A 45,181-nucleotide genomic window follows, 5' to 3' on the forward strand; every position below is an offset into this window, starting at 1 on the left:
ATTGTCATCTTTATGACTAAACACACTCCAAGCCCCGATAGCTCCAAGCCCTAAGCTCCAATTATTATCCAGCATAAAGTTTGCCCCTGCCCTTGCATTGAGCCCGATATAACTATGTGGCAATGATTCAATGCCTTGATTATAAAGCACACCCAAATAACCAAAAGGATCCACGGTGACATCAAGGGCTTGTGCAGGATTAGCCCCCCATAGACCAAAAGAAAGAATAGAACCCAAAAATATTTTTTTCATAATACCCCTTTAGAAGTTGTGAGATTTGTAAATCGTATTATAACCTAAATGCACTCAAAAGCTATACTGGACAAAGCCTCGCCCCATCAAATATTGGCTTGTCCCGCTAAAATACCCCCTTGCAGTCGTTGGATTTGACATACCCAAAAGACCAAAGCCGATTTCAACGCCTTTTTGAGGACTGAAATTAATCCTTGCTTCCCAGTTTAAGATGTTTTGATTGTTGATAAAAGTCCCTCGAAACGCCCCATACATAGAAAAATATTGACTCAACTCCAAAGAAGCAAAGCCATAAGCAGTCACAGCATCGCCATAAAACATACCCACGGTGCGCTCAAATCTCGTATGCTGCCCAAACGCATCAATCCGATTGGCCCCCTCGCCTCCCCCGACTGAAACAATCCCAAGCCCACCTTCTATCCCCTCCCACCCTAGCAAGCCCTCAGCCCATACCACTCCACTGCTGCTTGAGTTACCATAATATTTGCTATCAGCCACATAAGAGAGCAAGTGGATATGGCTATCAAAATATAGCCCTGATTTTAAGGGCAAATGCAGCTCGACTTTAATACCGGGCGAAACAAAAACACCAGGGGCAAGATAAAGATAAGGTTTGATTTTCACAGGAGCATTGGGGATTTGGATATCAGCCCTAAAGAGCAAAGCCCCTGCTCCATAAAACATTTTCCTAAAATCGCTCAAATAATAATTAGTCACCCAAGCATTCCGCAGAGCCCACACAAAAGACAAAGAAATATTATCTAGCTTGTTATAAGACACGCTAAGCCCCTCGCTATCGTGTGTTATCCACTCTTCATCGATACGATAACGTCCCAAGGTCATCTGGAATTTTTCATATTCATTATAAAAATCTGCATACAAATGAGAAAAGACAAACAGCTCTTGTGCGCGCTTGAAATCCCCTTGAGTGCCCTCATAAATCTTAGGCACAAGCCAAGCTTTTGCACCGATTTTATAGCCCATAAAACGTGCACTCCCATAAGAGAGGGCCATATTCAAATCACCATATGTGGGGTCTTGTTTGGTTGCTTGCTGGAAAAATGCACCGATATGCCCATTGATGACGCCTTTCATCAATGCTTCCTCAGGAGTCCTAGCACCAGCAGCAAAAACAATGCCCCCCAACAAACAACACACAATGAACTTCCTGAGCATCCATGTCCTTTCAATGCATTATGGTAATGGTCTATCCACTTCTAAAATCTATGCTAGCAAAAAAAATTCCAAAATCAAACCCACCCCCACACATCAAATATTTTATAAATAAAGTTGATTGACTTATACTAAACTTTTATGATATAATAAAACTAAAAATTAAGCCATTTTGGGAGTGTTTTATGAGCAAAAGTTTATACAAAACTCTTGATGTCAGTGAAAATGCCACAGCTGAAGAAATCAAAAAATCTTACAGAAAATTAGCAAGAAAATACCACCCTGATATCAACAAAGACAAAGAAGCTGAAGAAAAATTCAAAGAAATCAATGCTGCTTATGAGATTTTGAGCGATGAGAAAAAACGGGCGCAATACGATCAGTTTGGCGATAATATGTTCGGAGGGCAGAATTTTAGCGACTTTGCCCGCTCTCAAGGGGGAGCAGGTATCAATCTTGATGATATACTCTCTCAGATCTTTGGTAATGCAGGGGGTTTTGGAGCAGGGGCGAATCATTTTAGCTTTGGCGGGGGGTTTGGCTTTGAGCCAGATTTGGATATCCGCGCAAATCTCACAATCCCCTTTGTGAGTGCTGTGCTAGGGGATAAACACCATATCAATATCCAAAACAACAGCTTTGATATCAAAATCCCTGCGGGAATCTGTGAGGGAGAAACGATTCGTGTGCGCGGAAAAGGCAAGGCCGGCAGAAATGGCAATGGGGATTTGCTACTCAAAATCTCTATCGCACCTGATGATACATACACAAGAGAAAATGATGACTTGATTAAAACCTTTGACTTGCCACTCAAAACTGCGCTTTTTGGAGGCAAAATCACCATACCCACGCTCTATAAAGAAGTGCAGCTCAAAATCCCTGCTAATACAAAAAACAACCAAAAATTTCGTATCAAAGAACTTGGGGTCAAAAACAGAAAAACAGGGCATATGGGGGATTTGTATCTGCGAGCAAATATCATCTTGCCCCATACAGACACCCTGCCTGAAGAGCTGAAAAAAGCCCTAGAAGACCAACTGCCATAACTCCAACACCAAAAGGACAAAACAATGTATAGCTATGATGAACCTGTATATCTCATCAGTGTAGTCGCAAAGATACTTGAAATCCACCCCCAAACACTCAGACAATATGAAAAGGAGGGCTTGATTGAGCCCGGTAGGACAGATGGCAAAATGCGGCTATATTCCCAAAGGGATATTGACAAAATCAAAACAATCCTTCGCCTCACACGCGATATGGGAGTCAATCTCGCTGGGGTCGATATTATCTTGCGTCTAAAAGAAAAGCTTGATGAATTAGACACGCTCAATGAAGAACTGCGCTCCAATCTACAAAAAAAGTCCCACACTTCTAGCACAGGAGTGAGTGTCAAAAAGAGCTCTTATGAACTGATTGTGTTCAAAAAATTCAAATAATCTTGCTTGTTTGATGCATTTTGATAAAAATTGATGAAAAATAATGAAAAATCTTGCCAATCTTTTGCGCCCTAAGACCTTAGAAGACTTCATCGGGCAAAAGCATATCATAGGCCCTGATTCTCCTTTGATACAAGTCATAGCACAAGGGAGTTTCCCGCACGCATTTTTCTATGGCCCTGCTGGGAGTGGGAAAACGACCTTAGCTAGGCTCATCGCCCAGCAGCTCCAAAACCCCTTTTTAGCCTTCAATGCCACGCATTTCAAGCTCGAAGATCTCCGATTAGCCCTCAAGCCATACCAAAACACGCTCATCAAGCCGATTGTATTCATCGATGAAATCCATCGTTTGAGTAAAACCCAGCAAGAGTTTTTACTCCCCATTATGGAAGACCAAACAGCCATTATTTTAGGGGCTAGCACCCAAAATCCCTTTTATACCCTCACAGGTGCGATCCGATCACGGGCTTTGCTCTTTGAATTTTTGCCCTTGAGTTTTCAAGAGCTTGAAACTATCTTGCAAAAAGCCCTTAAACTCTATCCTTGCGAGCTTTGTGATGACGCAAGAAAATATCTGATCACCTCAAGTGGTGGTGATGGGCGTGCTATGCTTAATCTCTTAGATATCGCCTCACACAGCCAAGACACTCCCATAGAACTCCGCACACTCCAAGCCCTACGCCCTGTAAGCCTTAATGATGGGAGTAGCGATGATGACACACATTACAATCTCATCAGCGCTATGATCAAATCAATCCGCGGGAGCGATGAAAATGCTGCTGTGTATTATCTGGCTCGTTTGATTTGTGCGGGCGAAAACCCAGAATTTATCGCTAGGCGCCTTGTGATTTTAGCGAGTGAAGACATTGGCAATGCCAACCCCAATGCACTCAATCTCGCCACTTCTACAATGCTCTCTGTTGCTAAAATCGGCTACCCTGAAGCTAGGATTATCCTCTCTCAATGCGTGATTTATCTGGCTTGCTCGCCCAAGTCAAACACTGCTTATCAAGCCATCAATGCTGCTATAGACTCTATCCATCAAGGCGAAATCTTAAATATCCCACCCCATCTCCTCCCCCACTCCAAAGACTATCTCTATCCGCACGATTTTGGAGGGTGGGTGCGACAAAAATACCTCCAAAAACCCCTTACCTTCATCACGCACTCACACAAAGCATTTGAAAAGACCTTGTATGAATGGCTCCAAAAAATCAAAGGAGGCAAAGGGGGCAAATGAGATTTTGCAGATATTTGCCCTTGCTTTTGTGTGTATGGGGTCTTTGGGGGCAAAACCTAGACATCGATACAACAAAAGATGGCTGGCAGCTAGAACTCAAACGGATTTCGCTCAATTTTTCTTCGACTTCACTCAAAAACCAAAACCTCTATAGTAGTTTCTCCAACAGCCGTATCCGAGGCACTTCTCAGATTGTTACACAAACCTTTGGGGAGTTTGATGCTAACTTTTATGCTAAAAATTTTGTCATATTCAACTCCTTGCTTGCAGAATACGGCAGAAATATCATCAGCCCTCAAAAAGGGGGCAAAATCGACAACAAAACCTTAGACAGAATCCTTTTATCCACAGATTACACACAAAGGATTTGGAAGTTTGAAAGTTTAGGGGGCTTTGAGCTAGGGCCTTATGCCCAATTGAGCTATCGCACAGAATTTACCCCACAACCAGGGCTCAATCGGATAAAAATCTTGCGCTTTAGCTCGGGGTTTAAAATCTTTGAGGGCAAATATGTCAAAAATCTCTATGCCAATCTTTTTGGCGAAGAAGACTTCACCTATGCCAAATTCGCAGAGAGCCTTGGTGTGCAGATGGGCTTTGATATCGAGCAAAAAGTCCGCGAGGGGGTGGATTTCACTTATCATATGGATTTCAAAAACTACCTCCTCAACAACTACCCTCCCTCCCATAACCCACAATATGAGCTAGAATTTGAAGCGCGCATGAATACGAATTTATATAAAAATTTCTCCATCTCACCTTTTGTGAGTTTTTATATGCTCAAAGGTCGGTATTTCAAGGAAATCGGAACAAATATCTTTATTGGCGTTTCGATCTCTTATAATCAGATTTTTGTCAATGCTTCGCAAAAATAAAGGGATTTTTAAACCAAACTTGCTAAAATCAATGCCAACTAAATAACAAAACGGGAGTGGTTATGCAGACTCAAATGGGGCAGACTCAAACAGGGCAGATACAAACAGGCAGGGTTTGGAAATTTGGTAAAAATATCGACACAGATATTATCATCGCAGCAAGATACCTCAACACTAGCGATGGCAAAGAACTTGCAAAGCACATTATGGAAGATTTTAGAAGTGGCTTTGCTGGGTTGGTGGCTGCGGGAGATTTTATCGTTGCTGGGGAAAACTTTGGCTGTGGGAGTAGCAGAGAACACGCACCTTTAGCGCTCAAAGAAGCAGGGATTGGGGCTGTGCTAGCTCCCTCTTTTGCTCGGATCTTTTATCGCAATGCCTTCAACACAGGTCTGCTAATCTTAGAGGTCGCTCAAAGCGATATTGACGCTATTGCTGAGGGCGATACACTCACGATTGATTTGCTTGAGGGCAAGATCTATAACCGCACGCAAAATACCACCTATGCCTATGCTAAAATCCCACCTTTTATGCTTGAACTCCTCCATTGCGGGGGATTGATGCCCTATGCGCAAAAGCAAATCAAAGAGCAAAAAGGACAGAAATGAAAACCTATCACATAGCCCTTATCAAAGGAGATGGTATCGGCCCTGAAGTGATCACACAAGCCCAAAAAGTATTAGACAAAGCAGGGCAAATCTATGGTTTTGAGGTCGTTTATGATGAATTCTTGATGGGAGGGTGCGCATATGATACACACAAAACTCCCTTGCCTGAAGCAACGATTCGCGGGTGTCTGCAAGCTGATGCGACGCTTTTTGGGGCGATTGGAGGAGCAAAATGGGACCATTTACCCAGAGAATTGCGTCCTGAAAGCGGGCTTTTAGCCTTGAGAAAAGCGCTAGAGGTCTTTGCTAATATCCGTCCAGCCATCGTATTTGACGCACTCAAACTTGCAAGCACACTCAAACCAGAGGTGGTCTGTGGTGTGGATTTGGTCGTAATCAGAGAGCTTGTCGGGGGGATTTATTTTGGAGAGCCTCGGGGCAAAGAAGCTGATTGTGCCTACAATACCATGCGCTACACCCCTAAAGAAATTGAGAGGATTGCTAAAGTGGGCTTTGAATTTGCCACAAAACGGAGAAAAAAACTCTGCTCGATTGACAAGGCAAATGTTTTAGAGGTCAGTGAGCTTTGGCGTGAAGTTGTCACTCAAATCTCAAAGCAATACCCTGATGTCGAGCTTTCCCACCAATATGTCGATAATGCGAGTATGCAGCTCATCAAAGACCCCAAGCAATTTGATGTGATTTTGACAAGCAATCTTTTTGGAGATATTTTGAGCGATGAAGCCAGTATGCTGACAGGCTCTATCGGTCTTTTGCCCTCTGGAAGTATCGGCGAGAGGGCTGCACTCTATGAGCCCATACACGGATCAGCCCCTGATATCGCAGGGCAAGGGATCGCTAACCCAATAGCAGCCATCTTGAGCGCTGCGATGATGCTCCAGCACACACTCCATAATACCCAAGCTGCGCAAGCGATTTGGCAGGCTGTGAGCCGCACCCTCCAAAAGGGCTATCGCACCAAAGATATCAGTGCCTTTGATGCCAAAGAAATTTGCAACACCCATCAAATGGGAGATTTGATAGCAAAACATTTGGAGCAAGTCTAAAATGAGCTTTAAAACCATCACACTCGCAAGTATCTATGAATTACAAGGCTTCAAAGAAGAAGCCCTAGAAATCTATAAAAATATCTTAAAAACCAACCCCGAGCACCCAGAAGCCCAAAGCGGATACCAACGCTTGAGTCAAAAAAACAAAGACTCACAATGCACCAACACAGCAATGCGGGATCTCTTTATCTCTGCGAGCACTCCAGAAGAATTCCAAACAATCGAAAGGTATTTGATGCGATGGAACTAAAAGATATGATCCTCCAAACTCTCACAGAAATCCAAGAATCCCCCTACCCCCAAAGCCCAAAAGAGCACGCAAGAGAAGCACACAATACGCACATACACAATCAACAAGATACAAGAGAAAATCAAGCAAAAGGACAAAATCAAGAGAGAGGGCAAAATCAAAAAATAGAGCAAGATGTATGCAAACAAACAAGCCCCACACCCCCCAAAACGCATAGCACAAAAGCCGAGCTTGACTTCCTCTATGCCCTCAAAGAAAAGACTCTTGTCCTCTTTGAAGGTCTGCAATCCCCGCAAGCCAAAGACTTGAGTGCAAAACTTGATTTAGTCATCAACTATCTGCAATACCAACTCTCCATCATCGACCAAAAGCTAGAAGAATAGCCCAAGACCCCCTCCAAGACCCCATAAAGAGGGACTTAGAATTTATTCTGCCTGATTTGGTCTAAAATATACATTGAATTTATAATTTTTATAGTATCATTATCCGACAGATATTTCCTAAGACTAAGGTAAAAAATGCTAGAAGTATTGATGATAGAAGATGATATAGAGCTCGCAGAGATTTTGAGCGAATACCTCAGAGGGCACGATATTAATGTCACTAACTACGATGAACCCTACACAGGTATGAGTGCTGTAGCCACGCAATATTATGATCTTTTGCTACTAGATCTAACGCTCCCTAATCTCGATGGTCTTGAAGTCTGCAAGCGAGTGGCCAAGCAAAAAAATATCCCTATCATCATCTCTTCAGCTAGAAGCGACCTTGATGACAAAGTCAGAGCGCTTGAATATGGCGCTGATGATTATATCCCCAAGCCCTATGACCCTAAAGAACTCCTAGCAAGGATCCAATCTCTCCTCAGGCGATACAACAAAAAAGGCGGCAAAAATGAAGAAAAAGACAAAAGCTCTATTTTCAAAATAGACAAAGACAGCCGTGAAGTTTATTTCAAAGATAAAAAGCTCGAACTCACACGTGCTGAATATGAGATCCTCACACTCCTCATCAGCAAAAAGGGTCATGTATTTTCACGAGAAGCTATCGCCATTGAATCTGAATCCATCAATCCTGAAAGCTCCAATAAAAGCATTGATGTTATCATCGGGCGATTGCGCGCTAAAATCGAAGAAGATCCCAAAAAACCAAAATATATCATTTCTGTTCGAGGTGTAGGCTATAAACTAGAATCCTAAAGCCCGCACAATGAGAACTTCTATATTTTTTAAGATCACAATCTTATTTTTATTTGCTCTCTTTAGCTTTTTTGCCTTTTCTTTTTATTTCATCAAAACCCAGATTGAATACGAAGCCAACCAATCTGAAATCAAATACAAGCAATTCACCACCACAATCAACCAAATCATAGCCCACAATGGCAACATCGAAATCATAGAAAAATACCTCAAAGAACTAGGCTTTGAAATCGCCCCAGAAGCTGACATCAAAGAAGCCTTGCTGAATTACAACAAACTCCCCATCGGTTTCAATGGTCTTTTAGCCAAGACCGTTAAAATCAATAATGAAATCTTTATCCTCCTAGAAACGCGCAATAAAGCCACCTTGTATAAAGACACCTTCAAAACCTCTTACCAAAACTACTATCTCATCACATTTGCGGGGATTTTGCTACTCATATTTTTATTTACCCTAGTGATCAAAAGCCTCCTCCCGCTCAAAAGACTCCGCCAGCAAATCCGATATTTCTCCAATGGCAAGCTCAATATCAATTGCAAAATCGATCAACAAGATGAAATCGGTGAGCTCGCTAATGAATTCAACAACGCCATCAAAAAAATTGCTGCGCTCAATGAATCTAGAAGCCTATTCCTCAGGTCTATCATGCATGAGCTCAAAACCCCTATCACCAAGGGCAGAATCACAGCTGAAATGATCGAAAATCCCCTGCAAAAAGAGCGTCTGACCTCAGCTTTTGAAAGACTCAACACCCTTATCAATGAATTTGCCAAAATCGAGCAGCTCACTTCACAAAGCTACAAAATCAACAAAAGGGAATTTTTGGTTGATGAACTCATCGAACAAACAAAAAAAATGCTCCTTATCGATAAAATGAGTGTGGATCCTATCGTGCTTTTATCGCCCAATGACCTCATCAAAGCTGATTTTGACCTCTTTGCAATGGCTGTCAAAAACCTCTTAGACAATGCGATCAAATATGGTCTTGATGGCAAAGTCCTCATCAATACAGACAAATACAGCCTCATCATTGCCAACAAAGGCAACCCCTTGAAAATGCAATTCAAAGAATATTTCAAGCCTTATTTCAAAGACTCTACAAAAGCCAATTCTCAAGGCTTTGGGCTTGGAATGTATATCATCAAAAATACCCTAGACGCCCAAGGCTTCAATATCACCTATGAACACAAAGATGGCACCAACTATTTCATTATCCACGGCTGCATTGTCGAGAACTTCTGTATCGTCCCCAAAAAGGACAAAAAACTATGAGAACTCTTGTGGTATTATGGCTTTATTGTTTCCCTTATGGGATAATATCCAAGCACAAAAGGGGTCAGGTATGAAAGATATGGAAGATTGGAACGAGAAATGTGCCATCGTGGGTGTCTATAATGTCCCTAATGCCTCTATACTGAGTTATTATGCACTCTTTGCAATGCAGCACAGAGGGCAAGAAGCTAGCGGTATCAGTGCCTCTAATGGCAAAAAGATTGCCACACACAAACAGATGGGTTTGGTGACAAAAGTCTTTGATGCCCCCACACTCAAAAAACTCCAAGGGAATTCAAGTATCGGACACAATCGCTATTCTACTGCAGGCGAAGACTCTATAGATGAGTGCCAGCCTATCTTTGCGAGGTATAGTCTAGGCGAGATGGCGCTAGCCCATAATGGCAATCTCACCAACGCCAAAGAAGTCCGCACAAGGCTGATTGAAGATGGTGCGATTTTCCAAAGCCACCTAGACACTGAAAACATTATCCACCTCATCGCCAAAAGCCCTAAAAAAAGCCTTACAAATCGCATTGTTGATGCGCTAGAACAAATACAAGGGGCTTATGCGTTGGTATTTTTATCTCGGACAAAAATGTTTGCTGTGCGGGATCGGTATGGTCTGCGGCCTTTGAGCTTGGGGCAAATCACAAACCCCGATGGGAGTATGGGCTATATTGTAGCGAGTGAAACCTGTGCTTTTGACTTGATTGGAGCTACATATATCCGCGATTTAGCCCCTGGTGAAATGCTAGTCTTTGAGGGGGCTTATTCCCAGCATAACACCACGCCAAAATCTCTGCAAATATTCACTCCACAGCCTAAATTCTGTATCTTTGAGTATGTCTATTTTGCTCGCCCTGATAGCAAAGTATTTGGAAAAAATGTCTATGAAATTCGCAAGCAAATGGGTATAGAACTTGCCAAAGAGCATAAAATCCAAGCTGATATGGTGATCCCTGTCCCTGATAGTGGCGTAGCTGCTGCGATTGGGTATTCTAGAGAGAGTGGGATACCTTTTGAGCTAGGTATTATCCGCAACCACTATGTCGGCAGGACTTTTATCGAGCCCACCCAGAGTGCGCGCGAGCTAAAAGTCAAGCTCAAGCTCAACCCCATAGCAGCAATCATTGCAGGCAAAGAAATCATTATCATCGATGATTCCATTGTCCGCGGCACTACAAGCAAGCAAATCATCAAAATCTTAAGGCAAGCAGGGGCTAAAAAAATCCATCTTTTCATCAGCTCCCCCCCTACCATATCCCCTTGTTATTATGGCGTTGATACGCCCGATGTTTCAGAACTCATTTGTGCTAATCACTCTTTAGAAGAAGTTAGAGATTTTATCGGGGCTGATTCGCTCGCATTTCTCTCCCTCTCAGGACTCCAAAAGAGTATCCATCACGATGATGACAACCATCAGGGCTTTTGTCAAGCTTGCTTTGATGGCAACTACATCATAACATAGGAATCAATTTTGAAAAAAATACTTACGATTGGAAGATATTTTAAATCGCGTTTTGGTCAAAGGGTGCGAAAAATCCCTATTTCATTACAAGGCTTCACCTGCCCCAATATCGATGGCACCGTAGCAAAAGGGGGCTGTATCTACTGCAGAAATGAAAGCTTCTCTCCGAGTATTGTCAAAATCTCAGATCTCAAAACCCCCGTAGAGATGAATTTTAAAATCAAAGAAAACCCTATCTTAGAAAATCAAGTCGCCCAACTCAAAGCACAATTCAAATGGCACGCACAATTCCATAAAGACAAATTTGCTATCCATAAATATATGGTCTATTTCCAGTCTTATACCAACACATATGCCCCCTTTGACACGCTCAAGCGACTCTATCAAGAAGCCCTAGCCCTCCCAAATGTCATCGGACTGAGTATCGGGACGCGCGTAGATTGCGTGAGCGAGGAGGTGCTTGATTTGCTAGCAAGCTATGTGCAAAAGGGCAAGGAAATATGGCTAGAATATGGTATCCAATCTGTATATGATGAAACTCTCAAAATCACCAACCGAGGACATACCACTGAGGGCATACCTGAACTTTTTGCCAAAAGCCGCCAAAGAGGTATCAAAGTCTGCGCACATCTCATCTATGGACTACCCAAAGAAACCCCTGAAATGATGCTCCACTCTCTAAAAACTACGCTTGATTGGGGGATTGATGGACTCAAAATCCACCCTCTTTATGTTGTGGAGGGCACATACCTAGAAAAGCTCTATCTATCGGGCAACTACACGCCCATTGAATTGGCTGATTATGCCCAACTCATTGTCAAATCCCTCCAGATAATTCCCTCAAATGTCGTTGTCCAAAGAGTGAGCGCAGGGGCACATGATACAACCTTGCTCGCTCCTAAATGGTGCTTTGACAAAAATATCCAAATGCGTTATTTGCGCGATCAGCTCAAAAGTGCTGGGATTGAATATTAATTTTAAGGAGTGAAAATGTTTAGAAGACTGCGTCGTTTGCGCCTCAAACCCAACTTAAGAGAGCTTGTCAGAGAAACCCGACTGGATATAAATGATTTTATCTATCCGCTATTTATCGTTGAGGGCGATGGTATCCAAAATGAAATTACTTCAATGCCCGGTGTGTATCAAATGAGTATCGATAAAATCCTCTGTGAGTGCCAAGTGCTTAAAAATCTTGGGATTTATCATATCTTGCTTTTTGGAATCCCATCACATAAAGACGCCTGCGGGAGTGAGGCTTTGAGCGATCAAGGGATCATCGCCAAAAGTATTAGGGCTATCAAGGCAAAGCACCCTGAAATGACTATCACAGCAGATTTGTGCTTTTGTGAATACACAGACCACGGGCATTGTGGTATCATCGACCCTGTATTGCATAGCGTTGATAATGATGCGACCTTAGAGATACTCGCCCAACAAGCGATTGTTTTATGCAAAAGTGGTGCTGATGTCATCGCGCCTAGCACAATGATGGATGGCATGGTCGTAACCATCAGAACCCAGCTCGATCGCGCAGGATTTAGCCATATCCCTATCATGAGCTATTCGACTAAGTTTGCTAGCGCTTATTATGGACCTTTCAGAGAAGTTGCACAATCCACTCCGAGCTTTGGCGATCGAAGAAGCTACCAAGAAGACCCCGCTAATCGCAGAGAGGCCATACTTGAGAGTCTTAATGATGAAGCAGAGGGGGCAGATATTTTGATGGTCAAGCCCGCTTTGGCTTATCTGGATATTGTGCGGGATATCCGTGAGCAAACGCTCCTCCCTCTTGCTGTTTATAATGTCAGTGGAGAATACGCAATGCTCAAAGCAGCCCAAAAAGCTGGCATTATCGATTATGAAAAAGTAATGCTAGAAACAATGATAGCTTTCAAGCGCTCAGGGGCAGATATCATCATCAGTTACCACGCCAAAGAAGTTGCCACGCTATTGCAAGGCAAATAAAAACGCATATGAAAAGCCATAATAAAAGCTGTTAAAGCCCTTATTGATGGCAATATTTTTGTATAAATCTGAGCTATAAAACCCTTGAGAAAAAAATGGCACACCCATTGTAAGCTCCAAGCGATGTTTGGAATCAATCGTCATATTCACGCCCAAAATCGCTAATAGCTGATGGATCAAAATATGCTCGCTCTTTTTTGTGTGATAAGAATTCATATAGCTTGCACCCACAAAAGCTCCAAAATTAAATCGCTCCCCACAATAATAATTGAATAAATAATCAGCTTCAGTCTTGACCCCAACACCTGAATACAAAACAAATTGATTGCGCTTATCAAGCAAACGCATATTCATATATCCCACGCCAATACTCACACGCACACCATTTCTACGACTCAAAAAATATTCTAATCCCAGCTTCCCTCCGATATAACCCTCATAGCCATAAAATTCATTATTTTCTCGCTCTAATTTCCCTTTGGTCAATCTTGACCGATAGACACTATCAGTATTTTGCGTATCCACCCCAACAAGAAGCTTGAGCCCATCAGCAGATACAAAGTTATGCATAACAATAACAAGTATCATTATAGATAAAATATTTTTCACACCAACCATCAATACCTCTAAATATATACACATCTATATCCAAGGCATTATAACAAAAAGCCCTCAAAATATAAAGCCTCTGCTTGTCTAGTATCTCCGATACTCTTTTGGCTCTATCAGCATTTTTTTGTGCCATTGCTCCCATAACGGGCTTCTTGCACCTCGATAAAAAATTCTTTTCGGGTTTTGGGGATCTTATCAGGGTGGTTTTTAGCCATATGCTCTAAATATCTATCATAGCTAGGCAATCCCACCAATAGATGCCAAAATCGCTCTTGGCGTCTATAAAAATAAGTGACCTTACCCCAAACACCCATTACCAAACCCCCTAAATCCTAACAGACCCTAAAGGCGGGGAAATGCGATGGGACTGCCAATGCCCCCACGCAATCCTGATACAAGCAAACACCACCAACAAAGTCACTAGCATAAAAAACACGCACAAAATCGCATTGATGATATTGCTTCGGATAGAGTTCTTTGCTAGAGTGAGGGCTGTTGGGTCGGTGATAGTTTCTAGTTTAGCGCTCAAAATCTGTGCTGTTGCAATATGGCTGATACTATCTGCGATTTTATCCCCACTAGCAGGCAAGACTTTTTGGATACCTCCATAAAATGTCGCAACAAGGACAAACGCCGCAGGCAAGGCAGAAACCCATACATAACGCCCCTTACCCATCTTGATTAAAATCGCTGTCACCAAAAGCAGTGCCATAGCTGCTAGCATTTGATTACTCACGCCAAAAAGCGACCAGAGTGAATAGATCCCGCCTTTAGGGTCAATCGCCCCTTGATAGAGGAAATACCCCCAACCTGCCACACAAATAGCTGTCGCGATGATACCTGCAGTATATGAATGCGTGTTTGCTAATGGCTTATAGACATTACCCAAAATATCTTGGACCATGAAACGGCAAGTGCGTGTGCCTGCATCAACAGCTGTGAGGATAAAAAGCGCTTCAAATAAAATCGCAAAATGATACCAAAACGCCATCATCTCAGGACCGCCAATAATCTGATGGATAATCAAAGCCAGCCCGATAGCAAAGGTCGGCGCACCACCTGTGCGGCTCAAAATCGTTTCTTCGCCAATGTTATGTGTGAGTGTTTGGATCTCTTCTGGACTGATAGTAAAGCCCCAAGAGCTGATGGTATGGGCTACTTGAACGATATCTGTGCCAATCGTGATGGCTGGAGAGTTGATAGCAAAATATAGCCCTGGGTGCAAGATAGAGGCTGCAATGAGTGCCATAATCGCCACTGCTGATTCCATAATCATTGAGCCATAGCCAACCATACGCGCATGTGATTCCTTCTCGATCATCTTAGGTGTAGTGCCAGAGGAAATGAGCGCATGGAAACCACTGATAGCCCCACAAGCGATTGTGATGAATAAAAAAGGAAAAAGACTCCCTGCAAACACAGGCCCACTGCCATCAATATATTGAGTGATTTTAGGCATTTGCAAAGGCGGGGCGACAACAATGATAGCCAATGCCATACACAAAATAACTCCGATTTTAAGAAAAGTGCTCAAATAATCGCGTGGGGCGAGCAAAAACCACACTGGCAAAATCGAAGCAATAAAGCCATAAATAATCACAATCACAGCCAAAGTGGGCGCATCAAAGGTCAGCAAACTCGCCATATAAGGATCTGCAGCAATATGACTGCCATAATACAAAGCCCCCATCAAGAGCACAAAGCCGATGATAGAAGCCTCCCCTACTCTGCCAGGTCGGATAAAACGCATATACACGCCCATAAAAATTGCAATAGGGATTGTCATTGCTATCGTGAAAAATCCCCAAGGACTATCAGCCAACGCCTTCACTACCACCATGGCTAAAATCGCAATGATAATCAACATAATGCCAAAAATTCCCAACATCGCAAAAGCCCCAGTGAAATGCCCCATTTCATCTTTAATCATCTCGCCCAAAGACTTGCCATTGCGTCTTATAGAAATAAACAAAACGACAAAATCATGCACTGCCCCTGCTAGCACACCTCCGACCAAAATCCAAATCATAGAGGGCAAATACCCCATCTGCGCGGCCAAAATAGGCCCGACCAATGGCCCTGCCCCAGCAATGGCTGCAAAATGATGTCCAAACAAAACAATCTTATTAGTAGGGACATAATCCTTGCCATCATTGTAACGTTGTGCGGGCGTGGGACGCGTGTCATCGAGTTCAAGCACTTTATAAGCGATAAACTTACTATAAAAACGATACCCAATCGCATAGATACACACACTCGCTGTCACCATCCAAATCGCATTCACACTCTCCCCCTCATTTAAGGCCAAGACACCAAAGCAACAAGCTGCCAAAACGGCAATCAAAGCCCAAATCCCCCCAACTACAATACGATTCATTATCTTTCCTTTCGTTTGATTTGATACACTAATCATAAACTACAAATCAAGAAAAAGCACCATATACAAAAAGCTAAAGGGACAAAAATAAAAGGTTTTTGGAAATAAAGTAACACTTTAGTCCATTATCAAAAGTGATTTTTAGAGCTGTAATCACAAGTTATGCGTGTCTATGTTGTGCGTATCTGTGTTATGGGTATCCAAGTTGGGTATCTGTATCAAGGTTTCAAGCTCTCAAAAAAGTGGGGCATTAAAAGCTCGCTTAAGGTCAATAGGGGGCTCACTCGAGATCACTTGAGGTCGCTTGAGATTGATGGGGAGGGGGCGCACTTTGAGTTTGATAGGCTCACTCAAGCACACCTAAAGTCACTTGAGTTTAATAGGCGCACTTGGGTGATCCTGAACTCGCTTGAACGCAATGGATTTTTAGATTTTTTGGATATTTGAAATCTTTCAGACTGCCCCTTAAAGTGCTTTTGAGGTCAGAGGGTTATTTTTGCTCAGGCTCCCAAAATGTATCTGGTGATGGTGGGTAGAGTGTATCATCGACTGCAGATTCTTGTGCTTGTGTCGGGTCTGATTGTGTGGGAGTGGCTTGCGTGGGGGCTGTTTGTGCTTTGGACTTGGTAGCAGGGGTAGTGGTGGTGGAGGGGATTTGAGTTGTAGAAGCGCACGCATTGAATACAAAGGCTATCAGTATTGCTGTGAATAATCGGATCATTTTTTCTCCTTTCGGTTGTGTCGTTGTGTATAAAATCCATCAAGAACAAGCGAGAACAAGTCCCATTTCAAGTAGTCCTCATCAGATCTCAAACCTAGACCAAAATTCGCATTATACCCATATTGATATAACCCCAATCAAACAAACTTCCAAATCCCAAACACTCCCGCTAAAAATCCCATATTTTGGGCTCTCAAGCACTCTAATCTTAGATCACAAAACAAGCAAAGCACTCTAAAAGCCCTAAATTCTAAGCCCCCCATAACTTTAGGAGCGATTTTGGTGTTTGAGCATATCAGCAATCAAAAAAGCAAGTTCAATCGCTTGAGTCGCATTGAGTCTGGGATCGCACTGGGTGTTGTAGTTACAGCCAAGGCCTGCTTCTGTAATGGCTTGAGAGCCCCCAACACATTCAGTCACATCTTGCCCTGTCATCTCTAAATGCACGCCCCCTGCGTGGCTGCCTTGGGCTTGATGGATTTCAAAAAAGCTTTTCACTTCGCTCAAAACACTATCAAAAACTCGTGTTTTATAGCCCGAGCTTGCTTTGATGGTGTTGCCATGCATGGGATCGCAGCTCCAAAGGATTTCTCTGCCCTCAGGATTGATCTGCCCCAAGAGTGCGGGGAGTCGGGTTTTGATATTCTCAGCGCCCATACGCACAATCAGATTCAAGCGCCCGGGTTCATTTTGAGGATTGAGAATATCACAGATTCCTAAAATATCTTCTTTGGTGGCATTAGGGCCGATTTTGACCCCCACAGGATTTTTAACCCCGCGCAAAAACTCTAAATGTGCCCCATCAAGCTCCCTCGTGCGCTCGCCAATCCAAAGCATATGCGCAGAGCAATCATACCACTGCCCACTCAAGCTATCTTGACGCACCAACTGCTCTTCATAATGCAATAACAAGGCCTCATGGCTAGTATAAAATTCTGTTTCTTTTAAAATCGGAGTATTTTGCGTGCTGATACCGCAAGCCTTCATAAAGCCTAGAGTTTGGGTGATACGATCTGCTAGCTCTTCATATTTCTTGCCAAAATCATTATTTTTCACAAAGCTCAAATTCCAGCGATGGACTTCATTGAGATCAGCCAAGCCCCCTTGCGCAAAAGCACGTATGAGATTGAGTGTCGCAGCGCTCTGATGGTAAGCCCTCAGCATTCTTTTGGGATCAGGTATCCTGCTTGTGGGGTCAAATTCAATGCCATTGATCATATCACCTCGGTAGCTAGGGAGCTTGAGCCCATCAACCTCTTCTGTATCTGAAGAGCGGGGTTTAGCAAACTGCCCTGCCAAGCGCCCAACCTTGATGATAGGGCAACTCCCTGCAAAGGTCAAAATCGCTCCCATTTGGATAATGATTTTAAACATATCTCGGATATTGATGGCACTAAAATGCGAAAATGACTCCGCGCAATCCCCACCTTGCAACAAAAATGCCTTACCGCAAGAGGCCTGCTTGAGTCGCTCTTTGAGATTTCTAGCCTCCCCTGCAAAAACTAATGGTGGGTAGCTCTTGAGCTCTTTTTCACTTTCTTTTAGGGCTTCTTGATCGGGGTAGATGGGGTGCTGCTTGATAGGGAAATCTCTCCAAGACTCCGGAAACCACTCTTTTGTTTGCACTTCTTTTTGCATCTTTGCTCCTTTGTGATATGTTTGCCCCCTTTGGGTAGTCGCTTATCTTGGGTATTTTATCCTAAAGTTTTCAATAAGCCCCCTCAAACTAGCACAAAACTAGGAAAACACACATTGATTTGAAGACCCATTGGGTGAAATCTGATATAATCTCCCCAAACAAAAATACAAAACTTTCGAGGAAACAATGACTATCGATGACCCACTACTCCAAAAGCTCCAAAAACTAGGAATGATCCAAATCGATCCCCAAAAAAGTGAAGCAATCAAAAAAAGTTTGGAAGATATTTTGGGTTTTGTAGAAAATATCGCTGATCTCCCCCTTTGTGACACACAAGATAAAATTCAAGAACTAGCAGACCCCAATCACTCAATCAACGCACAAAAGGCAACGCCCTTGCGTGCAGATACCCCAGCAATCGACCCTACAATCCCCCCTCATGTCCTCAAAAATGCCCCTGAAGCTAAAGATGGGTATTTTATCGTGCCAAAAATCATCGAATAGCCCCCTCCCCTAGCCACTCTAGCCCCTCTTTTTTTTCCACGATTTTCTCCCACGTTTTTTAAAATTTTTATAAACGCAAGAAATTTGCCAATAACTCCATGCCTCCCCTTGAAAGCACAGATTCAGGGTGGAACTGCACTCCATAGACATCATGATCCCTATGTTTGAGTGCCATCACAATCCCAGCACTATCAAAGGCCAAAGGCACAAGCTCCTCGCCCAAAGAAGCCACATACAAAGAGTGATAACGCCCCACTTCAAGCCGATCTCCCAACCCTGCAAAAAGCGGGCAAGGCAGCAAGTCAATCACGCTGGATTTGCCATGCATTGGCTCTGTGAGTCTGGCTATCTCCCCACCAAAGACCACGCCAATACACTGATGTCCCAAGCACACACCTAAAATCTTTTTTGTTGGAGCATAATGCCTGATGGCCTCTAAACTGCCCTTAGCGTCTTTTGGGTGGCCAAAACCAGGTGCGATGATGATATGGCTATAAGGCAAAAGCATAGAGAGCGTGCAGGTATCATAGGCAAAAACATCTACAGAACAAGAAAGGGCGTGGAGATAATAAACAAGATTGTAAGTGAAGGAATCATAATGGTCTATCATCGCTATTTTAGGTGCTTGATGATTTTTCTGTGCTAGGGGTGTTTGGGGCATACAGACCTCATTGATGGGCATAACTTGAGTGTATGCAACTGGCGCACGGAGTTGGCACAATAGATTCTATCAGCCCTAAACAAATCAGAGATATAAAGAATCTTTTCCTTCCAAAGCCCCTTTGTGAGCATTTTTTGGCGATATATCCCCCCAAGCAATCCACAAGCAATCGGTGGCGTCCATATCTCCCCATCAATCTCTAAAGCGATATTGCTCCTTGCTCCCTCAGTGAGCTGCCCGTCTTGATTGTAATGGATCACATCAAACACAAGCCCCTTTGCAATCATTTCCATACTGCTTGCATACCAAGGTCGGTGCGTGGTTTTATGATACAAAAAATCATTGCGATAATCTAAGGGGCTTTGTGCGAGTCTGACATATTGACTCTGGGGGCTTAAAAGTGGGTGGTAAGTGGTGTGTATCTGCCCATCTTGTGAGAGTAAAAGCCTCATGATTCCATCTTTTTGGGGTTTTTGCTCCAAAAGCTTCGTGTCAAAGGCGATACCAAAATATTTGGCTGAATTTTTCAACCTCTCAAAATGCAATGGCGCATCAGCAATCTCCAAGCCCTCTACCCACATTGTTTCTACCAAAGAAAATTCCAATTTCGGATAGACAAAAAAGGACTTCAGCAAGCTCTCCTCCCACTCCTCGTTCGCCCGACTATCCCAGACTATCCCCCCTCCTACATTTAAAGTATATTCTTTGTCTTCTTGTGCTTTATGCAGAGTGCGGATCGGCACACTCCAAGTCATCTGCTCCTTACTAATCACACCAATCGCCCCACAATAAACACCCCTAGGGCTGCCCTCTAATGCAGCTATAATCTCCATTGTCCTTTTTTTGGGCGCTCCTGTGATCGACCCGCAAGGAAAAAGTGCAGAAAATATCGTAAAAAGTGGTGTATTTTTGGGGATAAATGCAGAAATCTCTGAAACCATCTGATGGAGCGTGGGGTGGGTTTGGATAGCAAAAAGTCGATTGACATTTACACTATTTTTGAGGGCAATGCGACTCAAGTCATTACGCAAAAGATCGACAATCATCACATTTTCACTGCGATTTTTAGGGTCATTGCGTAAAAATTCTTGATGGGCTCTGTCTTCAAGAGGATCAGCCCCGCGCTTGATTGTGCCTTTCATTGGGCAAGTCGTGATGGTGTCATGGGACTTAGATGTTGTGATGGTGAAAAAAAGCTCAGGACTAAAGCTCAAAATACTCTCAAATTCATTGATAATCAGGGCTTTATAAGGAGTATTTTGCGTAGAAAGGATCGAATAAAAAATAGCAAGCGCATCACAATGGGTTTTGAGCTTCAAAGGGTGGGTGAAATTTGTCTGATAAGTATCCCCACTTCTAATTGCTTCTTTGATTTGGGCAATTTTTTGCGCATAAGTAGCAAAATCTATCTGCAAATCAATGCTTGGATAAAACACCTCTTGCCTACCCTCTTGATATGAGCTTATATCCAGAGAGGTCGCACACTCAAAATGCTCAAAATACAAAAGCGGCATTTTAGAAGCAGGCATATCATTTTGTAAAAAAATATCCTTAGCTTCATAACGGATATAACCGACAAAATAGCCATATTCACGATGTTTATCGATATAATCAAGGGCTGCTTGAAAGCCCTGCTTCTCAAAGGCTATAAGCTTTTTTAGACTCTGAGAATAGATTTTATCTCCAAAAATCATTGCAAGCAAACAGCCTCAAATTTTTCTACCAAAAACACAGGATTATAGCTCATCTTTGCCCTCCGTAAGCCCTCAATCCCTAAATCCTCCTCGCGATTGGCATACAAATATTCGCTGAATTCATGGGCTAAAAGCTGCTGGTTGATAATCTGATAAGCGCCGTGGTATTGGGGGTTTGCCTTTTCGATATGGATCACTGCCATTTCTTGATTGATCGCCTCACCAAAGCTAAAAGCCACAATCACACCACCCACGCTGATAAATCCCCCCTTTAAGCCTAGGACGTGATAATTTTTGAGCGCGTTGATGATACCTAGATTTTCATTTTTCAAGCCCTCGCTCGCCCCCTCTTGATTCAATGCATACCACTCTTCCCAAGTCTGCAAGACTCTAGGGGCATTGCTTGGGTCTATAGAAGTGTAGCTATAGTCTGGATAAGTCTGCAAAAACTGATTGAGATGGTTTTTTTTCTTATGGTATTTGCGACCTGAGAGTTCGATGAGCTCTTTGATACTATAGACATAATCGCTGCGATCGCGATTGGGGGTAAAGGTGAAAAGATCAGGAAAATGCAAAGTGAGCTCTTGGACAGAGCGCGCTTCTAGGGAGCGAAATTCTAGCCTCTCCCCCCTTGCCTTAGAGTCTTCTATCAAAGCAAGCACGCATTGTGTCTTATCCCCTGTGCCGATGGGATAAAAATAGAAAGGCTTTCCTTGTGGGTATTGCGTGCGTATCACCAAAAATCCTGCGACAATGCAAAAACTAATATTTCGAGATGTATGCCAAATATAAAGATTACCAAAGCTTACATCAGAGAGATAAAAAAAATCTTGACACAAATAGCTCTCTATCAAGGGCTTATCTTCTAGTGATAGTTGTTTGTATGTAATCATAGCTGCCTCACTCATCGGTCTTTACATAGCTGCCTAGCCATTTGATTTCATTGGGATATGCTTCAAAAAGCTCCTTGATATGTGGATCATCTCGGTGCCCTTCAAAATCAATATAAAAACCAAAGCTAAAATCAGACTTAGATTTTATCGGACGCGAGTCAATTTTAGTGAGATTGATACCCCTTTGGCTAAAATCTTTGAGTAAAGCTAGGAGAGTGCCAGATTTTTCAAAATCCTTCAGATGGGCAAAAACAGAGGTTTTGTCCTTACCACTGGGGAGATTGGCAAAATCACTGATGATGACAAATCGGGTTTTATTTTTGCTCGAGTCTTCGATATTATCAAACATAACAGGCAAATGATACAACTTCCCTGCAATCTTTGAGCAAATCGCAGCTGAATTGGGGACTTGTTTGGCAAGTTGCGCAGCCTTAGCTGTGGAATCAACAGGAATGCGCGTGATGTCTTGGAGGTGGTGGGACTCGATAAATGCGTTGCACTGCCCAAAAGCAATATCTTTTGAATAAATGCGCTCGATCATCTCCAAACGCTCACAATCGCTCACAAAGCTATGGTGGATAGGCAAAATAATCTCAGCAATGATTTTAAGCTCACAATTTGCGAGCAAATCAATCGTATCCCCAACCATACCATTGGTATTATTTTCTAAAGGCACAACACCATATTTTGCACGCCCTAATTGCACAGCCTTAAACACAGATTGGATATTTGTCATCGGCAGATACATACTCATTGCCCCAAAGCGCTCTTCGGCTGCTTGATGTGTGTAACTCCCTAAAGGCCCTAGATAAGCGACGCGCTCAGGGAGTTCTAAATTTCTTGAAATAGCAAAAATCTCTTGATAAATCGCTTCAATCGCAGGGGTATTGAGGTATTGAGAGCCTTTTTGTGCCAAACGATCGATGATTTCCTTCTCGCGTTCAGGGCGATAGATACTCGCTCCTGCCTTGAGCTTTTCTTTACCGATTTCTGATACGATTGCTAGGCGCTCATTGAGTAGTTCAAAAATTGCATCATCGATAGCATCGATTTTACTGCGCTTGTCATTTAGGTTCATTTTTGTCCCCTCTTAAGATCTCTAGTTCGCTAGCAATGAGATCTTCAAACCTCTCTCTGCGTCTGATGAGCTTGTCTTTTCCCCCTAAAATCCCCACTTCTGCAGCCCTAGGACGGGTGTTGTAGTTACTAGACATCGAAAAGCCATATGCCCCTGCATTTTCAAACACAACCAAATCCCCTGAATCAAGGGGTGGGAGGGCAATATCTTTTGCAAGATAATCCCCACTCTCACAAATAGGCCCGACCACATCACACAAACTCTCTTGAAAAGGCTCCTTTTGCCCCAAAACCTTGCGATAAGCCCTAGCCTTATGGACAGCTTGATACAAGCTTGGGCGCATTAAATCGTTCATCGCACCATCTACAATCACAAAGCGTTTATCTTGCGTGTGTTTTTCATACAAAACTTGCGTGAGCAAATAACCACTCTCCCCTACGATATAACGCCCTGGCTCACAGATAATCGTTAAATCAAGACCTTTGAGGGCTTTGAGCGCCATCTGCGCGTAATCATACGAAGCAATAGGCGTTTCGTTTGTATAAGTGATACCAATCCCCCCACCAATATCAAAAAACTTCAAATCAATCTTGAGCGCGAGCAAAGAGCGGGCAAAATCGGCAATTTTTTGCGTAGCTGCAGCAAGGGGTGCTAGGTCTGTCAGCTGGGAGCCGATATGAAAATGTATCCCCACGGGCTCTAAAAAGGGTGAATTTTTTGCGTGCATATAAAGCTTCAAGGCAGTGGGCTCATCGACACCAAATTTATTTTGATGCAGACCTGTAGAGATATAAGGGTGGGTTTTAGCGTCAATATTGGGATTGACACGGATAGAAATTCTGGCCTTTTTATCCAGCTCTTTTGCTACAGATTCAATCCGTGCAAGCTCTTGGGCAGATTCGACATTTAAAAACAAAATATCAAGCTTGAGTGCTTCTTTGATTTCTGTATCTGACTTACCCACACCACTAAAAATAATCCTGTAATTTTTAATCCCGGCTAAAAGAGCTCGCTTCACCTCGCCAATCGACACACAATCAGCCCCACTCTCTAAAGCAGAGAGCGTATGGACTACACTCAAATTGGAATTGGCTTTGAGTGCATAGCAAATCAAGGATTTTCTGCCTGCAAAAGCTTGCTTGAAGTCTAAAAATTGCTGCTTGATCCTATCGAAATCATACACATACAAGGGCGTTTGATACTTTTGTGCGAGTGCAAAAAAATCCATATTTATTTATCCTTGATAGAATCATAATAAAAAGGCTACAATTTTAGCTAAAAAAGTCTTTAAAAAAATAGTAAATCCAAACGAGGGAAAAATGAATCCAAATGCGATTTTTATCATCGTTTCATTTATCATTGTTTTTGGCGTGTTTTTTATCGCCCTGATCCAGCTCACCAAAAAAAAATCAAAAATCCCTCCCCAAGAAGAGGGGATCGATTTTGATACTTTGATGATTTTAGTCAATTCTAGGTATAGCACTTATCAAGACTTGCGTAAGGCAATCGAATATTTTTTTGCCTATTATCAAGACTGGAAACTCAGCAGAGCGCAAAAAAGGAATTTCTTATTTGCAGCTTGCTTGCATAAAAATACCAATGCAAAACTGATCTTACAAACGCAAAAACGACTCAGCGAACTCAATCCCGATATGCGAGATGAATTTGAAAAAATCGTCAAACGCGCGATGGATATCCGCTAAGGCTATGCCTTGCTTACGCCATCTTGCAGGGCTTTGAGTGCGTATTTTTCTCCCAAATCAAAGGCAAGTTTATTGAGTTCTACAACCTTAGCAGGGACTTTAGAAATCATCGTATTGAATACCAAATCCCTATCGACACATTTTGTGAAAGTCACAGTGACTGCTAGGGCAACAACTGATTGGGTCACAACATTGCCGACTTCTTCTTTTGCGATCGTGATAATGGGGATTTTATAGATTTGAAAATTTTGGTAATCTTGAGGTGTGGGCGTCACTAGATTGGGTTCGATCACCACGATACCACCAGATTTGACCCCGCTTTTGAATTGATTATAACTGATTTGGGCAGTCGAGAGCATAAAATCTACCTCGCCCTCATTGGCATAAGGATAGAGTATTTCTTGATGGTCCAATAAAATATCAACCTTAGTGGGACCTCCTCTGACCTGACTTGTATAAGTAGAAGCCTGCACACCATAGCCCCCACCTTTGATTCTGGATTCTGCAAGTATCTCACCAGCGAGCAAAACCCCCTGTCCCCCAACGCCTGTAAATCTGAGCTGGGCTTCCATGATTAATGCCCTCCTTTTGCTTGTGCTTTTTGGATCACTTCTTTATAGGCTTGTGTGTATTCAGTCTTGCTTGTGTCGTGCTTGAGAATACCTGTGGGGAATTTACCCTCTTGTTGGTCTGCATCGAGCTCTTCGTATTTGCGCTTAGTGAGCGTGCGTGATTCGATCCACTTCAGCGTCTGCACAGCCTCGCCCATCTTGTTTTTGCGCCCTAGGTTGATATGGCAATTGCTATGGATATCAAAAAAGCTAAATCCCTGATGGGCAAAACCCTCAGCAAGCATTTTTTCAATCCTTTTGGGCTCTAAGACACTCTCCCTACCCACAAAGGTCGCCCCCGCAGCATCAGCGAGCTTGCAAGGGTCAAAGTTATTATCAATATTGCCATATTGCGCTGTAACAGTCCACATACCCTTGGGCGTAGTCGGAGAGGTTTGTGAATTTGTCAGTCCATAGATGAAGTTATTGACAAGCACAAAATTAATATCGATATTGCGTCTGCAAGCGTGCATTGTGTGATTCCCCCCGATAGCTAGGGCATCACCATCGCCAGATACAACAATGACGTGCTTGTCTGGATTGGCCATTTTGATACCCGTAGCATACGCTACAGCCCTCCCGTGCGTAGTATGCAAGGTATTGCAATTGACATAAGAGCTCATTCTCCCGCTACAGCCAATCCCGCTCACCAAACAAACATCATCCATATTCCAACCCAAGCTATCAATCGCACGGATAATCGACTTCAAAATCACTCCATCACCACAGCCCCAACACCACAAAGTGGGCATTTTCTCCACTCTCAAATATTCATCATAGTTGAACGCCATCTTAAAGCTCCTTTAGTTTGGAAATAATCTGTGCAGGTGCGATACTGCGACCATTTGCCTGACCCATAAAATGCACCTTTCGCCCCAAAATCCTCTCGATTTCCTCGACATACTGCCCCTTATTGAGCTCAATCACTAAAATCTTCTCAAACTTCTCTCCTAGGGCTTTGATCTGCTTTTGAGGGCTGGGCCAAATCGTAATCGGTCGGAAAAGCCCTACTTTTTTGCCGTTTTGTTTCTTGAGCTCTACCATCGCTTCCTTTACAGCCAAAGACACAGAACCATACGCGATGATAGCAATCTCTGCGTCTTCTAAGTCTAGCTCTTCGTTTTTGGTGATGGTATCAATACGCGATTCTATCTTGCCAAATAAGCGATCGATGAGTGCTTGACCCATCTTAGCATCTTCAGTAGGAAAACCGATAGGACCGTGGTGGAGGCCTGTGATATGGTAGCGATAGCCCTTGAAAAAGGGATTCAAAATAGCTGGCTCATTTTCTGGGACACCATAAGGTTGATAGTCTTTAGGGTCGCCTGTGAAGGTCTTTCGATTGATGATAGTTTTTTGCATTTCTTCTAAATCAGGGATCATTGTCTTGCCATACATATGCCCAATCGTTTCATCTAAAAGCAAAAATACAGGAGTCATCAGCTCTTCTGCGAGGTTAAAGGCTCTGAAAGCCTCTGTATATGACTCCGCTAGATTACCCGGGGCTAGGGCTACAGCCTTAAAATCTCCGTGTGTGGGGTGTTTCAAAAATGAAATATCCCCTTGTGCAACGCGTGTAGGCATACCTGTAGATGGCCCTGAACGCATTACATCAGCAATCACAAGCGGAACTTCAGCCATAAAGCCCAATCCGATTTGCTCTACTTTGAGCGATATGCCCGGCCCTGAACTCCCTGTCATGGCCTTCACACCACTCATACTCGCCCCAAGGGACACAGAAATCCCACTGATTTCATCTTCCATCTGGATAAAATACCCGCCGTGCTGGGGAAGCAGCACACTCATTTGATGCATGATATCTGAAGAAGGCGTGATCGGATAACCACCATAAAACCTACAACCTGCATCAATAGCAGCCATCGCCACTAATTCGTTCCCACCAGAAATAACTTCTCGCATTATCTTCCTTTATACTTTCGATACTTTAGATTCAATCAAGCAACATAAAGTTATTGGCTTTAACTTTTTGTGCTCTATCCTGGGCTTCTTGTGACACTTTTGCAAACTTAAATTCCTTCCTATCAGCAACATAGATGGCAAAATCAGGGCAATTGAGCTCGCAATCTAAGCAACCGATACAACTCTCAGGGTGGGCTACCTTCACGACCTTGCCTAAGACTTTATTGACATCAATCTTCATACCCAAAACACCTGCTGGGCACAAAGAAACACAAATATCACAACCCTTGCACCGATCTTCATTGACCCATACAGGGATATCTTTGGGCGCAACCATATTGGACATTTCTTCTCCTTTGATTGACTATTTAATTTGTTAATCCGAACTGATAAAATAAGCAACAATCCAAATCAAAAAATAGTAACATAATATTTTGAATAAAATTTATCAAATTCAGCTAAAAACACAAAATAATATAAAAAGTGTTGCATACTTTCAAAGACCCTTTGGGCAAAAAATAATTAAAATTTAATGAAACTAAGTGTTCAAAAATAGCTCCAAACGCCCCCAAAGACCTAGCGGCCTTTTTTGATATGGCTCAAATGCTGTTTGTAGGTGGTGCTGAAAATATGCTGACCATTTTGGGCTTTGACAAAATACAAATATTTCACATTGGCTGGATTGATCGCAGCTAAAATCGCTTCCATACTCACGCTACCTACTGGGTAAGGTGGGATACTGCGATATTTATAGGTATTATAAGGTGTGGTGTCTTTTTTGATACGTTCAGGGGTGACCTTGAGGTGTGAGTATCGCCCATAATTGAGCGAGCCGTCCATCTGCAAGGGCATTCCTGCTTTGATACGATTATAAATCACAGCGGCCACTAAGGGCATTTCTGCTTGATTGGCGGCTTCTTTTTGCACGATAGAAGCAAGGGTGATATAACGGAACCATTGCTTTTCATCAAAACGCCCTAAAACCTTGATAGCTAGCTCCTTGTGCTTACGCATTGATTGGGTGATGAGATATTGCATCAAATAATTAGCGCTGATACCTAAAGGGAGTTTATAAGTATTGGGTAAAATCACCCCATCAGGGAAAGGCGCATACCGATCATACGCCTCTTGCAAGGCAGTCGTGTCTAAATCAAATACCTTGCTCGCATCTTGGATAAAAAAATACATCGTTTCCCCAGGGATTAGCGTGAGGTCTTTGAGGGCTGCTTTAGATTTCGTCAAGCGATAGAGAAAATCCCCCTTGGTTAGCTGCGTTTCTCCCATATCAATCCACCCACTCTGGGGCTTACCCATCAAGCGCAAAATATAGCGATCCAAACCATTGATGTCAAAATTATTTTTAGATAAATATGTTATAATCCCCTTGATAGAACCCTGTGGCATATAGATAACGCTACTTGAGCTCACAGGCACATTTAAATAAAAAAAGACTGACACTGCTATGAGTAAAATCGTATCAAAAAAAATACTGAGCCTTATCATTTTTTTTCTCATCGTGCTGATACTTCTCTTTACGGGATATAAGATTTTATCCGATGGCTTTTATATCAAAAGCATAAAACTCGGAAAGCTAAATATTGACACATTGTATCTAAAACTAGACAATAAGCTGATACTTGATATCAACAAGCTCGATATCTCAGCCTATCTGAAACCCTCTAAAAAGCAAAGCTCTAGCAGCATAGAGTCCTTCACTGAAAAGATCAAATACGGCATTTGGGCGATTTCATATTTCCAAAAACTCTCCATCAAAGAAATTATTTTAGACAAAGAGGGCAGAGGCTCTGTCATCTATGATGGCGCACAATACAAAATCGCATTTCCCAACCTCCAAGCTGATTTTGCTATCAGCAATAACGACAAAAGTATCCAGCTCAAAATACTCAAGCTCATCTTGAGCAACATAGGGATCCAAACCGATGGCAATATCGTGTATTTCACGCAAAACAGAAGCCTAAATTTCAACCTGATCCTCTCGCCCACAGCAGCCAAAGACAACCTCCTCTATCTCCAAGGTATCACCAATCTCAAAACCATCACCCTCCAAGCAAAGAGCTCTGAAATCAAAGACCTCCAATTCCTCGAACCCTATGTAGAAAAAATCCAAAATCCCGCACTCAAACAATGGCTATTTGAAAAAATCAAATTCTCAAGCCTACAGCTCAATACAGCCAACATCAAAGCAAGCTTGAATAAAAACAACTTCCTTTCAAGCCTCTTGCAAAATGCCAGCTTGAAAGCCACTATCAAAAACCCTCGCGTCTATTTAGAATCAAACCTAGAGCCAATCACTGCCAAACAAGCCACCATCAAGCTAGAGAAGCAAAATATCTCTATGGATATGCAAAGCCCATCATATGACAATACCGACCTAGAGGGCTCAAGCCTGCTTTTGACCCATTTACTAGAATCGCCCAAACTCAGTGTCAAAATCATCTCCCAAACAGCCCATTACAATCAAGCCCTCCAAGCCCTACTCAATGCCTATAATATCACCCTCCCTATCGAAAATGTCCAATCCCCTATCCACACTGACCTTGAACTTTCTTTGCAGTTTTTGCAAGAATCTGAGCCAATCATAGGTCTTAAAGGGACGCTGCATACCCAAGAAAGCAACTTTTCTCTCTATCATATCCCCCTATACACACAAGATGCACATATTTCTTTGGATATCACGTCCGAATATGAATATGTCTATATCGACACCACGCACACACGATACCAAAATATCGCCGATCTTGATACCAACATCACACTCGACCTCAAAGCCCACAATTTGCATATGGACACAGCTATCCATAAGCTCCAGCTAAGCACCAACAACGATATCAACACTGCGCCCTACTCGCCCCCTCTCAACGCCCAAGAGCCCCAAGAGCCCCAAAAATCCCAAGAGCCCAACCCCCAAAACCCCACAGCACCCTTGATACCCGCGCGCACAAGCGACACAGACACCACGCACACAAGCACAGAACCCATCGCAGCCAAAGAAAGTTACCAAACCCCGCCATCTCCGACTTCTCAAAGCAATGCAGCTGCGTTGTTGAAGCGAAAAATCATCGACGCCATCAAAGCCCAAGGAAAAGAAAAATTCACCAAAAATGTCTTTTATGCTGACCAAGACAATCTCCCCACGCTCTCTTTTGATCTGGATTTTTCCAATCCCGATACTATTTCCTTGCATATCCCAGAGCTACAGATCCAAGGGGACATCACAGACCAATCCTACACCTTCAAACTCAATGATTTGAGTAAGCTCTATCCGTTCTCTCCTTTGATGCAATACCTCTCTATCAAAGCAGGCAGTATCGATGTCACCACAAGCGATTTCTCCCATTTCAACTTTGAAGTCTATCTCTCTGCCCTCCCCCTCCCCTTGTATCAAAAAGATGGCAAAAAACTCGATGAAATCGCCATTTCAGGGAAAATCACTCCCGAAGAAATCTCTGCGACCTCATCAGATCGCAATATCACTTTCAGCGCCAAAGACAACCAAAACCATATCACTATCAAAAATCTCAACTTCAATCTCGATGAGTTTTTCAACAGCCCAATCCCCGCTGTCCAAGAGATATTTGCCCCCTCCTCTGCGCCCAAGCTCACGCAAAAGCAGCTCGAAGAAAAATTTCGTTTCATACGCGAAAAGCAAAAATATGAGCGTCTGCACGATATCAACCCCTATTTCACTGCCCTTGAAGTCGATAACACGCGTATCACTTACAAAAACTACCAAATCCCCTTAGAAAATGCAAATCTAATGTTGCGTGATGGCAAGGTTTCTGCTGATGGGACTTATAAAAATGGCATACTCAATCTGGATATTTTAGATGGCAATATTTTTGTGCGTGCCAATAACTTCAGCGGGGATTTCATCAACAAAGTCATGCGCAAAAATATCATCAATGGCGGTCTTTACACGCTCATAGGGGCTTATCGCGATGGAGTGTTTAATGGAGAGCTCAAGTTACAAAACACGCTTTTTAAAGACTTTGCCCTTGTGCAAAACCTCATCAATCTCATCGATACAATTCCCTCTTTGATTGTATTCAAAAACCCAAATCTAGGCACAGAGGGCTATGAAATCCAAAAGGGTAGCATTATCTTTGCTATCAATTCCAAATACATTGGATTTGAACGCATTGATTTGATTGGGCAATCGATGGATATTTTAGGCAATGGTATCATCGAGCTAGGGAGTGATGAAATCAATATGAACCTCAGCATTTCTACAATCAAAAATTTTAGCAATATTATCAATAAAATCCCTGTGGTGGGCTATCTCATACTCGGCAAAGAGGGCAAAATCTCTACAAATGTCATCATCAATGGCACCCTAGAAAACCCTCAAACTAAAATCACGCTCGCAGAAGACGCTATCAAAGCCCCGTTCAATATCTTGCGTAGAGTTTTCACACCGATTGATATTATCGTCAATGAAATCAAAAACGAAATGAAATAAAAAGAATCAATTTAATATTCAATATTATAATGATAGCAACCCACCTAATGATTGGAGCAATTATGACACTGGATCAATGCCAAAAGGGCAAAACCTATAAAATCAAAAATATCAATTTCTGCGATGATGCCTTGAAAAATCGCTTCATTTCCTTTGGTATCACAAAAGACAGCATTTTCACGCTCTTGCACCACTCGACCAAAAAATCAACCCTAGCAATCCATATCAACCAAACCCAAATCGCCTTGCGCGATCATGAGGCAAAATTTATCGAGGTCGAGAGTGCTCTGTGAATAAAAAGCAACGTGCCCAAGCCATCAAAACGCTCTTTTTGCACCATTACCCCAATCCCAAAACAGAGCTCAAATACAACAATCTCTATGAACTGCTCGTTTCTGTTATGCTCTCAGCCCAATGCACAGACAAGCGCATTAATCTAGTGACCCCTGCACTCTTTGCAAAATACCCCACACCCGCCTTATTAGCCCAAGCTCCCCTTGAATCAGTCAAAGAGCTCATCAAATCCGTTTCATTTTTCAACAACAAAGCCCAAAATCTCATCAAAATGGCCCAACAAGTCTTGCATACATTTGATGGCAAAATCCCCACCACCCAAGAAGAGCTAAAAACCTTAGCTGGCGTGGGACAAAAGACAGCCAATGTCGTGCTGATTGAATATTTTGAAGCAAATTTTATGGCTGTGGATACTCATGTATTCAGAACTTCCCATAGGCTCGGTCTGAGCTATGCTAAAAGCGCACAACAAACTGAAGCTGATTTGACTAAGGCTTTCAAGACTGATTTGAGTATTTTACACCAAGCGTTTGTACTCTTTGGCCGGTATATCTGCAAGGCTCAAAAACCCCAATGCCAGCAGTGCTTTGTCCAAGATTTTTGCATGACTCAAAGCAATTTCAAACCAGCATAAACAAATTCTCGCTATAATCAAGCTTAAGAGAAATTAAAATAGATAAGGCTTTGAGGTATGCAGATTATCCGTGAAAGTTTTTTTGATGTGATCCAAAAAATGATTGGCAAAACCCCCAAAGATTCGATTATGCCCCTCAAAAGGGGTTATCTGTCCTCGATAGAAATGCTTGAGAGTGGTATCATCACTTATTTGTGCTGCAATAAACCCTTTTTGCAGATATTATGCAAACATTTTCTCTTGGATGAAAACCCCACGCAAGACACACTGATGGATATGTCCCAAGAGCTTGCTAATCTCATCATCGGACGCGCTAAAGTCATCACAAAACAAAAAGGGGGCAATTTTAACATTTCTACCCCAAAATTTTTAGGAATCAAGCTAGTGAAAGATTACAACAAAGGTCTGCATTTTAGATTAGAAAATGGACGATGCAGTATTTTTATGAGAGGTCATTGATGGCAGCAGAAAACCCTATTTTAGACGCACACAAGATCCATACCCCCAAAGACATTGAGCTAGCAACTTATTTAGAAGACTTAATGCATAATTATGAGGGGCTTTTGGATATGGAAGTTACTTTTACAGCAGAGCTTGGCAGCACAAAAATCCCCTTGATGGATATTTTGAAATTTGAAAAAGGCTCAATTATCGACTTAGAAAAACCTGCTGGTGAGAGCGTGGATACATTTGTCAATGGCAGAGTCATCGGCAAAGGCGAAGTGATGGTCTATGAAAAAAACCTTGCTGTGCGGCTCAATGAAATCTTAGATTCTGATGCGATTGTTTATTATTTAACCAAGGATTTTTGAGTTTTTGTATGAAAAAATTATTGCTGCTCCTTACCCTTACATTTTCGATCGCCCTATCTGATACCATCACATCTATCCAAGTTTTCAAACAACCAAAGAGCCTAGACATCTTGCTTTTTAGCGACACTCCCATCACTTCTGTGCCCCAGAGTCTAGTGCTTGAGGGTCAAAAAATCCTTTTACTCCAAAACACCACCTTCAAAGCACCCAAGCAAAAATGGCAGCAAAACTTTGCCAATGCGCCCATAGAATCTCTTGAAATTTTTTCACAAAATGGCAATCTTTATATAATCCCAAAAAGCAAAATAGCCCCAAATATCCAAGCAGCCCAATCCAAAGATGGCGCTACTTTAAGGCTGCATTTTGCATTTGCCCCCCCTAGCAGACTCACCACGCTCCTACACAAAACCCCAAGCCTCCAAAAAGCCCCTATAGACCCAGCCCTCACAACGCCCACGCCCACAATCAGCGACACAACGCCTAAACTCAGCGATACAACGCCCACAAACACAGCCCCTAGTCCCATCAGTGATTATCGCTATGGACTGATCTTAGGGATCATGGTGCTTTTGATTGGCGTATTGCTTTTTGTGAGAAAAAAGCTTCGTATGCCCCTAGGCAGCACACAAAGCGCGCATTACCCCCGTATTCTTTTTTCAAAACCACTCGATACACACAATAAAATCATCTTATTGCAATACCAAAACAATGGCTATATCATACTTTTGGGTCAAAAACAAAATCTTTTGCTCGATAAATTCACACTCCCAGAAAACGCCACCAACGCCACCTCTGTGAGTGATGACTTTTGGGCATCGCTCAAACCCCTCTATAAAGCCCCCCATAAACCACAAAAATGCTAGATAAAAACTCCGATAAACGTTTTGTGATTTCTTTGCTTGTTTCTATTCTGATCCATCTATTCATTTGGCTGATTTTTGAAGGCGTCCAAAAGCTCACCTACACGCCCAAAACCCATCTGACTAAAATCGATGCGAGCAATCTTTTGATCCTAAAAAGAGGGCAATCCCAAGACCCAAGCAAGCACAATCAAGGCGCGCCCAAACCAAGCCTAGCAAGTGCGCAAAGACCCCAATACACCCCCCCACGCCCACAAACACCTCCCACGCCCCCTACCCCCCCAGAGCAAAAACCCACGCCAGAGCAAAAGCCCAAAACAAACAACACCCCACAAAAAGAAACCAAAAAACCTGATACAAACAAACTCCAAGAGCAAAAAAAGCAGACAGACTCCCCCCACAAAGCCCTTGAAAAATACCAAAAAGACTACATCGACCCCAAAAATCTCTCCCTACTCTCCCCTGCCCAATCCCTAGCTTTCCAATCCCCCTCTAATACGCAAAATACCCAAGCCTCCAAAGACCAAGACAAAGGCGTCGATCCCCAGACCCAAAGAGATATTGATGAGCTTTATGGCGATGAATTTGGCGATTTAGGCAGTGCAGAAAAAGATTTCATCAAAAACAATCTGCGCGATATCGGCCGTATCACTCAAAAATACCTCCAATACCCCCGAACAGCTGCTTATTTAGGACAAGATGGGCAAAATGCTGTTGAATTCTATCTCCACCCCAATGGCGATATCACGGATTTAAAAATCCTCAAAAAATCAGGCTATGTCATCTTAGACCGCAACACACTCAAAACCATAGAAATCGCCTACAAAGACTATCCACGCCCGAGTGTAACGACGCTGATTCGTATCCATGTGCGCTATTTTATGTATTGATTGTCTTGCTAGAATTGACTAGAATCGATGGGATTTTGACAAAATATTCTAAAACCTTGATTGTATAAAAATTCATAGTAAAATTAAAAGACAAAAACAAAGGAAGTTTTATGGAATCCATCACTCTGCACAACCCCCTAGATATGCACCTACACCTCAGAGAGGGCGAGATGCTCAAAAACACAATCGATTTCACCACCTCATTTTTTAGTGGCGCTGTGATCATGCCCAATCTCTCCACGCCCATCATAACAACCTATCTGGCACTACAATACAGAGATGAAATCCTCCAAAGCTCCAAAGACAAGTCTTTCTTACCCCTCATCACGCTCTATCTCACTGATAGCCTTGAAGAAGAAGAGCTAAAAAACGCCAAAAGCAATGGTATCAGAATCCTCAAGCTCTACCCCAAAGGTGCTACGACCAACTCCCAAAATGGCTTGGATACAATCTTAACCCCCCATACCCTTAAAATCTTTGAAATAGCCCAAGAACTAGGCTTTATCCTCTCTATCCACGGAGAGAGCAATGGCTTTTGTATGGAGCGAGAGTATGAATTCAAAACAATTTTTGCCCAAATCGCCCAAAGCTTCCCCAAACTCAAAATCATCATCGAACACATGAGCGACCATCGCAGTATCGAGCTTTTAGAACGTTATGAAAATATCTATGCGACCTTGACACTCCATCACATCACAATGACCTTAGATGATGTGATCGGCGGGGGATTGCGCCCGCACCATTTCTGCAAACCCATACTCAAGACCCCCAAAGACAGAGATATGCTCTTAAAACTCGCACTCAATGCCCACCCAAAAGTCTGCTTTGGCTCTGATAGCGCGCCACATTTAGAAAAAAACAAACTCAAAGACAATGGCGCTGCAGGCGTGTTTTCTGCTCCGATGGTCTTGCCTGCTTTATGTGAGCTTTTTGAAAAATACGACAAACTCCACAATCTCCAAGCCTTCATCAGCAACAACGCCCAAACAAACTACAACATCACCCATTTAGGCAAAAAGTCCATCACACTCTATAAAAAACACTCCAGTATCCCCAGCCAAATCAAACTGATCCAAAACAATATCATTCCCCTCAATGGAGGTCAAATGCTAGGCTGGGCTTTGGGCTGATGGCAAAACTTTATTTTATCTGTGCTGCTGTGATTTTAGGGGGGATACTCATATACCTTTCCCCCAAGCCCCAAAATCCACCCAATTTTCAGATCACCCTCACTCCTGCACCCTACACCAAGCCCTTATTTCTCAAGCAAGATATTCCAATGCCCGATGGTATCCCCCAAGCACACGCTGCCACGCTCACTTATCTCAAAAATGGCGACTTGCTTACGGCCTTTTTTGCAGGGAGCAGAGAGGGAGCAGGCGATGTGAAAATTTATGGAAGCGTCTATGACCATCAAAAGCACATTTGGAGCAAACCCTTTGTATTACTCACAAAAGAAGAGCTTGGCGCAAAAGCCCATCAATACATCAAAAAGCTTGGCAATCCCGTGCTTTATCGGGATAACAACAGGCTCTATCTCTTTGTTGTTGGCGTGAGCTTAGGGGGCTGGGCGACAAGTAGAATTTATGAGCTTTCTATGGAAAACTTTGCTCCCAACAAACATTTCACCTATCACCAAACCCTCCAACTCAGCCCCTTTCTCAATATCAGCAACCTTGTGAGAACCTTGCCCATCAAGACCAGCGATGGGGGCTTCTACCTCCCTATTTATCACGAGCTTGCCGATAAATATGCCTTGATATTAAAGTTTGATAGCCTTGGCAAACCCACCCATATCACCAAACCAAACCACCTCCACGCCCAGCTCCAGCCAAGCCTTACCCCTCTTTCAAACAGCCGTTGTATGCTTGTTTTTAGAAATGCTGGGCGCTATGATAATGTGATGTTTTCCCAGCTCTGCGAGCAAGCAGGGAGGCAATGGCTCCCCCCGATTCCAACCAATATCAAAAACTATGACAATTCGCTCAATCTGATTTTTTTCAATAAAAAAACTTACTTAATCCACAATACCCTAGACCTCAGACCCAACCTGCAGCGAGGAACACTGACATTTTCGCTCATGCAAAGCCCTAGTGTATTTAAAAAAATCTTTGACCTCGATAGCACCTCCCTCCCTCAGGGCGAAGTGAGCTACCCTACAACCATCACAGATGGCGATAATATCGATATTGTCTATACACACGATAGAAAAAATATCCGCCATATCCGTTTCAACCGATCCTATCTCAAAGGCCTGCAATGAATCATTATGTATTTTCTGTTGTTTATATGGCTATTTTTGGGTATTTTGGGCATTTAGCAAAGCTAGGGCGCAAGCTGCAAGCCACTCTAATTATCCTCTCTGGTATCGTAGTCAATATCCCCTTTCAAGGTATCTCTTTGAATATGCTGACTTATAGTTTTTTGGGCGCGATGAGTATATTTTTGTTTGCACTATGCTTGATTGGGATTTTTGAAAGCCTGAAAACAAACCCCCATAATCCCTTAGGGCTCAAAGCAAGTATTTTTATTTTTGTGTTTGGATTGATTTTATTTTTGAACGTTTTTAATCTCATTCCCATCAACATATACTACCAACCCCCCACAACCCTCATTATTATCTGCACTTGCCTCACTATCATTGCTTATTTTATCCATAAGCCCTTGGGGATTTTGTATCTGATTGCTTTGCTAGGCTTTGGGCTAGGTGTGATGGATTCTTCTAATCCTTTTGATTATTTCATCGACGCACCCACTTGGGTTTTTGCACTCATTTATTTGTTGTTTATGGGCTCAAAGCAGCTTTATAAACTCGCTTGGGTCAAGCGATGATAAATCCTAGTTTGATGGGGGAATTTTTAGCAGAGTTTGATGGGATTATCGATGTGCGCACGCCCCTAGAATACGCCCACTCACATATCCCAAACGCCATCAACCTCCCTGTATTAAACAATCAAGAACGCACCCAAATCGGCACAATCTACAAACAAGAATCCCCCCTAAAAGCTAAAATACTTGGCGCGAGTATGGCTTGTAAAAATATCGCCCATATCCTAGCTTCTCTCCCTGATGACAAACCCCTCCAAGCCCTACTCCATCACAAAAACAAGCTTTTAGTCTATTGCGCTCGAGGAGGGAAGCGCAGCGAGGCTTTGCAAAATGTCTTGTGTCAGATTGGCCTGCGTATCCAAAAGCTCCCCAATGGCTACAAAGGCTATCGCAACGAAGTTTTAAAGTATTTGAATACGCCCTTAAAGCAGCATTTCATCACGCTTTGTGGCCCTACAGGCTGTGGGAAAAGCGAAATTATCCAAGACCAGTCAAGCTGGAGTATCGACCTAGAGGGACTTGCAAGGCATTATGGCTCTAGCTTTGGCAATGTCGCTTCTTACAAGCAAGGCCAGCCCACGCAAAAAATGTTTGAAAACACTCTTTTTGCTGATTTGAGTCAAAAAGCCCATCTCCCTATCCTACTCATCGAAGCAGAATCGCGCAAAATCGGGGCACTCACAATCCCCCGCAACCTCTTTAACGCCTATCAAAGCCATACAATCATCTTGATACAAGCGCCCTTAGAATCCCGTATTCAAAGGATTGTCAAGATGTATCAAAACATCACTGAAACAAGCTTTGCCCTCGGTATGCAAACAATCAAACCCTATATTTCCCATCATATTTTTTATGAAATCCAAAGCCTATGGAAACAAAAAGCTTTGGATAAAATCGCTATGATTTTGATAGAAAAATACTACGACAAAGTCTATCGTATCCCCAACTACACCCACACACTCACGCATACCAACCTCCCTACGACTATCCCTACACTCCTAGCTATCAAAAACCACTTATCCCAAACACTCTAAATCCCACCACCACAGCCCACCAAAAATAAATCACGCAAAAAAACAAGCCAACAGATACCCCCCTAAAATTGCCATCAGATAAAATTTTGATTTTAAAAAGTTTTTAATTTGATGGGGATTTGATTATATTTAATTGCATTGGCTTGCATTTAATCACTAGCCCCCTCTTTTAAAGAGGGCTTCAAAAGAACAGAAAGAAAGTAGAAAAAATAGAGAAAAAAACAAAAGAAAACAGAGAAAACAAGAGCGAGACCCTCAAGTCTTTACCCCCCCCCCCTCAAGCCCCCCCCTTTTTTTGAGCTGCTTGAGCCCCTCTCAAGTTGTTGGAACTCCTTGAATTATTTGAGCCCCCTCAAGTTTCTCAAGTTACACAAAATGGAGAGCTCGCGCTAGGCAAGCCAACGCGAGGGCAAACAATAAGGCTTATTCGACTTCAGCATCGATCACATCATCATCTTTTTTATTTGCCTGTGTGCCTGCGTTGGCATTTTGTGCGCCCCCCTCTTTGGCATACATCGCTTCAGCAAGTTTATGGCTTGCTTCTGTGAGTGCCTTGGATTTGGACTCAATCTCTTCTTTAGAAGCATTTTCATTTTTGAGCGTGGCCTTGAGGTCATCGAGCGCACTTTGGATTTTCTGTGCTTCAGAGGCCTCTAGCTTGTCTTTGAGCTCAGTGAGGCTCTTTTCTGTTTGATAGACCAGCGCATCGGCTTGATTTCTAGCTTCAATGGCCTCTTTGCGCTTGGCGTCTTCTTCTTTGTGTAATTCTGCGTCTTTAACCATTTTATCAATCTCAGAATCACTCAAGCCACTTGAGCCAGAGATTTTGATCTCTTGAGATTTGCCGCTGGCCTTATCCTTAGCCGATACGGTCAAAATCCCATTTGCGTCAATATCAAAGGTCACTTCAATTTGTGGGACACCTCTAGGGGCTGCAGGGATACCTGTGAGGTCAAATCGCCCCAAAGATTTATTATCCCTAGCTAGCTCGCGCTCCCCTTGCAATACATGGATAGACACAGCAGGCTGATTGTCTTCAGCTGTAGAGAAAACCTGTGCTTTTTTCGCAGGGATTGTTGTGCCTCTATCGATAACTTTTGTCATCACACCACCTAAAGTTTCAATCCCCAAACTCAAAGGTGTCACATCAAGGAGCAAGACATCTTTAACATCACCTTTAAGCACGCCCCCTTGGATCGCTGCGCCAATGGCTACAACTTCATCGGGATTCACAGATTTATTGAGGTCTTTGCCGATAAATTCCTTCACTCTCTCTTGTGCCTTGGGGATACGAGTCGAACCACCAACCATCACAACCTCAGAAATATCGCCCTTGCCTAACCCTGCGTCTTTGATGACAAAATCAATCTTTTTGATTGTTTCACTGATGAGATCATCGATCAAGCTTTCAAACTTAGCACGAGTGAGCTTTTTGACTAAGTGCTTAGGGCCACTCGCATCAGCTGTGATAAAAGGCAAGTTGATTTCGCTTTCTTGCGCAGAGCTGAGCTCTTTTTTGGCATTTTCTGCAGCATCTTTGAGCCTTTGGAGCGCCATCACATCAGATTTGATATCAATCCCTGTTTCATCTTTAAATTCCTTTGCTGCCCAGTCGATAATGCGATTATCAAAGTCATCACCACCCAAAAACGCATCCCCACCAGTGGCCAAAACTTCCACGACATTATCCCCAGTTTCTAGCACCGTGACATCAAAAGTCCCTCCACCCAAGTCATAGACCATAATCTTTTCAGATTCTTTTTTATCTAATCCATACGCAAGGGCTGCTGAAGTGGGCTCATTGATAATTCTTAAGACATTGAGTCCTGCGATTGTCCCTGCTTCTTTTGTGGCTTTCCTTTGGCTGTCGTTAAAATAAGCAGGAACGGTGATGACAGCTTCGCTCACCTCTTCGCCCAAATAAGCTTCAGCATCTTCTTTGAGTTTCATCAAGATTTTAGCCGAGATTTCTTGCGGTGTATAGACCTTATCAGCGATCTCTATCGCACAAGCCCCATTTCTATCAACGATTTTATAAGGCAGGCGTTTTTGCGCTTCTTTTGCCTTGTCTTCATTAAACATCAAGCCCATGATTCTCTTGATAGAATAAATTGTCTTTTGAGGGTTCGTGATCGCTTGTCGCTTCGCACTCTCCCCGACTAAAACCTCGCCCTTATCAGTGAAAGCCACGATAGAAGGTGTGGTATTCTTACCCTCTTTATTGGCGATGATTTTTGCTTCATTGCCCTCATAAACTGCCATTGCAGAGTTGGTTGTTCCTAAGTCAATTCCGATTACTTTTGCCATTGTATATCCTTTGTATTGAGTTTAATTATTTTTTGCGATACTCACCATTGCTGGCCTAAGCATACGCTCTTTATATTTATAGCCCTTTTGCAAAACCTGCACAATCTCTCCGTCTGATTTCTCCTCAGAGGGGACTTGCATGATTGCATCGTGGAAATTAGGGTCAAAGTCTTGGTCGCAATCAATGCATTCAATGCCGTGCTTACTCAGCACTTTGAGCAAATTATCTATCGTGAGCTTAAGCCCCTCTAAAATCGCTTCTATCGAATGCGTGCTCTGCGAGCTTTCCAATGCCTTTTCTAATGTATCCACCACAGGCAGCAAATCCTTGGCTATCTTTTCATAAGCATATTCAAGCGCTTGAAATTTCTCTCTTTCCAAACGCTTTTTAGTGTTTTCAAAATCCGCATACACACGGATATAATTCTCGTGCAGTTCTTGGTATTTTTTTTCATAATCCTCCTGTGCTAGTTGTTTTTCTTCTTCTTGAGTCGCACAAGGCTCTTGTTGTGCCTCCTCTAAAGTGTTTGGGTCATTGATTGGGTTATGGGTTTCTTTCATGAATCACTCCTTGTGTTGAATTGTATTGAATTACTATGAGGCAATCTGGTCATAAAAATCTGTATAATCCCTATCCAACGCCCCCATACAAAGCATTTTAGCTTCCTTTTGGTGCAGCTGAATATCTTGGATGATCGCAATGCTCCCCTTAGGGACAGCATTTTCAAAATAAATGCCCTTAGGCAATCGGTCAAATATCCTCCCGCTTGTGATCTCAAAAAACAGCTGCTGGTATCCAGAATACTGGAGCAAAAAGCCCAAAAACTCCACGCCAAAATAAAACAACTCGCAAGACTCGCCCATACGCTCTAGCTTCTCTAAAAGAGCATTAGCACAGACTTGATGGGCGATCTGCCGAATATCTTGGACTTCTAAACCCACTAGCTCTTTTGCAAAGCGCTCTATCGAGGGATTGAAACGCAAGGCTATCTGATCGGTTTCAAAATCCAAAATCAAAAACTGATGCTCGCAGTTGATGACTGCTCGGAGCTTTTGAGGGACTTTAGTCTTGATGATACCAAATATCCCCTTGCCCTCGCAAGCAGCTTGAAACTTCTTGAGATCCACTTGGGGCGTGCTGTCTTTGATATTGAGCTTACTCCTCCAATAATTTTTCAGCGCTAAAGCCGTGGGTATCCGGCCGCTGCTGATATGTGTCTGTGTCAATATCCCCTCATCACAGAGTGCTTTGAAATAATTTCTGATTGTCGCTGATGAGATCTTGATACTCATAGACATTTTAAGCGACTCCGAGCCGATGGGGCTTTGAGATTGGATATATTCTTGGATAATTTTATCTAAAAGCAAATCTTTTTTGCGATACATCATCTCAGACCTTTGAATATTGGGTTTCAAATATCAATGCAGATATTATACCAAAAAAAATAAATAAAATTAGCATTTATATAAAAATATTGCTAAAAAATCTAAAACCTTAGCCATTTCATATAAACCTATATAACTAGTTAGACTAAATAAAGTTTATAACAACCACTGACATTGGGGGATTTTTCGGCGTAGAATAGTGAGCGAAACATTGAGTGAAATGGCGAGTTAGATAGTGCGTGATGAGTGAGATAGGCGAGTGCGTGGCGAGCAAAAAATATAGAAATATACAAGGAAGCACAAAAGAAGTGCGCGACTCAATCCATTTTGAAAAACAAAAATGGTAAAATACCTCTATGAATATCCATACAAAAAACATAGACCCCAAGCTCATTGAGAGTATCAGTCACATTTCTTTAGCGATGTTTAGAAAAAGCTTTTTTGGCGTATTCCACGGCTCCATCTCAGCACGGATCTCTCAAAATCGCTTCTTGATAAACAAAAAAGACGCGATATTTGATCAAATCAACAACGACTCCTTAATCATGCTCTATGACAAAGAAGACTATCGCTGGCAAGAAGCAAGTATCGATACCTTTATCCACTCAAGTATCTATCAAGGCCTAGTAGAAGCACGATTCATTGTCTATGCTATGCCCCCTTATAGCGTGGCGTATTCGCTCAGGCACGATGTTTTATGCCCAAAAGACTACTTTGGCTATCGCTTATTAGGCAGGCAGGTCGATATTTTTGACCCCAAGGGCTATGATAGCTGGTATGAACGCGCTGATGTGGATATTTCGCGTTATTTCAAGCAGAGCAAGAAAAATTTTATCTTCATCAAAGGCTATGGAATCTATGCTTATCACAGAGATTTATATGCCCTAGCAAAAACCATTGCCTTGATTGAAAACAGCTGCAAAGTCTTGCACCTAGGTGGTATGCTTGATTGTGGGTATGAAGACAACACGCGCTTTGAAATCTAAAACTTCCTCCTATTTATTTATTTTTCATTGGGATTTCTTTATGAAATCCTTAAGACCACTTCAGGGATTAAAAATCCCTTGCGTTCCTAAAGGATAGAGTTATTCCCGACTTTGTCGTTCATCAACTCGTTTTTTAGGGGGTTTGGATTTCTTTATGAAATCTTAAGACCTATTTTTCAGTCTAAAAGCTCTTTTTATTTCTTTCAAAAAAGGGGTTTATCCTCCCCTAACATAGTGGGTGGGTCAAGACCTTAACCCCGAAAAAACTCTTTTTTTCGGCAAATAAGGAGGGGAAGCTCGCAATCCTCCCTCTATTTAATTTTTATCTGGGATTTCTTTATGAAATCCTTAAGACCACTTCAGGGATTAAAAATCCCTTGCGTTCCTAAAGGATAGAGTTATTCCGACTTTGTCGTTCATCAACTCGTTTTCAGAGGTTTTACACTTCTGTAGTCTTTTCTCTGTCTTTTTGCACCACGCAAGGGCGAGCAAATACACATAACGCCCTCTTTTTTTTTGGGATTCCATAAAAGCAACACAAAAGTAATCCTAAGATTTAAACAACTTACTATGTGAGCCCACACGCAAGGCTGTGAGGATTAGCACATCTTCTTGTTTTGCATACACCAACAATAAATCTGGCTTGATATGGCACTCTCTGAAGTCTTTGAGCACACCTTTGAGTTGATGGTCTTTATGCTTTGCTTCTAAGGTTTCGCCATTACCTAGCTTCTCCAATACACCATCAACAAGTTCTTGATTCTTGGGGGATAATTTTTTATACTCTTTGGCAAAAACTTTAGCATACGCTAGGCTATATTTCATTGAGTATGGCTTGTTTGAAAGATTGCATATCGCTATAGCACTCTAGCTCACCTCTTTTTGCTCTCTCTTTGACTTCCTTGCTTGCTTGCAAGATTTCAGATTCAAATTTTGTAAGCCCCACTTCTTGTTTGCACTCTATCTGCAGAGCCTTTGCGAGATTTATCAATGTTGGTGCGACTTCTTGACTCACATTTTCAAATATCAATCTCATTTTCCCTACTTTTTGCAATCAGAATCTTTTAACAGAGTTGATTCTACCAAAATATGAACAATGCGACACCACATTATCCTCAAGAGGTTGAGAAGAATCCTAAAGAGTTTTTATTTCTATTTTTTAAAAAGAAATAAAAGTCTTTTGAAAAACCTTTCAAACCCTCAAGCAAGTAGCAAGCTAAATTAAAATCTAAAATGCTAAAACCTTTTTTGCTTACGCATTAAGGGGCTAAAGGGGGCTGAGCTTAAAGCTTTGCACCCCCTAAATCCCCTTAAAAACCCCCTTACCCCTGCCACGCTTAAAGGCAGAAAAGCAAATGCAAAGGCGAAAGGCAAATACAAAGGCAGAAAACCTCGGATTGCTGTGTCTTTGCTCGCCCTCAGCAAGGGTGCAAAAAGCCAG

General features: G+C 42.5%; 50 protein-coding genes and 1 pseudogene (1 of these 51 running past the window's edge). 28 read left to right on the forward strand and 23 right to left on the reverse strand.

The genetic code is table 11. From position 1 onward, the window contains the following. Nucleotides 1-218 (reverse strand): annotated as a pseudogene (locus BKH46_RS06225) (hypothetical protein) (it extends 933 nt beyond the left edge of the window). Nucleotides 219-306: 88 nt separating this feature from the next. Beyond that, on the reverse strand, nt 307-1,428 hold the full coding sequence (locus tag BKH46_RS06230; protein ID WP_143428920.1) for an outer membrane family protein: 1,122 nt from the start codon (nt 1,426-1,428) through the stop codon (nt 307-309). 182 nt (nt 1,429-1,610) lie between these two features. Between BKH46_RS06230 and BKH46_RS06235 the strand changes: the two genes are divergently transcribed. From BKH46_RS06235 to hemB, 13 genes are all read left to right on the forward strand, one after another. Further along, nucleotides 1,611-2,471: a J domain-containing protein gene (locus tag BKH46_RS06235; protein WP_095225975.1), complete on the forward strand. Its 861-nt coding sequence runs from the start codon at nt 1,611-1,613 to the stop codon at nt 2,469-2,471. A 24-nt stretch (nt 2,472-2,495) separates the two neighbouring features. Further along, on the forward strand, nt 2,496-2,864 hold the full coding sequence (locus BKH46_RS06240) for a helix-turn-helix transcriptional regulator (protein WP_095225976.1): 369 nt from the start codon (nt 2,496-2,498) through the stop codon (nt 2,862-2,864). Nucleotides 2,865-2,907: 43 nt separating this feature from the next. After that, nucleotides 2,908-4,104 (forward strand): replication-associated recombination protein A, encoded by a 1,197-nt coding sequence (locus tag BKH46_RS06245; protein WP_095225977.1) that lies wholly within the window; start codon nt 2,908-2,910, stop codon nt 4,102-4,104. Then, entirely contained in the window at nt 4,101-4,979 is an 879-nt protein-coding gene (locus tag BKH46_RS06250; RefSeq protein ID WP_095225978.1) for a hypothetical protein, read from the forward strand. The genes BKH46_RS06245 and BKH46_RS06250 overlap by 4 nt, the downstream gene beginning before the upstream one ends. A 62-nt stretch (nt 4,980-5,041) precedes the next feature. Then, nucleotides 5,042-5,587 carry a 3-isopropylmalate dehydratase small subunit gene (locus BKH46_RS06255; RefSeq protein ID WP_253248318.1) on the forward strand — a complete coding sequence of 182 codons (546 nt, stop codon included), beginning with the start codon at nt 5,042-5,044 and terminating at the stop codon, nt 5,585-5,587. Further along, entirely contained in the window at nt 5,584-6,654 is a 1,071-nt protein-coding gene (leuB, locus tag BKH46_RS06260; protein ID WP_095225979.1) for a 3-isopropylmalate dehydrogenase, read from the forward strand. Before BKH46_RS06255 ends, leuB begins: the two co-directional genes overlap by 4 nt. A 1-nt stretch (nt 6,655) precedes the next feature. Further along, on the forward strand, nt 6,656-6,907 hold the full coding sequence (locus BKH46_RS06265) for a tetratricopeptide repeat protein (RefSeq protein WP_095225980.1): 252 nt from the start codon (nt 6,656-6,658) through the stop codon (nt 6,905-6,907). Continuing rightward, nucleotides 6,898-7,290 carry a hypothetical protein gene (locus BKH46_RS06270; RefSeq protein ID WP_095225981.1) on the forward strand — a complete coding sequence of 131 codons (393 nt, stop codon included), beginning with the start codon at nt 6,898-6,900 and terminating at the stop codon, nt 7,288-7,290. The genes BKH46_RS06265 and BKH46_RS06270 overlap by 10 nt, the downstream gene beginning before the upstream one ends. 135 nt (nt 7,291-7,425) lie before the next feature. Continuing rightward, entirely contained in the window at nt 7,426-8,106 is a 681-nt protein-coding gene (locus tag BKH46_RS06275; protein ID WP_095225982.1) for a response regulator transcription factor, read from the forward strand. Nucleotides 8,107-8,116: 10 nt separating this feature from the next. Continuing rightward, nucleotides 8,117-9,379, forward strand: a complete 1,263-nt coding sequence (locus tag BKH46_RS06280) for an ArsS family sensor histidine kinase (protein ID WP_095225983.1) — start codon at nt 8,117-8,119, stop codon at nt 9,377-9,379. Nucleotides 9,380-9,458: 79 nt separating this feature from the next. Then, nucleotides 9,459-10,850 carry an amidophosphoribosyltransferase gene (gene purF, locus BKH46_RS06285; protein ID WP_095226027.1) on the forward strand — a complete coding sequence of 464 codons (1,392 nt, stop codon included), beginning with the start codon at nt 9,459-9,461 and terminating at the stop codon, nt 10,848-10,850. A gap of 9 nt (nt 10,851-10,859) precedes the next feature. After that, a complete protein-coding gene (locus BKH46_RS06290; RefSeq protein WP_095225984.1) occupies nt 10,860-11,825 on the forward strand; it encodes a TIGR01212 family radical SAM protein in 966 nt (321 codons plus the stop codon). A gap of 15 nt (nt 11,826-11,840) precedes the next feature. Then, nucleotides 11,841-12,815: a porphobilinogen synthase gene (gene hemB / locus BKH46_RS06295; RefSeq protein WP_095225985.1), complete on the forward strand. Its 975-nt coding sequence runs from the start codon at nt 11,841-11,843 to the stop codon at nt 12,813-12,815. On the opposite strand, the gene BKH46_RS06300 is transcribed toward hemB, so the two are convergent. The 3 genes from BKH46_RS06300 to BKH46_RS06315 all read right to left on the reverse strand — a co-directional run bounded on the left by BKH46_RS06300 (nt 12,798) and on the right by BKH46_RS06315 (nt 15,804). Further along, nucleotides 12,798-13,457: an outer membrane beta-barrel protein gene (locus BKH46_RS06300; protein ID WP_143428921.1), complete on the reverse strand. Its 660-nt coding sequence runs from the start codon at nt 13,455-13,457 to the stop codon at nt 12,798-12,800. The genes hemB and BKH46_RS06300 overlap by 18 nt on opposite strands. A gap of 83 nt (nt 13,458-13,540) precedes the next feature. Further along, on the reverse strand, nt 13,541-13,741 hold the full coding sequence (kcuS, locus tag BKH46_RS06310) for a KCU-star family selenoprotein (RefSeq protein WP_095225988.1): 201 nt from the start codon (nt 13,739-13,741) through the stop codon (nt 13,541-13,543). An 11-nt stretch (nt 13,742-13,752) separates the two neighbouring features. Further along, nucleotides 13,753-15,804, reverse strand: coding sequence for a carbon starvation CstA family protein (locus BKH46_RS06315; protein WP_095225989.1), 2,052 nt, complete (start codon nt 15,802-15,804; stop codon nt 13,753-13,755). A 162-nt stretch (nt 15,805-15,966) separates the two neighbouring features. Here BKH46_RS06315 and BKH46_RS06320 point away from each other — a divergent pair, with 162 nt between their 5' ends. Continuing rightward, entirely contained in the window at nt 15,967-16,251 is a 285-nt protein-coding gene (locus BKH46_RS06320) for a hypothetical protein (RefSeq protein ID WP_095225990.1), read from the forward strand. Between the two features lie 43 nt (nt 16,252-16,294). On the opposite strand, the gene BKH46_RS06325 is transcribed toward BKH46_RS06320, so the two are convergent. Continuing rightward, the gene (locus BKH46_RS06325) at nt 16,295-16,525 is read right to left on the reverse strand and encodes a hypothetical protein (RefSeq protein WP_095225991.1); all 231 of its coding nucleotides are present in this window, start codon (nt 16,523-16,525) and stop codon (nt 16,295-16,297) included. Nucleotides 16,526-16,792: 267 nt separating this feature from the next. Further along, the gene (locus BKH46_RS06335) at nt 16,793-18,163 is read right to left on the reverse strand and encodes a 3-deoxy-7-phosphoheptulonate synthase class II (protein ID WP_095225993.1); all 1,371 of its coding nucleotides are present in this window, start codon (nt 18,161-18,163) and stop codon (nt 16,793-16,795) included. 187 nt (nt 18,164-18,350) lie between these two features. Here BKH46_RS06335 and gatC point away from each other — a divergent pair, with 187 nt between their 5' ends. Then, on the forward strand, nt 18,351-18,668 hold the full coding sequence (gatC, locus tag BKH46_RS06340) for an Asp-tRNA(Asn)/Glu-tRNA(Gln) amidotransferase subunit GatC (protein WP_095225994.1): 318 nt from the start codon (nt 18,351-18,353) through the stop codon (nt 18,666-18,668). 67 nt (nt 18,669-18,735) lie between these two features. Here gatC and BKH46_RS06345 read toward each other — a convergent pair whose 3' ends face one another. The 5 genes from BKH46_RS06345 to lysA are packed head-to-tail and all read right to left on the reverse strand — an operon-like array spanning nt 18,736 to nt 24,222. Next, nucleotides 18,736-19,329, reverse strand: coding sequence for an aminodeoxychorismate/anthranilate synthase component II (locus tag BKH46_RS06345; protein WP_095225995.1), 594 nt, complete (start codon nt 19,327-19,329; stop codon nt 18,736-18,738). Beyond that, the gene (gene pabB, locus BKH46_RS06350) at nt 19,311-21,023 is read right to left on the reverse strand and encodes an aminodeoxychorismate synthase component I (protein WP_095225996.1); all 1,713 of its coding nucleotides are present in this window, start codon (nt 21,021-21,023) and stop codon (nt 19,311-19,313) included. The genes BKH46_RS06345 and pabB overlap by 19 nt, the downstream gene beginning before the upstream one ends. Beyond that, complete coding sequence (locus BKH46_RS06355; protein ID WP_095225997.1) at nt 21,020-21,931, reverse strand: phosphatidylglycerol lysyltransferase domain-containing protein; 912 nt, start codon at nt 21,929-21,931, stop codon at nt 21,020-21,022. The genes pabB and BKH46_RS06355 overlap by 4 nt, the downstream gene beginning before the upstream one ends. Continuing rightward, complete coding sequence (pheA, locus tag BKH46_RS06360) at nt 21,924-22,994, reverse strand: prephenate dehydratase (protein ID WP_095225998.1); 1,071 nt, start codon at nt 22,992-22,994, stop codon at nt 21,924-21,926. Before pheA ends, BKH46_RS06355 begins: the two co-directional genes overlap by 8 nt. Then, nucleotides 22,981-24,222 (reverse strand): diaminopimelate decarboxylase, encoded by a 1,242-nt coding sequence (gene lysA / locus BKH46_RS06365; RefSeq protein WP_095225999.1) that lies wholly within the window; start codon nt 24,220-24,222, stop codon nt 22,981-22,983. The genes pheA and lysA overlap by 14 nt, the downstream gene beginning before the upstream one ends. Before the next feature lie 91 nt (nt 24,223-24,313). Between lysA and BKH46_RS06370 the strand changes: the two genes are divergently transcribed. Further along, nucleotides 24,314-24,697, forward strand: a complete 384-nt coding sequence (locus BKH46_RS06370; protein ID WP_095226000.1) for a hypothetical protein — start codon at nt 24,314-24,316, stop codon at nt 24,695-24,697. 2 nt (nt 24,698-24,699) lie between these two features. Here the strand turns inward: BKH46_RS06370 and BKH46_RS06375 are convergent, their stop codons facing one another. From BKH46_RS06375 to mltG, 5 genes are all read right to left on the reverse strand, one after another. After that, on the reverse strand, nt 24,700-25,269 hold the full coding sequence (locus BKH46_RS06375) for a 2-oxoacid:acceptor oxidoreductase family protein (RefSeq protein WP_095226001.1): 570 nt from the start codon (nt 25,267-25,269) through the stop codon (nt 24,700-24,702). A gap of 2 nt (nt 25,270-25,271) precedes the next feature. Further along, complete coding sequence (locus BKH46_RS06380; protein ID WP_095226002.1) at nt 25,272-26,099, reverse strand: 2-oxoglutarate ferredoxin oxidoreductase subunit beta; 828 nt, start codon at nt 26,097-26,099, stop codon at nt 25,272-25,274. Between the two features lies 1 nt (nt 26,100). Beyond that, entirely contained in the window at nt 26,101-27,228 is a 1,128-nt protein-coding gene (locus tag BKH46_RS06385; RefSeq protein WP_095226003.1) for a 2-oxoglutarate synthase subunit alpha, read from the reverse strand. A 31-nt stretch (nt 27,229-27,259) separates the two neighbouring features. Then, on the reverse strand, nt 27,260-27,574 hold the full coding sequence (locus BKH46_RS06390) for a 4Fe-4S binding protein (protein WP_095226004.1): 315 nt from the start codon (nt 27,572-27,574) through the stop codon (nt 27,260-27,262). Nucleotides 27,575-27,804: 230 nt separating this feature from the next. Further along, nucleotides 27,805-28,731, reverse strand: a complete 927-nt coding sequence (gene mltG, locus BKH46_RS06395) for an endolytic transglycosylase MltG (protein ID WP_253248319.1) — start codon at nt 28,729-28,731, stop codon at nt 27,805-27,807. Between mltG and BKH46_RS06400 the strand changes: the two genes are divergently transcribed. From BKH46_RS06400 to BKH46_RS06430, 7 genes are all read left to right on the forward strand, one after another. Further along, nucleotides 28,691-31,708, forward strand: a complete 3,018-nt coding sequence (locus BKH46_RS06400) for a DUF3971 domain-containing protein (protein ID WP_095226006.1) — start codon at nt 28,691-28,693, stop codon at nt 31,706-31,708. The two genes, mltG and BKH46_RS06400, sit on opposite strands and share 41 nt — an antisense overlap. A 62-nt stretch (nt 31,709-31,770) precedes the next feature. Next, nucleotides 31,771-32,001, forward strand: a complete 231-nt coding sequence (locus BKH46_RS06405) for a FeoA family protein (RefSeq protein ID WP_095226007.1) — start codon at nt 31,771-31,773, stop codon at nt 31,999-32,001. After that, nucleotides 31,998-32,636: an endonuclease III gene (nth, locus tag BKH46_RS06410; protein ID WP_095226008.1), complete on the forward strand. Its 639-nt coding sequence runs from the start codon at nt 31,998-32,000 to the stop codon at nt 32,634-32,636. The genes BKH46_RS06405 and nth overlap by 4 nt, the downstream gene beginning before the upstream one ends. Nucleotides 32,637-32,693: 57 nt before the next feature. Then, nucleotides 32,694-33,095: a chemotaxis protein CheX gene (locus tag BKH46_RS06415; protein ID WP_095226009.1), complete on the forward strand. Its 402-nt coding sequence runs from the start codon at nt 32,694-32,696 to the stop codon at nt 33,093-33,095. After that, a complete protein-coding gene (gene fliN, locus BKH46_RS06420) occupies nt 33,095-33,448 on the forward strand; it encodes a flagellar motor switch protein FliN (RefSeq protein ID WP_095226010.1) in 354 nt (117 codons plus the stop codon). The genes BKH46_RS06415 and fliN overlap by 1 nt, the downstream gene beginning before the upstream one ends. 8 nt (nt 33,449-33,456) lie before the next feature. Next, a complete protein-coding gene (locus BKH46_RS06425) occupies nt 33,457-34,311 on the forward strand; it encodes a hypothetical protein (RefSeq protein ID WP_095226011.1) in 855 nt (284 codons plus the stop codon). Further along, entirely contained in the window at nt 34,305-35,198 is an 894-nt protein-coding gene (locus tag BKH46_RS06430) for an energy transducer TonB (protein ID WP_095226012.1), read from the forward strand. The genes BKH46_RS06425 and BKH46_RS06430 overlap by 7 nt, the downstream gene beginning before the upstream one ends. Here the strand turns inward: BKH46_RS06430 and BKH46_RS09775 are convergent. Beyond that, entirely contained in the window at nt 35,188-35,319 is a 132-nt protein-coding gene (locus BKH46_RS09775) for a hypothetical protein (protein WP_275542182.1), read from the reverse strand. The genes BKH46_RS06430 and BKH46_RS09775 overlap by 11 nt on opposite strands. On the opposite strand from BKH46_RS09775, the gene pyrC reads away from it, so the two are divergent. Genes pyrC through mnmH form a run of 4 tightly spaced genes read left to right on the forward strand, consistent with a single transcriptional unit; the run spans nt 35,309 to nt 39,061 of the window. Then, nucleotides 35,309-36,328 carry a dihydroorotase gene (gene pyrC / locus BKH46_RS06435; RefSeq protein ID WP_095226013.1) on the forward strand — a complete coding sequence of 340 codons (1,020 nt, stop codon included), beginning with the start codon at nt 35,309-35,311 and terminating at the stop codon, nt 36,326-36,328. The two genes, BKH46_RS09775 and pyrC, sit on opposite strands and share 11 nt — an antisense overlap. After that, on the forward strand, nt 36,328-37,461 hold the full coding sequence (locus BKH46_RS06440) for a sialidase family protein (protein ID WP_095226014.1): 1,134 nt from the start codon (nt 36,328-36,330) through the stop codon (nt 37,459-37,461). The genes pyrC and BKH46_RS06440 overlap by 1 nt, the downstream gene beginning before the upstream one ends. Next, nucleotides 37,458-38,030, forward strand: a complete 573-nt coding sequence (locus BKH46_RS06445; RefSeq protein WP_095226015.1) for a hypothetical protein — start codon at nt 37,458-37,460, stop codon at nt 38,028-38,030. The genes BKH46_RS06440 and BKH46_RS06445 overlap by 4 nt, the downstream gene beginning before the upstream one ends. Beyond that, on the forward strand, nt 38,027-39,061 hold the full coding sequence (gene mnmH / locus BKH46_RS06450; RefSeq protein ID WP_095226016.1) for a tRNA 2-selenouridine(34) synthase MnmH: 1,035 nt from the start codon (nt 38,027-38,029) through the stop codon (nt 39,059-39,061). Before BKH46_RS06445 ends, mnmH begins: the two co-directional genes overlap by 4 nt. A 423-nt stretch (nt 39,062-39,484) precedes the next feature. Here the strand turns inward: mnmH and dnaK are convergent, their stop codons facing one another. Genes dnaK through BKH46_RS06465 form a run of 3 tightly spaced genes read right to left on the reverse strand, consistent with a single transcriptional unit; the run spans nt 39,485 to nt 42,757 of the window. After that, the gene (gene dnaK / locus BKH46_RS06455; protein WP_095226017.1) at nt 39,485-41,368 is read right to left on the reverse strand and encodes a molecular chaperone DnaK; all 1,884 of its coding nucleotides are present in this window, start codon (nt 41,366-41,368) and stop codon (nt 39,485-39,487) included. Between the two features lie 21 nt (nt 41,369-41,389). Then, nucleotides 41,390-41,929, reverse strand: a complete 540-nt coding sequence (gene grpE / locus BKH46_RS06460) for a nucleotide exchange factor GrpE (protein WP_095226018.1) — start codon at nt 41,927-41,929, stop codon at nt 41,390-41,392. Nucleotides 41,930-41,962: 33 nt separating this feature from the next. Continuing rightward, the gene (locus BKH46_RS06465) at nt 41,963-42,757 is read right to left on the reverse strand and encodes an HrcA family transcriptional regulator (RefSeq protein WP_095226019.1); all 795 of its coding nucleotides are present in this window, start codon (nt 42,755-42,757) and stop codon (nt 41,963-41,965) included. Nucleotides 42,758-43,110: 353 nt separating this feature from the next. Between BKH46_RS06465 and BKH46_RS06470 the strand changes: the two genes are divergently transcribed. Beyond that, nucleotides 43,111-43,740, forward strand: coding sequence for a class II aldolase and adducin N-terminal domain-containing protein (locus tag BKH46_RS06470; RefSeq protein WP_095226020.1), 630 nt, complete (start codon nt 43,111-43,113; stop codon nt 43,738-43,740). 549 nt (nt 43,741-44,289) lie between these two features. On the opposite strand, the gene BKH46_RS06475 is transcribed toward BKH46_RS06470, so the two are convergent. Together BKH46_RS06475 and BKH46_RS06480 are read right to left on the reverse strand one after the other, a co-directional pair. Then, nucleotides 44,290-44,565 carry a type II toxin-antitoxin system YafQ family toxin gene (locus tag BKH46_RS06475; RefSeq protein WP_095226021.1) on the reverse strand — a complete coding sequence of 92 codons (276 nt, stop codon included), beginning with the start codon at nt 44,563-44,565 and terminating at the stop codon, nt 44,290-44,292. Then, the gene (locus tag BKH46_RS06480; protein ID WP_143428922.1) at nt 44,555-44,776 is read right to left on the reverse strand and encodes a hypothetical protein; all 222 of its coding nucleotides are present in this window, start codon (nt 44,774-44,776) and stop codon (nt 44,555-44,557) included. The genes BKH46_RS06475 and BKH46_RS06480 overlap by 11 nt, the downstream gene beginning before the upstream one ends. Between the last annotated feature and the right edge of the window lie 405 nt (nt 44,777-45,181).

This window comes from Helicobacter sp. 12S02634-8, from assembly GCF_002272865.1.
Lineage (GTDB): Bacteria > Campylobacterota > Campylobacteria > Campylobacterales > Helicobacteraceae > Helicobacter_J.

Excerpts from the sequence above, each read along its gene's own strand:
- BKH46_RS06430 (WP_095226012.1), top strand. The coding sequence starts at position 34,305 with ATGCTAGATAAAAACTCCGATAAACGTTTTGTGATTTCTTTGCTTGTT.
- fliN (WP_095226010.1), top strand. The coding sequence starts at position 33,095 with ATGGCAGCAGAAAACCCTATTTTAGACGCACACAAGATCCATACCCCC.
- BKH46_RS06320 (WP_095225990.1), top strand. The coding sequence starts at position 15,967 with ATGCGTGTCTATGTTGTGCGTATCTGTGTTATGGGTATCCAAGTTGGG.
- BKH46_RS06235 (WP_095225975.1), top strand. The coding sequence starts at position 1,611 with ATGAGCAAAAGTTTATACAAAACTCTTGATGTCAGTGAAAATGCCACA.
- BKH46_RS06480 (WP_143428922.1), bottom strand. The coding sequence starts at position 44,776 with ATGAGATTGATATTTGAAAATGTGAGTCAAGAAGTCGCACCAACATTG.
- BKH46_RS06345 (WP_095225995.1), bottom strand. The coding sequence starts at position 19,329 with ATGCCCCAAACACCCCTAGCACAGAAAAATCATCAAGCACCTAAAATA.
- BKH46_RS06385 (WP_095226003.1), bottom strand. The coding sequence starts at position 27,228 with ATGCGAGAAGTTATTTCTGGTGGGAACGAATTAGTGGCGATGGCTGCT.
- pabB (WP_095225996.1), bottom strand. The coding sequence starts at position 21,023 with ATGATTTTTGGAGATAAAATCTATTCTCAGAGTCTAAAAAAGCTTATA.
- BKH46_RS06475 (WP_095226021.1), bottom strand. The coding sequence starts at position 44,565 with ATGAAATATAGCCTAGCGTATGCTAAAGTTTTTGCCAAAGAGTATAAA.
- BKH46_RS06300 (WP_143428921.1), bottom strand. The coding sequence starts at position 13,457 with ATGTGTATATATTTAGAGGTATTGATGGTTGGTGTGAAAAATATTTTA.
- BKH46_RS06275 (WP_095225982.1), top strand. The coding sequence starts at position 7,426 with ATGCTAGAAGTATTGATGATAGAAGATGATATAGAGCTCGCAGAGATT.
- BKH46_RS06445 (WP_095226015.1), top strand. The coding sequence starts at position 37,458 with ATGAATCATTATGTATTTTCTGTTGTTTATATGGCTATTTTTGGGTAT.
- BKH46_RS06375 (WP_095226001.1), bottom strand. The coding sequence starts at position 25,269 with ATGGAAGCCCAGCTCAGATTTACAGGCGTTGGGGGACAGGGGGTTTTG.
- BKH46_RS06425 (WP_095226011.1), top strand. The coding sequence starts at position 33,457 with ATGAAAAAATTATTGCTGCTCCTTACCCTTACATTTTCGATCGCCCTA.
- BKH46_RS06230 (WP_143428920.1), bottom strand. The coding sequence starts at position 1,428 with ATGCTCAGGAAGTTCATTGTGTGTTGTTTGTTGGGGGGCATTGTTTTT.
- BKH46_RS06405 (WP_095226007.1), top strand. The coding sequence starts at position 31,771 with ATGACACTGGATCAATGCCAAAAGGGCAAAACCTATAAAATCAAAAAT.
- pheA (WP_095225998.1), bottom strand. The coding sequence starts at position 22,994 with ATGAACCTAAATGACAAGCGCAGTAAAATCGATGCTATCGATGATGCA.
- mnmH (WP_095226016.1), top strand. The coding sequence starts at position 38,027 with ATGATAAATCCTAGTTTGATGGGGGAATTTTTAGCAGAGTTTGATGGG.
- BKH46_RS09775 (WP_275542182.1), bottom strand. The coding sequence starts at position 35,319 with ATGGATTCCATAAAACTTCCTTTGTTTTTGTCTTTTAATTTTACTATG.
- hemB (WP_095225985.1), top strand. The coding sequence starts at position 11,841 with ATGTTTAGAAGACTGCGTCGTTTGCGCCTCAAACCCAACTTAAGAGAG.
- BKH46_RS06250 (WP_095225978.1), top strand. The coding sequence starts at position 4,101 with ATGAGATTTTGCAGATATTTGCCCTTGCTTTTGTGTGTATGGGGTCTT.
- gatC (WP_095225994.1), top strand. The coding sequence starts at position 18,351 with ATGACTATCGATGACCCACTACTCCAAAAGCTCCAAAAACTAGGAATG.
- BKH46_RS06400 (WP_095226006.1), top strand. The coding sequence starts at position 28,691 with ATGAGTAAAATCGTATCAAAAAAAATACTGAGCCTTATCATTTTTTTT.
- BKH46_RS06325 (WP_095225991.1), bottom strand. The coding sequence starts at position 16,525 with ATGATCCGATTATTCACAGCAATACTGATAGCCTTTGTATTCAATGCG.
- BKH46_RS06415 (WP_095226009.1), top strand. The coding sequence starts at position 32,694 with ATGCAGATTATCCGTGAAAGTTTTTTTGATGTGATCCAAAAAATGATT.
- BKH46_RS06465 (WP_095226019.1), bottom strand. The coding sequence starts at position 42,757 with ATGATGTATCGCAAAAAAGATTTGCTTTTAGATAAAATTATCCAAGAA.
- BKH46_RS06240 (WP_095225976.1), top strand. The coding sequence starts at position 2,496 with ATGTATAGCTATGATGAACCTGTATATCTCATCAGTGTAGTCGCAAAG.
- leuB (WP_095225979.1), top strand. The coding sequence starts at position 5,584 with ATGAAAACCTATCACATAGCCCTTATCAAAGGAGATGGTATCGGCCCT.
- BKH46_RS06245 (WP_095225977.1), top strand. The coding sequence starts at position 2,908 with ATGAAAAATCTTGCCAATCTTTTGCGCCCTAAGACCTTAGAAGACTTC.
- BKH46_RS06440 (WP_095226014.1), top strand. The coding sequence starts at position 36,328 with ATGGCAAAACTTTATTTTATCTGTGCTGCTGTGATTTTAGGGGGGATA.
- BKH46_RS06265 (WP_095225980.1), top strand. The coding sequence starts at position 6,656 with ATGAGCTTTAAAACCATCACACTCGCAAGTATCTATGAATTACAAGGC.
- grpE (WP_095226018.1), bottom strand. The coding sequence starts at position 41,929 with ATGAAAGAAACCCATAACCCAATCAATGACCCAAACACTTTAGAGGAG.
- BKH46_RS06355 (WP_095225997.1), bottom strand. The coding sequence starts at position 21,931 with ATGAGTGAGGCAGCTATGATTACATACAAACAACTATCACTAGAAGAT.
- BKH46_RS06280 (WP_095225983.1), top strand. The coding sequence starts at position 8,117 with ATGAGAACTTCTATATTTTTTAAGATCACAATCTTATTTTTATTTGCT.
- BKH46_RS06270 (WP_095225981.1), top strand. The coding sequence starts at position 6,898 with ATGGAACTAAAAGATATGATCCTCCAAACTCTCACAGAAATCCAAGAA.
- BKH46_RS06335 (WP_095225993.1), bottom strand. The coding sequence starts at position 18,163 with ATGCAAAAAGAAGTGCAAACAAAAGAGTGGTTTCCGGAGTCTTGGAGA.
- dnaK (WP_095226017.1), bottom strand. The coding sequence starts at position 41,368 with ATGGCAAAAGTAATCGGAATTGACTTAGGAACAACCAACTCTGCAATG.
- BKH46_RS06390 (WP_095226004.1), bottom strand. The coding sequence starts at position 27,574 with ATGTCCAATATGGTTGCGCCCAAAGATATCCCTGTATGGGTCAATGAA.
- BKH46_RS06470 (WP_095226020.1), top strand. The coding sequence starts at position 43,111 with ATGAATATCCATACAAAAAACATAGACCCCAAGCTCATTGAGAGTATC.
- pyrC (WP_095226013.1), top strand. The coding sequence starts at position 35,309 with ATGGAATCCATCACTCTGCACAACCCCCTAGATATGCACCTACACCTC.
- kcuS (WP_095225988.1), bottom strand. The coding sequence starts at position 13,741 with ATGGGTGTTTGGGGTAAGGTCACTTATTTTTATAGACGCCAAGAGCGA.
- BKH46_RS06380 (WP_095226002.1), bottom strand. The coding sequence starts at position 26,099 with ATGGCGTTCAACTATGATGAATATTTGAGAGTGGAGAAAATGCCCACT.
- mltG (WP_253248319.1), bottom strand. The coding sequence starts at position 28,731 with ATGATAAGGCTCAGTATTTTTTTTGATACGATTTTACTCATAGCAGTG.
- purF (WP_095226027.1), top strand. The coding sequence starts at position 9,459 with ATGGAAGATTGGAACGAGAAATGTGCCATCGTGGGTGTCTATAATGTC.
- lysA (WP_095225999.1), bottom strand. The coding sequence starts at position 24,222 with ATGGATTTTTTTGCACTCGCACAAAAGTATCAAACGCCCTTGTATGTG.
- BKH46_RS06315 (WP_095225989.1), bottom strand. The coding sequence starts at position 15,804 with ATGAATCGTATTGTAGTTGGGGGGATTTGGGCTTTGATTGCCGTTTTG.
- BKH46_RS06255 (WP_253248318.1), top strand. The coding sequence starts at position 5,042 with ATGCAGACTCAAATGGGGCAGACTCAAACAGGGCAGATACAAACAGGC.
- BKH46_RS06370 (WP_095226000.1), top strand. The coding sequence starts at position 24,314 with ATGAATCCAAATGCGATTTTTATCATCGTTTCATTTATCATTGTTTTT.